The organism is Synechococcus sp. Tobar12-5m-g, assembly GCF_024345415.1.
In the GTDB taxonomy this organism is placed as follows: Bacteria; Cyanobacteriota; Cyanobacteriia; order PCC-6307; family Cyanobiaceae; genus Regnicoccus.
The window spans coordinates 55,424-112,517 of sequence record NZ_JAGQBB010000008.1 but is presented as its reverse complement, the minus strand read 5'-3'; the positions used below and the strand labels follow the sequence as shown (position 1 = coordinate 112,517).

The 57,094-nt window shown below is 64.8% G+C and carries 53 protein-coding genes and 1 riboswitch (1 of these 54 only partly in view); of the genes, 24 read left to right on the top strand and 29 right to left on the bottom strand.

All coding sequences use genetic code 11. From position 1 onward, the window contains the following. Window positions 1–85 precede the first annotated feature (85 nt). Window positions 86–192: riboswitch (TPP riboswitch) on the bottom strand. A 16-nt stretch (window positions 193–208) separates the two neighbouring features. From KBY66_RS07055 to ruvB, 5 genes are read right to left on the bottom strand one after another with little or no spacing between them, the layout of a single operon-like run. Beyond that, entirely contained in the window at window positions 209–847 is a 639-nt protein-coding gene (locus KBY66_RS07055; RefSeq protein ID WP_255088575.1) for a HEAT repeat domain-containing protein, read from the bottom strand. A gap of 40 nt (window positions 848–887) precedes the next feature. Further along, the gene (locus KBY66_RS07050) at window positions 888–1,124 is read right to left on the bottom strand and encodes a DUF3188 domain-containing protein (RefSeq protein WP_255088574.1); all 237 of its coding nucleotides are present in this window, start codon (window positions 1,122–1,124) and stop codon (window positions 888–890) included. Beyond that, window positions 1,121–2,401, bottom strand: coding sequence for an amidohydrolase (locus KBY66_RS07045; RefSeq protein ID WP_255088573.1), 1,281 nt, complete (start codon window positions 2,399–2,401; stop codon window positions 1,121–1,123). Before KBY66_RS07045 ends, KBY66_RS07050 begins: the two co-directional genes overlap by 4 nt. Continuing rightward, window positions 2,401–3,141: a tetratricopeptide repeat protein gene (locus KBY66_RS07040; RefSeq protein ID WP_255088571.1), complete on the bottom strand. Its 741-nt coding sequence runs from the start codon at window positions 3,139–3,141 to the stop codon at window positions 2,401–2,403. The genes KBY66_RS07045 and KBY66_RS07040 overlap by 1 nt, the downstream gene beginning before the upstream one ends. Beyond that, the gene (gene ruvB, locus KBY66_RS07035; RefSeq protein WP_255088570.1) at window positions 3,141–4,232 is read right to left on the bottom strand and encodes a Holliday junction branch migration DNA helicase RuvB; all 1,092 of its coding nucleotides are present in this window, start codon (window positions 4,230–4,232) and stop codon (window positions 3,141–3,143) included. The genes KBY66_RS07040 and ruvB overlap by 1 nt, the downstream gene beginning before the upstream one ends. A 60-nt stretch (window positions 4,233–4,292) precedes the next feature. Between ruvB and smpB the strand changes: the two genes are divergently transcribed. Further along, window positions 4,293–4,790 carry an SsrA-binding protein SmpB gene (smpB, locus tag KBY66_RS07030; RefSeq protein ID WP_255088569.1) on the top strand — a complete coding sequence of 166 codons (498 nt, stop codon included), beginning with the start codon at window positions 4,293–4,295 and terminating at the stop codon, window positions 4,788–4,790. 10 nt (window positions 4,791–4,800) lie between these two features. On the opposite strand, the gene KBY66_RS07025 is transcribed toward smpB, so the two are convergent. Beyond that, window positions 4,801–6,138, bottom strand: coding sequence for a CCA tRNA nucleotidyltransferase (locus KBY66_RS07025; protein WP_255088568.1), 1,338 nt, complete (start codon window positions 6,136–6,138; stop codon window positions 4,801–4,803). Between the two features lie 32 nt (window positions 6,139–6,170). Between KBY66_RS07025 and KBY66_RS07020 the strand changes: the two genes are divergently transcribed. From KBY66_RS07020 to KBY66_RS07010, 3 genes are all read left to right on the top strand, one after another. Further along, the gene (locus KBY66_RS07020) at window positions 6,171–7,193 is read left to right on the top strand and encodes an SIS domain-containing protein (RefSeq protein WP_255088567.1); all 1,023 of its coding nucleotides are present in this window, start codon (window positions 6,171–6,173) and stop codon (window positions 7,191–7,193) included. 643 nt (window positions 7,194–7,836) lie between these two features. After that, window positions 7,837–8,595, top strand: a complete 759-nt coding sequence (locus tag KBY66_RS07015; protein ID WP_255088566.1) for a hypothetical protein — start codon at window positions 7,837–7,839, stop codon at window positions 8,593–8,595. Between the two features lie 14 nt (window positions 8,596–8,609). Continuing rightward, window positions 8,610–9,599, top strand: coding sequence for a hypothetical protein (locus tag KBY66_RS07010; RefSeq protein ID WP_255088564.1), 990 nt, complete (start codon window positions 8,610–8,612; stop codon window positions 9,597–9,599). On the opposite strand, the gene kdsB is transcribed toward KBY66_RS07010, so the two are convergent. Together kdsB and KBY66_RS07000 are read right to left on the bottom strand one after the other, a co-directional pair. Beyond that, window positions 9,596–10,408 carry a 3-deoxy-manno-octulosonate cytidylyltransferase gene (gene kdsB, locus KBY66_RS07005; RefSeq protein WP_255088563.1) on the bottom strand — a complete coding sequence of 271 codons (813 nt, stop codon included), beginning with the start codon at window positions 10,406–10,408 and terminating at the stop codon, window positions 9,596–9,598. The genes KBY66_RS07010 and kdsB overlap by 4 nt on opposite strands. Before the next feature lie 31 nt (window positions 10,409–10,439). Then, complete coding sequence (locus KBY66_RS07000) at window positions 10,440–10,931, bottom strand: diadenosine tetraphosphate hydrolase (RefSeq protein WP_255088562.1); 492 nt, start codon at window positions 10,929–10,931, stop codon at window positions 10,440–10,442. Between the two features lie 28 nt (window positions 10,932–10,959). On the opposite strand from KBY66_RS07000, the gene KBY66_RS06995 reads away from it, so the two are divergent. From KBY66_RS06995 to KBY66_RS06965, 7 genes are all read left to right on the top strand, one after another. After that, window positions 10,960–11,871, top strand: coding sequence for a glycosyltransferase family 2 protein (locus tag KBY66_RS06995; RefSeq protein WP_255088561.1), 912 nt, complete (start codon window positions 10,960–10,962; stop codon window positions 11,869–11,871). Continuing rightward, window positions 11,868–12,935, top strand: coding sequence for a glycosyltransferase family 4 protein (locus KBY66_RS06990; protein WP_255088560.1), 1,068 nt, complete (start codon window positions 11,868–11,870; stop codon window positions 12,933–12,935). Before KBY66_RS06995 ends, KBY66_RS06990 begins: the two co-directional genes overlap by 4 nt. Before the next feature lie 73 nt (window positions 12,936–13,008). Next, the gene (locus KBY66_RS06985; RefSeq protein ID WP_255088559.1) at window positions 13,009–14,016 is read left to right on the top strand and encodes an NAD-dependent epimerase/dehydratase family protein; all 1,008 of its coding nucleotides are present in this window, start codon (window positions 13,009–13,011) and stop codon (window positions 14,014–14,016) included. After that, a complete protein-coding gene (locus KBY66_RS06980; protein WP_255088558.1) occupies window positions 14,013–15,200 on the top strand; it encodes a DegT/DnrJ/EryC1/StrS family aminotransferase in 1,188 nt (395 codons plus the stop codon). Before KBY66_RS06985 ends, KBY66_RS06980 begins: the two co-directional genes overlap by 4 nt. Next, window positions 15,200–15,985: a class I SAM-dependent methyltransferase gene (locus KBY66_RS06975; protein WP_255088557.1), complete on the top strand. Its 786-nt coding sequence runs from the start codon at window positions 15,200–15,202 to the stop codon at window positions 15,983–15,985. Before KBY66_RS06980 ends, KBY66_RS06975 begins: the two co-directional genes overlap by 1 nt. A 1-nt stretch (window position 15,986) precedes the next feature. After that, window positions 15,987–16,958: a glycosyltransferase gene (locus KBY66_RS06970; protein ID WP_255088556.1), complete on the top strand. Its 972-nt coding sequence runs from the start codon at window positions 15,987–15,989 to the stop codon at window positions 16,956–16,958. 20 nt (window positions 16,959–16,978) lie between these two features. After that, complete coding sequence (locus KBY66_RS06965) at window positions 16,979–17,407, top strand: GtrA family protein (protein ID WP_255088555.1); 429 nt, start codon at window positions 16,979–16,981, stop codon at window positions 17,405–17,407. Here the strand turns inward: KBY66_RS06965 and KBY66_RS06960 are convergent. The 8 genes from KBY66_RS06960 to KBY66_RS06925 all read right to left on the bottom strand — a co-directional run bounded on the left by KBY66_RS06960 (window position 17,347) and on the right by KBY66_RS06925 (window position 24,439). After that, complete coding sequence (locus KBY66_RS06960; RefSeq protein WP_255088554.1) at window positions 17,347–18,735, bottom strand: glucosyltransferase domain-containing protein; 1,389 nt, start codon at window positions 18,733–18,735, stop codon at window positions 17,347–17,349. The two genes, KBY66_RS06965 and KBY66_RS06960, sit on opposite strands and share 61 nt — an antisense overlap. A 222-nt stretch (window positions 18,736–18,957) precedes the next feature. Further along, on the bottom strand, window positions 18,958–19,803 hold the full coding sequence (locus tag KBY66_RS06955) for a glycosyltransferase family 2 protein (RefSeq protein WP_255088553.1): 846 nt from the start codon (window positions 19,801–19,803) through the stop codon (window positions 18,958–18,960). Between the two features lie 10 nt (window positions 19,804–19,813). Further along, window positions 19,814–20,710, bottom strand: a complete 897-nt coding sequence (locus tag KBY66_RS06950) for a hypothetical protein (protein ID WP_255088552.1) — start codon at window positions 20,708–20,710, stop codon at window positions 19,814–19,816. Window positions 20,711–20,732: 22 nt separating this feature from the next. Beyond that, entirely contained in the window at window positions 20,733–21,722 is a 990-nt protein-coding gene (locus KBY66_RS06945; RefSeq protein ID WP_255088551.1) for a glycosyltransferase family 2 protein, read from the bottom strand. Beyond that, window positions 21,713–22,432: a glycosyltransferase gene (locus KBY66_RS06940; RefSeq protein ID WP_255088550.1), complete on the bottom strand. Its 720-nt coding sequence runs from the start codon at window positions 22,430–22,432 to the stop codon at window positions 21,713–21,715. The genes KBY66_RS06945 and KBY66_RS06940 overlap by 10 nt, the downstream gene beginning before the upstream one ends. 110 nt (window positions 22,433–22,542) lie before the next feature. Beyond that, a complete protein-coding gene (locus KBY66_RS06935; protein WP_255088549.1) occupies window positions 22,543–23,496 on the bottom strand; it encodes a hypothetical protein in 954 nt (317 codons plus the stop codon). A gap of 141 nt (window positions 23,497–23,637) precedes the next feature. Continuing rightward, entirely contained in the window at window positions 23,638–24,228 is a 591-nt protein-coding gene (locus tag KBY66_RS06930; RefSeq protein ID WP_399225005.1) for an acyltransferase family protein, read from the bottom strand. Further along, window positions 24,194–24,439, bottom strand: coding sequence for an acyltransferase family protein (locus KBY66_RS06925; RefSeq protein WP_255088546.1), 246 nt, complete (start codon window positions 24,437–24,439; stop codon window positions 24,194–24,196). The genes KBY66_RS06930 and KBY66_RS06925 overlap by 35 nt, the downstream gene beginning before the upstream one ends. Before the next feature lie 139 nt (window positions 24,440–24,578). On the opposite strand from KBY66_RS06925, the gene KBY66_RS06920 reads away from it, so the two are divergent. Both KBY66_RS06920 and KBY66_RS06915 read left to right on the top strand, forming a co-directional pair. Further along, entirely contained in the window at window positions 24,579–26,972 is a 2,394-nt protein-coding gene (locus KBY66_RS06920) for a UvrD-helicase domain-containing protein (protein WP_255088545.1), read from the top strand. Then, window positions 26,969–28,081 (top strand): hypothetical protein, encoded by a 1,113-nt coding sequence (locus KBY66_RS06915; protein WP_255088544.1) that lies wholly within the window; start codon window positions 26,969–26,971, stop codon window positions 28,079–28,081. The genes KBY66_RS06920 and KBY66_RS06915 overlap by 4 nt, the downstream gene beginning before the upstream one ends. Before the next feature lie 239 nt (window positions 28,082–28,320). Here KBY66_RS06915 and KBY66_RS06910 read toward each other — a convergent pair whose 3' ends face one another. Continuing rightward, window positions 28,321–29,370 (bottom strand): hypothetical protein, encoded by a 1,050-nt coding sequence (locus KBY66_RS06910; protein ID WP_255088543.1) that lies wholly within the window; start codon window positions 29,368–29,370, stop codon window positions 28,321–28,323. 1,023 nt (window positions 29,371–30,393) lie between these two features. On the opposite strand from KBY66_RS06910, the gene KBY66_RS06905 reads away from it, so the two are divergent. Further along, window positions 30,394–30,936: a hypothetical protein gene (locus KBY66_RS06905; protein WP_255088542.1), complete on the top strand. Its 543-nt coding sequence runs from the start codon at window positions 30,394–30,396 to the stop codon at window positions 30,934–30,936. Between the two features lie 75 nt (window positions 30,937–31,011). Here KBY66_RS06905 and KBY66_RS06900 read toward each other — a convergent pair whose 3' ends face one another. The 8 genes from KBY66_RS06900 to KBY66_RS06865 all read right to left on the bottom strand — a co-directional run bounded on the left by KBY66_RS06900 (window position 31,012) and on the right by KBY66_RS06865 (window position 39,475). After that, complete coding sequence (locus tag KBY66_RS06900) at window positions 31,012–32,028, bottom strand: glycosyltransferase family 2 protein (RefSeq protein WP_255088541.1); 1,017 nt, start codon at window positions 32,026–32,028, stop codon at window positions 31,012–31,014. 737 nt (window positions 32,029–32,765) lie between these two features. Further along, entirely contained in the window at window positions 32,766–33,854 is a 1,089-nt protein-coding gene (locus KBY66_RS06895; protein ID WP_255088540.1) for a hypothetical protein, read from the bottom strand. A gap of 16 nt (window positions 33,855–33,870) precedes the next feature. Next, window positions 33,871–34,422, bottom strand: a complete 552-nt coding sequence (locus KBY66_RS06890) for a KdsC family phosphatase (RefSeq protein WP_255088539.1) — start codon at window positions 34,420–34,422, stop codon at window positions 33,871–33,873. Further along, window positions 34,419–35,231: a 3-deoxy-8-phosphooctulonate synthase gene (gene kdsA, locus KBY66_RS06885; RefSeq protein ID WP_255088538.1), complete on the bottom strand. Its 813-nt coding sequence runs from the start codon at window positions 35,229–35,231 to the stop codon at window positions 34,419–34,421. The genes KBY66_RS06890 and kdsA overlap by 4 nt, the downstream gene beginning before the upstream one ends. Window positions 35,232–35,262: 31 nt before the next feature. Next, entirely contained in the window at window positions 35,263–37,104 is a 1,842-nt protein-coding gene (locus KBY66_RS06880) for an ABC transporter ATP-binding protein (protein ID WP_255088537.1), read from the bottom strand. Window positions 37,105–37,175: 71 nt separating this feature from the next. Then, window positions 37,176–38,207 (bottom strand): glycosyltransferase, encoded by a 1,032-nt coding sequence (locus tag KBY66_RS06875; protein ID WP_255088536.1) that lies wholly within the window; start codon window positions 38,205–38,207, stop codon window positions 37,176–37,178. Window positions 38,208–38,209: 2 nt separating this feature from the next. After that, window positions 38,210–38,923, bottom strand: a complete 714-nt coding sequence (locus KBY66_RS06870; RefSeq protein WP_255088535.1) for a heme oxygenase (biliverdin-producing) — start codon at window positions 38,921–38,923, stop codon at window positions 38,210–38,212. A gap of 75 nt (window positions 38,924–38,998) precedes the next feature. After that, window positions 38,999–39,475: a hypothetical protein gene (locus KBY66_RS06865; RefSeq protein ID WP_255088534.1), complete on the bottom strand. Its 477-nt coding sequence runs from the start codon at window positions 39,473–39,475 to the stop codon at window positions 38,999–39,001. Window positions 39,476–39,627: 152 nt separating this feature from the next. On the opposite strand from KBY66_RS06865, the gene KBY66_RS06860 reads away from it, so the two are divergent. From KBY66_RS06860 to KBY66_RS06840, 5 genes are all read left to right on the top strand, one after another. Next, the gene (locus tag KBY66_RS06860) at window positions 39,628–41,073 is read left to right on the top strand and encodes an NADP-dependent isocitrate dehydrogenase (protein WP_255088533.1); all 1,446 of its coding nucleotides are present in this window, start codon (window positions 39,628–39,630) and stop codon (window positions 41,071–41,073) included. A 17-nt stretch (window positions 41,074–41,090) separates the two neighbouring features. Beyond that, the gene (locus KBY66_RS06855; RefSeq protein ID WP_255088531.1) at window positions 41,091–42,461 is read left to right on the top strand and encodes a (Fe-S)-binding protein; all 1,371 of its coding nucleotides are present in this window, start codon (window positions 41,091–41,093) and stop codon (window positions 42,459–42,461) included. A 2-nt stretch (window positions 42,462–42,463) separates the two neighbouring features. Continuing rightward, the gene (locus tag KBY66_RS06850) at window positions 42,464–42,592 is read left to right on the top strand and encodes a hypothetical protein (RefSeq protein WP_255088530.1); all 129 of its coding nucleotides are present in this window, start codon (window positions 42,464–42,466) and stop codon (window positions 42,590–42,592) included. Then, window positions 42,589–43,101 carry an SGNH/GDSL hydrolase family protein gene (locus KBY66_RS06845; RefSeq protein ID WP_255088529.1) on the top strand — a complete coding sequence of 171 codons (513 nt, stop codon included), beginning with the start codon at window positions 42,589–42,591 and terminating at the stop codon, window positions 43,099–43,101. Before KBY66_RS06850 ends, KBY66_RS06845 begins: the two co-directional genes overlap by 4 nt. A gap of 497 nt (window positions 43,102–43,598) precedes the next feature. Further along, on the top strand, window positions 43,599–44,618 hold the full coding sequence (locus KBY66_RS06840; RefSeq protein ID WP_255088528.1) for a DUF4062 domain-containing protein: 1,020 nt from the start codon (window positions 43,599–43,601) through the stop codon (window positions 44,616–44,618). Between the two features lie 251 nt (window positions 44,619–44,869). Here KBY66_RS06840 and KBY66_RS06835 read toward each other — a convergent pair whose 3' ends face one another. Further along, complete coding sequence (locus KBY66_RS06835) at window positions 44,870–45,007, bottom strand: hypothetical protein (RefSeq protein ID WP_255088526.1); 138 nt, start codon at window positions 45,005–45,007, stop codon at window positions 44,870–44,872. 256 nt (window positions 45,008–45,263) lie between these two features. Next, on the bottom strand, window positions 45,264–45,878 hold the full coding sequence (gene hisB, locus KBY66_RS06830; protein ID WP_255088525.1) for an imidazoleglycerol-phosphate dehydratase HisB: 615 nt from the start codon (window positions 45,876–45,878) through the stop codon (window positions 45,264–45,266). A 426-nt stretch (window positions 45,879–46,304) separates the two neighbouring features. Here hisB and KBY66_RS06825 point away from each other — a divergent pair, with 426 nt between their 5' ends. From KBY66_RS06825 to KBY66_RS06805, 5 genes are all read left to right on the top strand, one after another. Further along, window positions 46,305–47,891 carry an AAA-like domain-containing protein gene (locus KBY66_RS06825; protein ID WP_255088524.1) on the top strand — a complete coding sequence of 529 codons (1,587 nt, stop codon included), beginning with the start codon at window positions 46,305–46,307 and terminating at the stop codon, window positions 47,889–47,891. 3 nt (window positions 47,892–47,894) lie between these two features. Then, window positions 47,895–50,123, top strand: a complete 2,229-nt coding sequence (locus KBY66_RS06820; protein WP_255088522.1) for an AAA-like domain-containing protein — start codon at window positions 47,895–47,897, stop codon at window positions 50,121–50,123. After that, complete coding sequence (locus KBY66_RS06815; RefSeq protein WP_255088521.1) at window positions 50,095–50,715, top strand: hypothetical protein; 621 nt, start codon at window positions 50,095–50,097, stop codon at window positions 50,713–50,715. The genes KBY66_RS06820 and KBY66_RS06815 overlap by 29 nt, the downstream gene beginning before the upstream one ends. Window positions 50,716–50,780: 65 nt before the next feature. Further along, window positions 50,781–51,917: a glycosyltransferase gene (locus KBY66_RS06810; protein ID WP_255088585.1), complete on the top strand. Its 1,137-nt coding sequence runs from the start codon at window positions 50,781–50,783 to the stop codon at window positions 51,915–51,917. A 642-nt stretch (window positions 51,918–52,559) separates the two neighbouring features. Next, window positions 52,560–53,864 carry a C39 family peptidase gene (locus KBY66_RS06805; protein ID WP_255088520.1) on the top strand — a complete coding sequence of 435 codons (1,305 nt, stop codon included), beginning with the start codon at window positions 52,560–52,562 and terminating at the stop codon, window positions 53,862–53,864. Window positions 53,865–54,531: 667 nt separating this feature from the next. Here the strand turns inward: KBY66_RS06805 and KBY66_RS06800 are convergent. Together KBY66_RS06800 and KBY66_RS06795 are read right to left on the bottom strand one after the other, a co-directional pair. Further along, window positions 54,532–55,704: a patatin-like phospholipase family protein gene (locus tag KBY66_RS06800; protein ID WP_255088519.1), complete on the bottom strand. Its 1,173-nt coding sequence runs from the start codon at window positions 55,702–55,704 to the stop codon at window positions 54,532–54,534. Window positions 55,705–55,774: 70 nt separating this feature from the next. Further along, window positions 55,775–57,094, bottom strand: partial view of a tetratricopeptide repeat-containing protein gene (locus KBY66_RS06795; protein WP_255088518.1) — the 3' portion only. The gene runs 678 nt beyond the window's last position; 1,320 of the gene's 1,998 nt are visible here — the last part of the coding sequence; its start codon lies beyond the right edge, outside the window — the gene reads right to left on this strand; the stop codon is at window positions 55,775–55,777.

Sequence of the window (57,094 nt, the reverse complement as noted above, 5' to 3'; positions counted from 1 at the left end):
TTCTGCAGAGGCAGGGGACGCCTGGGGCGGGCGGCGGACCAGAACCTCTCCGGAGCCGATGCCGACCGGGCCTTGACGGACCACGGTTGAAGTCGGGGCACTTCCCTGCGCCGGCATGACCCGGATCAGGTTCGGAGGGTGTGATCTCAGCCCGCAACCGCTGAAGGCGGTGGGGCACCCCTAGTGACAGGCGAAACCTAGCAAGCTTTTAGCTCTGCAGGCCGTTGAGTGCGGCGGCCACGACCCGGTGGTCGGAATCCTGCTGCAGCTGACGCAGCCGTTGGCGGGCCGCCTCCCCCCAGGCAGGAAAGGCGGCCGGGTCGGCCTGCGCCGCTTCTTGCGCCAGCCGGCCCAGGATCTCGGCGCCCCCCACCCGCACCGTGCCGTCGGCGTCGGTGATCGCCATCTCAGCCAGTTCCAGCAAGGATTCCGGCGCAATGTCCGGCTGCTCGGCCAGGGCGGAGAGAATGCTGCAACGCACCAACCACTGGTCATCGCGGGCGAAGCTGTCGCGCAGGTGTGGCCAGGCCCGCTCGACGCCGTAACGGGCCAGGGCATTGGCGGCTTCTGCCCGCACATTGGCATCCGCGTCTTCGGCAAGGGCGGCGAGCAACACCTGCCACCCAGCCTCGTTGCGCTGGAGGCCGAGCCCGGCGCAGCTGAGTGAGCGCACGATGAATGGCTCCTGTTCCAGGCCCAGCAGCAGCAGCGGAACGGCCTGGCCGGCCTCCAGCTGCCGCAGGCCGGCCAGGGCCGGCATGGCGCGCATGGGATCGCCGGAGCCGATCGCCTGGCGAAGCGCCTCCAGATCGGGTGGTGGGGTGGGCTCAGGCGGGGACTGGCTCATGGCTTCACCCTCCCACAGCCGGTCCCTCTTCACCGTAGCTTCAACCGGCCGGCGGCGGCGCCATCGGTGGCGACCGCAGGGCTTCGGCGAGGGCCCGCCGCCGCCGGATGCGACGCACCCGGCTGCTCACCACCAGCCCGCAGCCGATCAGCAGGGCCGGGACCGCCTGCAGCCGCTGGCTTCCATGGCGCACCAGCAGGCTGATGCTGGCCAGCAGGATCAGCAGGGGCGCCGCCAGGGCCAGCAGGGGACGGGCATCCGGCCGGGACGGTTTCAAACCTGGCGCTCCATCCAGAGCAGAAGGCTGAGGGTCAGCACCTTCACGCCCACCGCAAGGGCTTGCTCATCCGGGCTGAACAGGCCGTTGTGCAAGGGCGCGCAGCCGCTCGGGCCAGCCACCCCCAGTCGAAACATCGTGCCGGGGGCGACGCTGAGCAGTTCGGCGAAGTCTTCCGCCCCCAGGGAAGGCTGCTCCAGCCGCAGCACCTGCCGGGAGCCGAGCAGGGCGATGGCGGCCTCCTCCACAAGGGCGGTTAGCACGGGGTCGTTGTGCACCGGCGGCGCGATGCAGCGATAGCGCACCCGGCCCTCACCACCGTAGCCGCGGCAGATCGCCAGCACGGTGTCCTCGATCCAGCCCGGCAGCTCGGCGTGCACGGCGGTGTCGAGGCAGCGCACGGTGCCGAGCAGGCGCACATGGTCGGCGATCACGTTGAACGCCTTGCCGCCCTCGATCTTCCCGAAACTCACCACCACCGGCTGCAGCGCATCCAGCCGCCGGCTGATCGCCTCCTGCAGCCCACTCACCACCCGTGCCGCGATCCAGATCGCATCGGTGGATTGGTGCGGCCGTGCCCCATGCCCCCCTTCCCCCAGCACCTCCACCTCCAGCTCGCCGGCGGCGGCGGTGAGGCTGCCGCTGCGCACGCCGATGCTGCCCACCGCCAGGGACGGGAACACATGCACGCCGAACAGGGCCCGCACCCCCTCCATCGCCCCATCGGCCAGCATCCAGGCGGCCCCCTGGGCGATCTCCTCGGCTGGTTGGAACAGCAACCGCAGCCGCGCCGTGAGCTGATCCGCCAGGGGCGCCAGCAGCCGGGCCACCCCCAGGCCGATCGCCGTGTGGAGATCATGCCCGCAGGCATGCATCAGCCCCTGGTGGCAGGAGGCGTAGGTCAGGCCGGTGCGCTCCTCCACCGGCAGGGCATCCATGTCGACCCGCAGGGCCAGCAGGGGTGCCTGCTCAGGACCGAGTTCGGCCACCACCCCCGTGCGCCCCACCCCTTCGCGCACCTCCCATCCCAGCAGGCGCAGCTCCCCCGCCGCCAGCGCCGCCGTCTGGTGTTCGGCGCCGCTCAGCTCCGGGTGGGCATGGATGTGCCGCCGCAGTCCGATCAGCTCGGGCAGCGCCTGTTCCAGGGCCCGCTCCAAGCCCAGGCGCTGCCACAGTTCCGCAGGGCAGCCGTGTCTGCCTGGCCCGCCGAAGGTGGTGGTTCCGGGGGCGGCGGGAGTGGGGTTGGGAACAGGAACGGGAGCGGGGGCAGGACTCATCAACTGGCCAGATCCAGAAAAGCTTCGAGAGCGTGGACCGGCCCAGGGGGCCAGCGCCGAATCCGCGCTAACCATTCTGGCTGCCGGTAGCGGGGATCCAGACCCGAAGCCGCCGCCCAGTTGCTTTCGGCCTCGCCGAGGGCCCCCCGTTGCCAGAGCAGGGCCGTGAGCCCGGCGCGGGGATCGGCGAACAACGGATACCGACGGATCAGGTTGCGAAACTCGCTCTCGGCGCCGGCCAGATCACCTAACTCGAAGCGGCTCAGGGCAAGGCTGGAGCGGGCCATCGCGAAGCCCGGCCGGGCTGTTGCCGCCGCCTCGAAACACCGGCGAGCTGCTGCCCAGTCGCCCCGGGACCCCTCGACATTGCCCAGGTTGTAGAGGGCCGAGGCCTCGGTGGGATCCCGCTCCAGGATCCAGTGGTAGTCGGCGGCTGCCCGGTCCCACTGGGCCAGGGCCTCCTCCGCCGTGCCCCGATTCAGATGGGGATCGGCGCTGCCTGGCTCCAGGGCGATCGCTTTGTCCTGGTCGGCGATGGCGGCTTCCGGGTGGCCAAGCGCCAGTTGCACGTTGCCGCGGTTGCTCCAGGCCGAGGCGTCGTTGGGGGCCACCTCCAGCACCCGGTCCCACAGGGGCAGGGCCTCCCCGAATCGCCCCTCGCGGCTGGCCACCAGCGCCTGGTCGAACAGCTGGGGCAGGGTGAGCTGGGTGGCGAGCAGCAGGGCCAGCAGCCAGGCCATCAGGCCGCCTCCGGCCAGCTGAGATGCTGCCGTGCCGCGGCCGTGGCAACCCGGCCCCGCGGGGTGCGCAGCAGGAAGCCGAGCTGCAGCAGGTAGGGCTCCACCACCGTTTCCAGGGTGATCGGGTCCTCGCCGAGGCCGGCCGCGAGGGTGTCGAGCCCCGCTGGTCCGCCGCCATAGCCGGCCAGCAACAGCTCCAGCAAGCGCCTGTCGCTGGCATCGAGGCCGCGATCATCGACGCGATGCAGGCTCAACGCCTCTGCCACCAGCTCCGACCCGATGCGCGGCTGGCCCCGCACACTGGCCACATCCCGCACCCGGCGCAGCAGGCGGTTGGCGATCCGCGGCGTGCCCCGGCAACGGCGGGCCACCTCCGCGGCGGCGTCCTCGTCGAGTTCCAGGTTGAGCAGGCCGGCGGCCCGCTCCACGATGGCCTGGAGGTCGGCGAGGTCGTAGAACTCCAGCCGCTGGATCAGGCCGAAGCGGTCGCGCAGCGGCGAGCTCAGCGAGCCAGCCCGGGTGGTGGCCCCCACCAGGGTGAAGGGCGCCACCGGCACGGAGCGGGTGCGGGCCGTGCTGCCCCGGCCCACGGTGAGATCGAGGCGGAAATCCTCCATCGCCGGATAGAGCAGCTCCTCGGCCACCCGGTTGAGTCGGTGGATCTCGTCGATGAACAGCAGGTCGTGGGGCTGCAGGTTGATCAGCAGGCCGACGATGTCGCGGGGGCGCTCCAGGGCGGGCGCACTGGTGATCCGGCAGCGCACTCCAAGCTCCTCGGCGATCACCAGGGCCATGGTGGTCTTGCCGAGCCCGGGGGGGCCGTAGAGCAACACATGGTCGAGGGCCTCGCCCCGGTTGCGGGTGGCCTCCACGGCGATGCCGAGCACCTCCTTGAGCTCCCGCTGGCCGATGTAATCAGCCAGCCGGCGGGGCCGCAGACTGTCTTCCCGGGTGGGCAGCGCCGCTTCCTCCGCCCCTTCCTCCAACGGCTGGCCATGGGGATCGAGCAGCCGCGCGGTCGGCCTGGCGGCAGGGCGCGCCGGGACTGGCTTGGCCCCACCGCGCCCGGCTCCTGAGGAAACGATCGCCATGGGCCCGAGGGTAGGCAGGCGGAAGCCTGTTTAGGGTCGATACCGCAGCTGGTGAGGGAGATGGCCAAGGGGGGAGGCAAGAAAGCCGCCAAGGCGGCCCGGGATGCCGCCAACCGCCTGCTGGCCGACAACCGCTTCGCCCGCCACCAGTACGAGATTCTCGAAACCCTGGAAACCGGTCTGGAGCTGGTGGGCACGGAGGTGAAATCGATTCGGGCCGGCAAGGCCAACCTGCGCGACGGCTTCTGTCTGATCCGCAGCGGTGAGCTTCAGTTGCACAACGTGCACATCTCCCCCCACAGCCATGCCAGCGCCTACTTCAACCACGAGCCCCTGCGGGTCCGCAAGCTCCTGGCCCACCGCCGCGAGATCGACAAGCTGCGCGTCGCCCTCGACCAGAAGGGCCTCACCCTGATCCCCCTCAACCTCCACCTGAAGGGATCGTGGATCAAGCTCACCCTGGGGCTGGCCAAGGGCCGCAAGCTCCACGACAAGCGCCAGGACGAGCGCCGCAAGGACGCCGACCGGGAAGTGCGCTCGGCGATGGCCAGGCTTTGAGGGCGGCCGTTCAGCGGCGCTCCTGATCGAGCCGCTGGTTCCTGAGTTCCCGCAGATGCAGCCCCAGGGCAGGACCCTGAGCGAACCCTTGGGCGATCAGGTCCGCCGCTGTTGTCTCAGCCCGCAGATGGCGCCACCGCAACAACCAACGCAGCAGCGGCCGCCTTGGCCCCAGCCCGCAGGCCACCGCCAGGGCGACGGCGTCCGGCCGTAGGCCCGGGCACTCCAGAAAGGCGGACCATGCGGCGGGCGACTGGGGGGCGGGAACCCCAGAGTCGGCCCTGGCCAGGTTCAACAGCTGCTGGCGCAGGGTGAGGAAGCTGGCCAGCACCTGCCGATGCTTCTGGGCCAGTTGCAGCCGTTCCGCCAAGGCCAGGGGGTCAGCGGCTCCAGCCACGTAGGCCAGGAGCAGCGGCAGCTCGAAGCGTGAAGCCCAGGCCAGGCGCCTCCCCCATTGCTTCTCAAGCTGGAGGGCGGGATCCAGCAGGAGAAGGGCTCCCCAGTCCTGCAGGGCAGAAAGGGCCAAGGGCCAGGCTTCCCGGTCAAAGAGCAGCTCCAGTTCCATCCGCAGCCGGGTGCCGAGCGCCGATGGGGCCCGTTCGGGTGGGTCTCCGAACCGCCAGCCCCACGGCCAGGCCTGCAGGGTGGTGTGCAGTTGCGCCTGGCTTTGGGGCGCCAGGTTCATCCCCAGCCGCGCCGCATAGCGGGCCCCCCGAAGGATGCGGGTGGGGTCGTCCCTCAGGCTGGCGCCATGCAGGAAGCGCAGCTGCCTGTGCTCCAGGTCGGCCTGGCCGCCGTGGGGATCGACCAGTTCGGCACACCAGTCGTGGGCTGCCGCCCTGCCAAGGCCCTGGCCAGGCCCGAGCCGCAGGGCCATGGCGTTGATCGTGAAATCGCGCCGGGCCAGGTCATCGCCCAGGCCCCCGAAGTGGACCTCAGGATTCTCACCAGGGTTGGGGTAGGTCTCCCGGCGGGCGCTGGCAAGATCGAGCAGAACGGATCCCTGCGGAAGCAGGAGCTCCAGTTCCGCCGTTCCGTAGGCGACATGCTCCCGGTAGGCCCTGACCACCCCCGAGCCGAAGCTCGCCCGCAGACGGCGGGCGAGGCGTAGCGCCGCGGCAGGGCCAGGCTCAGCGGCTGGATCAAGCAGGCCTGGGGAGGCTCCAAGCGGTGTCGCGACCACCAGATCCAGGTCAGGCAACCCCCGCCAGGGGTCCCGGTGAAGCCGGTGAAGCAGGAGATCCCGCACCGCGCCGCCGACCAGGGCGATCGGCGCATCGCCGGCCGCCTGAAGCAGTCGCTCGATCAGGTCCGACGGAATTCCGGGGGGCTCAAGGGCGGCGGGCATCGACTGGGGCCCCTGGAGCCCGCAGGTTGAGAATGACCCCATCCTCCCGGAGTGGTTTCGTGTCCGCGCTCACCCGCTGCCTGATGGAGGAGGCAGCCGCCATCGAGGCCAGCGCCCATCGCCTCGATGCCGCCCAGGTGGAGGCGACCCTGAGCTTGCTGGATGGCTGCGCCGACAAGCGCGCCAAGCTGGTGATCACCGGGGTGGGCAAGAGCGGCATCGTGGCGCGCAAGATCGCCGCCACCTTCTCCTCGATCGGCCTGATGGCCATCTACCTCAACCCCCTCGATGCCTTGCACGGTGATCTGGGGGTGGTGAGCCCCGATGATGTGAGCCTGCTGATCTCCAACAGCGGCGAAACCGAGGAGTTGATCGGCATCCTGCCCCACCTGCGCCGGCGCGGCACCGCCCGGATCGCCCTGGTCGGCCGGGTCGACTCCAGCCTGGCCCGGGCCTCCGATGTGGTCCTCGACGGATCCGTCGACCGGGAGATCTGCCCTTTGAACCTGGCACCCACCGCCAGCACGGCGGTGGCGATGGCGATCGGTGATGCCCTGGCGGCCACCTGGATGGAGCGGCGGGGGATTTCCCCGGAGGACTTCGCCCTCAACCATCCGGCCGGATCCCTTGGCAAGCAGCTCACCCTCACGGTGGCCGATCTGATGGTGCCAGCGGAGCGGCTCCATCCGGTGGCCGAATCGGCCAGCCTCCAGGCCGTGATTGCCCTGCTGACCAGGGATGGCGCCGGAGCCTGCTGGGTGCGCAAGAGCGGGCCCGGCGAACAGCTGGCCGGCCTGATCACCGACGGCGACCTGCGACGGGCCCTGGAGCTGCATCCGGCCACGGCCTGGGCCGAGCTGCGGGCCGCCGAGCTGATGACCGCCGACCCGATCACCGTGGAGCCGGATCTGCTGGCGGTGTCAGCCCTGGAGCAGATGGAGCGAAACCGCCGCAAACCAATCGGCGTTTTGCCGGTCCTGGGGGAAGGGGGAACGATGGTGGGCCTGCTGCGGCTGCACGATCTGGTGCAGGCGGGCCTCACCAACACAACGTGAATCGGGCCGACATCGCCGCTCCGCGAATAAGGTCACCTGGACAATCAATCTTTAGATCATAACACCCAGGTTACGGCTCCGCCTTCATGAACGGGCACACTATCTTGCCTCCTTCCTCACCTCACAATTCATGTGCTCGAAATCAAGTTCGCCTTGGCACGATGTACCCTGAACCAGATTGAGCAAACACCCGCCTAAGCGAATGGCGCCAGAGATTTCCGTCCCGCCATCCAACTGAACCTACATCCATCCCCGGGCACCCGTGCAGATCAGCGCAGCCAGTCAATACCCGAGCCGGCACGGGGCAGAGTCACCGCTTCCAGCGGTCCATGCCATCGCCACCAAAGACTGGAGGATGGCCTTCTATCTATACGGCACCTTCGCCACCCTGGCTGGACTGAAGGCATTGGTTGTGACGCCTGGCGGGTTCAATCCCGATTGCTACATGGCCACAGCATGGGCCCGACACTACCTGGGCAGGCCCGGCTTCAATCTGACGGTGCATGATATGCATACCCAGGGGTTCATTCACCCATTCCTTTATGTGCCCCTCCTGGGCCTCCTGGATCTCCTGGGGGTCCCCTCAGCAGCTCAGGATGACCTAGCGATCAGTGCCGTGTATGCGATCACGGCCGGCCTGATCGTGGCCCTGGCTTTTCTCTGCGGCAGGGCCTATCTCAGCCGGGAAGCAGCCGCAACCTGTGCCGTGCTGAGCCTGATGGTTCTGATTTTCGGCATGGACATTGACAGCTACTCCCCCAATGGAGAGATGCTCGGAAGCGTTCTGCTGCTGCTGCTATGGGCCCTGCTGATCCATGCGGAGCACCTCAGATTCTGGCTGCCAGCGGCCGTGCTGATCGGCACGATCGGATTCCACCTCAAGTACCAGCTCGCCATCCAGATCCTGCTGTTCATCTGGTTGAGCGATCAGTTCAGGGCGGACAAGCGCCGATTAACCCTCTACCTCGTGCTGGCCTGCATCCTGGTTGATCTGATCGTCTTTCGGCTTGGGGGCGAGGGAATCCTTTCCAGGGCAGGTGCTCTCATCTTCGACTACAGCTTCTCGGAAATCGGCGAGGGCGGAAAACTGGGATCCATCAATTCTTTTATTCCTTTGCTGTTGAATCTGCTGCTTACCATCCTCGCCTATACGCCCCAGATTCTGATCGCCTGGCTGTGCTGGATCTATGGGCAGGCAGACTCACCTGCTGGAGAAAAGCAAGCCCTGGCGGACATGAAAGCCTCTGCCCTGATGATAGCCGGCACGTTCGCGGCCATTCTGCTGCCAGCCAAAGGATTTCCCCACTACAACCTTCTACTGATACCGACGACAACATTCGTGATGGTGCTGGCCCTAAGGAACTCCAGGCTGTCCGCCAATAAGACCACGGCTTTCTCCTGACCGCCTGGATAACTATGAGAAAAAAGCTGATCTGGTTCAGTATCGCCAGCACACCACTGTTGATTCTTCTGGCGCTTTCCTTGCTGGCCCGCTCCCTGGGTGCCATGGGGAGCGACAGCCCGGCAGCCAGTCCGCTCTGGGTAGGGCCGATGCGCAACGGCCTGCACCTGTATGGATGGAGCTACGAGTTCTTTGGAACCTCGAACAGCTTCCCAAGCAACCCCGATGTGGACATCGCGCTATCAGCAACATTGAATACCAAAAAATTCGAAGCCTATATCGAGGCGTTGACGAATCAGAAGAAGCGGCCGCCCTATATCCTCGACCGAGTTGCCGTTGGCAAGGGCGGCATACTCCAGTCAAGATTCTATCCAACCATCCAGCAACTTGATGATTCCTTCGGAGGAATCATCCTGAATGGATATCGCCTTCTCGGGCCCGTCGGCGCTGACGGCTTGCTCTACGAGAAAGTCAGTGATCGCAGCCGCTTGAGGCTGGCCAGCCCCCGCACGGAGGCCCTGATCACGTGGCGCCCCGCCGCGGGCACGGCAGCCTCCGATCCGTCGCCCCAGTCGTTCGGATTGCCAGCTACCGTCGACTACAGGGGAAGACCTTTCCTTGCCTCGACCTGGCAGCGAGTAGGGGGCGACCGATACAAGGGCGTCGTCACCGTCGAGGGACAGGTGCCTGCGGACGTGTTCACCGTTGCGCTGCATCTGCTCGGGGGACCCGGTAGCGAGCAGGGCGCCAGAGCGACGCTGATCTGCTCCGCCAACGGGAAGGTGCTCACCAGCACGACCGCGCGGCTGATCGGCATGAAGGTGGAGCAGACCCAGACGGTCTATCTGAGTGCACCGTGGCGACTGCATCGGAACTGCGAGAGCCCGCGACTGCTTCGTGTGGAGCTCTTGGATACGGGGGATGGATTCGGGCAGTGGATCGGGCTCGAGCGTGTGACCCCCGTCGGCAGGCTCGTCAACGCCGGCCGACCGAAACACAACTAGCCCGCAGCCATGGCACGGGCCTGTTCGAGTTGCTCGGTGGTATCCACGGAGAGGAAATCCCCTTCCACCACGAAGGTGCCGAGGCTGATGCCCGCCTCGATCAGCCTAAGCTGCTCCAGCTTCTCGGCCTGCTCAAGCGGCGATGGGGGCAGGGACCCCCAGCGTGCCAGCACGTCGGCTCGGTAGCCGTAGATGCCCACGTGTCCCCAGTAGGGGGCGTGGGCATGCCAGCGGTCGGGCTCCACGCCACGGACATGGGGGAGCGCCGAGCGTGAAAAATAGAGCGCACGGCCATCTGCGGCCAGCAGTGTCTTCACCACGTTCGGATTGTGCACCTTCTCCTCCCCGATCCGGTACACGGGGGTCAGCACCTCGGGTGTGGGTTGACGCCGCTCGAACTCGGCGGCCATGGCGTCGATCACGACGGGGTCGATGAAGGGCTGGTCGCCCTGAACGTTGAGGATCACGGTGCGTGCGAGCTCCGGGCCGCTCGCCAGGCCCACCAACGCCGTCACCACCGAGGCGAGGCGATCGCTGCCGGAGCTGCATTCGGGGCTGGTCATCAGCACGGGAAAACCCCAGCCCTCGGCAGCCTGCCGCAGAACCTCGCTGTCGGTGCAGAGCACCACCGCGTCAGGACGGGCTGCCTCCCGGCAGCGACGCAGCACCCGCTCCAGCATCGGCTGGCCGTGGATGTCGGCCATCACCTTGCCGGGCAGGCGGGACGACTCCAGCCTGGCCGGCACCGCCACGATGAACCGGATCCCGCCTGGCCCGTCCTGCCCCTCGACCCCTGCCCCCGCTGCCATCGCCGGCCCGCCACTTCCTGCGGGGCGGAGCCTATCGCCAGGCGGCGGTGAGCTCCCGGGCCCGTTCCACCAGGGCCTGAACCGCCGCCGCCGCCGCCGCGGGCCGCACACCGGCCGCCACCTGGCGGTAGAGATCAGCCACCTGCCAGGCCTCGGTGGCGGGATCGGCGGCATGGCGGGGGATCAGATGCAGATGGAGATGCCGTGCCCCTTCCCCGAAGGCGATCGCATACACACGTTCGCAGCCGGTCAACTGACGCACCAGGGCGCTGCTGCGCTGCACCATCGGCCCGAAGCCTGCCGCCTCCACCGGGTTGAACTCCGCCGGACCGCCGAGGTGGCGCACGGCGTCCAGCAGCAGCCAGCCGCCGAGAGGGGCAGGCAGAGGGTGATGGCGCAGGATCCAGGCTCCCTGACGATGGATCTGCCAGCGGGCGATCGCATCGGCATCCTCATGGAGCCGGCAGATGCCGCAGGCGGCCGGGGCGGGCTGCGAAGCTGCGGTGAGCTTCGGGTCGATCATCAGCAGCGTTCCTCCCCGGACGGCACCCGTGGTGCTCAGCGTGGCGTATCGCAGCCAGCCGGCCCTGGCGGCGCTCGCAGGCGACCTGGCCCGACAGAGCCTGTGCCCGGCGCTGTGGCTGGTGGTGGACAACAGTCCCACGTCGGCGCCCCTGCGCGCTGCGGAGCTCGTCGCGGCCTGCGACGGACTGGAGATCCAGCTGCTGCCGGGTGGAGAGGGGGAGGGCTTCGGGGCGGGCTGCAATCGCGGCTTCCTTCATCTGAACCGGCTCGGCTGGCGGGGCTGGGTGTGGCTGCTGAACCCCGACACCACCCTCCCCGGGGGAGACGAGCTGGAACGCCTGGTCGACAGCCTGGATGGGCTGCCGGAACGGTCTGTGGTGGGAACGGCGGTGCTGACTCCCTGTGGCCGGCTGGAGCCCAGTGGCGGCTGGATCGATCCCGGCCTGAACTTTCGCCGTCGCCGACTGGAGGAAACGGAGGTGGGTGACTCGGAAGACGGACGACCTGGCAGGGCTCCCCTGCCCCTCGACTGGGTCAGCGGCTGCAGCCTGGCACTCAGGCCCGAGGCCCACAGCCCGCCGGCCCGTTTCGATCCTGCTTTCCCGCTCTACTACGAAGACATGGATCTCTGCCTGCGGCTGTTCCAGGCCGGCTCACCGATCCTCTGGCTGCCGGCGCCGGTGGTGGGCCATCGGCGCGGCGCAGGGAGCGACACCCCCACCGAGCGGAGACTGCGGCTCTCCACCGAAAGCTACGTGCGGTTCCTGCGCCGCCACCTGCCCGCCTGGGTCCTGGTCCTGCGGGTCCTGCGGTTGCTGCTCAACGCCCTGCTGCGCCTGCCGCTGCAGCCCCGGCTCAGCCTGGCGGCCCTGCGCGGTCTGGGCGCGGCCTGCGGCCCCTGGCCTGCAGAGGCCAGCCTCGAGCGGAGCAGGGCTTGACTCCTCTCGCCCTGTTCAACGGCAGCTACCTGGGGCGGCGCCCCACCGGCATCGGTGTGGTGGCCCGGGATCTGGCGGCGGCCCTGGATCCTTACCTGGTGCCCCTGCTCGACCCCCTCGCCGGCGACCGCCCCGGCAGCCTGCCGATCCCCAACGACCTTTCACCGGAGCATGGCCGCTCCGGCCACTGGCGCCGTCTCGTCTGGACCCAGCAGGAGCTGCCAAGGCTCCTGCGGGCCAGCGGAGCCCCGCTTCTGCTCTCCCCCCTGCCGGAGGCACCCCTGGGCCAGGGGGTGCGCAGCGTGGTGCTGGCCCATGATCTGCTCCCCCTGCGCCACCCCCGGCCCACGCCTCTGCTGGCGTACCACCTGGCCTATGTGCCGCTGGTGCTGCACCGAGCCTGGCGGGTGCTCTGCAACTCCGAGGCCACGGCACGGGAGGTGCATAGGCGCCTGCGGGTGCCGGCCCAGAGGCTGATACCGATCCGGCTGGGCTTCAACCCCGGCCAGCTGCGGCCCCTGGGCCTGGAGCGCCGGCCCTTCTTTCTGGTGCTGGGCCGCCACGATCCCCACAAGAATCTGGAGCGGGTGCTGCGCGCCTTCGCCGCCCTGGGGGAGCGGGAGCACCGCCTCAAGCTTGTCGGGCCCCAGGATCGGCGGTACACCCCCCGTTTGCGCCGCCTGGCCGAGGAGCTGGGCATTGATGCACGCTGCGACTGGATTGCCTGGGTGAGCGACCAACAGCGCCTGGAGTTGCTCAACCGCTGCCGCGGCCTGATCCTGGCCAGCCTTTGGGAGGGGTTCGGGCTGCCCGCCCTGGAAGCCATGGCCTGCGGCGCGCCGGTGATCGCCTCCACTGCAGGCGCCCTGCCGGAGGTGGTGGGGGAGGCGGCTCTGCTGGTGGATCCGCTCTCTCCGGGCGCAATCACGGCCGCCATGACCGATCTGATCCACCAGCCGTTGCTCGGGGACCGGTTGTCGGTGGCGGGCCTTCTCCAGGCCAGGTGCTTTAGCTGGGTCGACACCGCCCGGCAGGTGGAGGGGTTGCTGCGCGATCTCGCCTGAGCTGGGTGTGATTCAGAACACCCGGAGGAGCTGCACCCCTGACTACGTTCAGCGAACGCGTCGCTGGCTTCGTTTGCAGGATCAGGAGTCCGTCGACCTGGACCAGCGCTGGAGCGAGCGGAGTGTTCTCATCACCGGCGGACTGGGCTTCATTGGCTCCACCCTGGCCATCCGCCTCGTTGAGCTAGGTGCCCGGGTCACGGTGGTGGACAGCCTGATCCCCCAGTACGGGGGAAACCTGTTCAACCTCGAGGGCCACGAGCAGGCGCTTCGCATCAATCTCTCCGACATCCGCGACCGCTACTCCCTGGAGGTCCTCCTGCAGGACCAGGAGGTGGTTTTCAATCTGGCCGGCCAGACGAGCCACCTGGACTCGATGCGCGATCCGGAGACGGATCTGGCGATCAACGGCACGGCCCAGCTCAGCCTGCTGGAACTATGCCGCAGGGTGAATCCGGGGGTCCGGATCGTCTTTGCCAGTACGCGTCAGCTCTACGGACGACCCCGCTATCTGCCGGTGAACGAGGACCATCCGGTCGAACCGGTGGACGTGAACGGCATCAACAAACTCTCCGCAGAGCTTTATCACCGTCTTTATGCTGATGTGTATGGGTTGAGCAGCTGCGTGCTGCGGCTCACGAACACGATCGGACCGCGGATGCGCATCAAGGATGCCCGCCAGACCTTCGTGGGCATCTGGGTGCGACGGCTGCTGGAGAAGCAGCCGATCGAGGTGTGGGGCGGCGATCAGCTCCGCGATTTCAACGACGTGGACGATGTGGTGGAGGCCTTGCTGCTTGCGGCCGCTGATCCTGCCCTGCCGCCCGGCCCCTACAACCTGGGAAGCCATGAGAAGGTCTCCCTGCGGGAGCTGGCCGAACGGCTGATCCGTCTCAATGGCAGGGGTGACCTGCGGATCGTTCCCTATCCTGCCGAGCGCAGGAAGATCGACATCGGCGACTACTACTCCTGTTATGAACGCTTTCAAGTGGCCACCGGCTGGCAGCCACGCCGCCGCCTCGATGACACCCTCGAGCGCACTCTCCACTACTATCGCCGTCATCTGGCAGCCTACGTGTGAACGAGGGGCCAGCCACCCTCTGCGGACCCGCCTCCTCTGTGGTCTCAGATCCGTTCAACTTCCCTCAGCAGGAGGCCATTCGTTACGGCCCCCTGCTGCAGGATGCCTTGATCCGCCTCCAGACCTCCGGACAGCTGATCCTTGGGGATGGGGTGCGGGCCTTTGAAGCCGCCTTCGCCCGCTGGCTCGATCCTGCTCTGACACCGGAGGCGGTGATCGGGGTGGCCAACGGCACCGAGGCGCTTGAGCTGGCCCTGCGGGGCAGCGGGGTTGGGCCCGGGGATGCCGTCCTGCTGCCGTCCCACACCGCCTACGCCACCCTGGCGGCCGTGCTGCGGCTGGAGGCTCGGCCGGTTTTCGTGGATCTGGAGCTGGAACGCTCGGTGCTTTCACCAATGCACCTGCAGGAGCTGCTGGAGGGGGCGGCGGCGCTGGGGGAGGCACCTCCCAAGGCCGTGATCGCTGTGCACCTCTATGGCGAAGCCTGCGATCTGGGGGCGATTGAAGCCCTCTGCGCGCACCATGGCGTCGCCCTGATCGAGGACTGCGCCCAGGCCTGCGGCACCACCGTTCAGCGACGGTCGGTGGGCACCTGGGGGCGTTTTGCTGCCTTCAGCTTCTATCCCACCAAGAATCTGGCGGCCTTCGGAGACGGCGGGGCGCTGGTGGCCAACCACCCCCAGGACCGCCAGGCCACCCGGCGTCTCCGCTTCTACGGTTGGGACGAGGAGCGCCGGGCCGTTCAGGCTGGCGTCAACAGTCGCCTGGATGAACTGCAGGCCTGGGTTCTGCTCGGCAAGCTGGCTGATCTGCCGGAGAGGATCGGCCAGAGACGCCGCGTGGCCGGCTGGTACGCGCAGCGGCTGGACGGCTTGGTGGCGCTCCCCGGAGATGGAGTGGACTGGCGTCACAGCTATCACCTGCACGTGGTGCGCCTGCCCGGCGCGCAGCGCGAACGCCTGCTGCAGGAGGCCTCCCGCGAGGGCCTTCCCCTGGGGGTGCATTACCCCCTTGCCTGCCACCAGCATCCCTACGTGATCGACCGCTTTGGTCCCCAGTCCCTGCCTGAAACTGAGAGGCGGGTGAGGGAGGTGCTCAGCCTTCCCTTGCACCCCTACCTGGAGGAGGAGCGGATCCTGGACGTCTGCGCACGGCTTATTCCTCTCCTCTCCGAGACGGCCTGATGCAGGAACGGGAGGTCCATGCCCTGGCCGCCGTGGAGCATCGCCACTGGTGGTACCGCAGCCTGCACCGCCGCGTGCTCAGGCTCCTGCGCCAGGAGGCTCGGCGGCTAGGACGCCCGCTCGTGGTGTTCGATGCCGGTTGCGGCACAGGGGGCCTGTTGCAGGAGCTAAAGCACCAGCCGTTCCTCGCTGGCGCCGCCGGCTGCGAGCTCGATCCAGTGGCCCTGGCCTACTGCCATCAACGGGGCCTGCCGGTGGAGTCCCTCTCGGTGAACGCCCTCGATCGCTGCCCACACCGCTACGACGTGGTGCTCTCGATGGATGTGCTTTATCACCAGGGGGTGAAACCGGCGGTCGCCCTGCGGGGGATGGCCCAGCTGCTCAGGCCGGGCGGCCTCTTGCTGCTGAACGTGGCCGCCATGCCTTGCCTGCGCCGCCCGCATGACGGACGGGTGATGGGGGTCCGGCGCTTCCGGCCCCGCCCGCTGCGCCGGCTGGTGGAAGGGGCGGGGCTGCGCCCGGAGAGTCTCCACTACTGGAACGCCTGGCTCACACCCCTGCTTTGGGTCAAGCTTCAGCTGAGACGGTGGCGGCTGGCCCCACGCGAAAGCATGAGGAAGGAAGATCGTGCAACCTCCGAGGTGGCCCTGCCCCCACCCGTTCTGAACCGCCTCTTGCTGCTGCTGCTGCGGCTGGAGGAGCTGCTGGCCCCCTGGCTGCCTCTTCCCTGGGGGAGTTCCCTGTTCCTGAAGGCACGGCGAGAACCAACGCTGGCACGTCGCTGAGATGGCGAGCGAAGCCCTGGATCTGAGCCTGGTGATCCCTCTGTACCGCAGTGAGGGCAGCGTGGATGCCCTGGTCGAGCGCCTGGAACGTCTCGACCCGCTCTGTCGCTGGGAGGTGGTCTTTGTCGACGACGGCAGCCCCGATGACACGGTGGCGAGGCTGCGCCGACGCCTGCAGGGAAGCTCCTTGCGGGGCCAGCTGATCCGCCACGGACGCAACTTCGGCGAACACCAGGCGGTGCTCACCGGCTACCGCCATGCCCGAGGCGCCTACATCCTGAATCTTGACGACGATCTGCAGAACCCGCCTGAGGAGGGCATGAGGCTGTGGCGTTCGGCGATTGAGCGGGGTCTCGATGTGGTCTACGGCGACTACCGGGACAAGCGTCATGCCGGCTGGCGCAACCTCGGCAGCGCTTTCGCCAACGGCACCGCCCACTGGCTGCTGGATTTGCCGGGGCAGTTCTACCTCTCCAGCTTCCGATGCGTGTCAGCCGAGGTTGCGCAACAAGCCGCGCTTTATCGGGGCCCCTATCCCTACATCGACGGACTTCTCTCCCAGTACACCCGGGCGATCGGCAGCCTCCAGGTGCGCCACGAGGTTCGCCGGATCGGCGAGAGCGGCTACAACCTGCGTCGGCTGATCCGGCTGTGGCTCAACATCTTCACCAGCTTCTCGATCATGCCCCTGCGGCTGGCTTCCCTGCTGGGCCTGGTGATCGCCGCCGCTGGCCTGGTGTCGATCCTGGTGCTGGTGATCCAGACCATGGTCTACGGCATCAGGGTGGAGGGATGGCTGTCGATCATCTCCACGATCCTGTTGTTCGGGGGACTCCAATCCCTGCTGATCGGCGTTATGGGGGAATACCTGGGCCGCATCTTCCTGACCGTGAGCGGTAAACCCCAGTCCTTCGTGCGCAGCCTGGAAACGATCGGAGCGTCCTCAGCCGCTGGACTCCCTCCTGAACCATGAGGGTAACTCTGCAGCGGAAGTTGAATGATGCACTGGAGAGCAGCCTGGTGCGGTTCCTGCTCGTGGGCGGCTTCGGCGAAGCCCTCTATCTCGCCCTCTATGGCCTGGTGTGGCGGGCCAGCGGCCGGGTCACCACGGCCATCGCCATCGCCGGTGGGATCTGCCTGGTGCTCAACGCGGTGCTGCACGCCCGGATCAGCTTCCGGGTTCGATTCCATCCGGCACTGCTGTTGCGCTACACGATGATCCAACTGCTTTGCCTTCTGTTGAGCCTGCTGGCGGGCTGGGGACTGGAGCGGTTTGGCACCAACGCCTGGGCTGTGGCGATGCTCACCCTGGTGATCTGGTCGGGCACCTCCTTCCTGCTGACCCGCCACAGTTTTCGCCCTCAGCCGCCCGAAGCCACCGCAGGATTGGCCTCCAGGCACACCAGCAGCTCGCGCCGGTAGGGCACGATCGACCCGGGCTGCGGGTAGGCCGCACAAGCGGGAAGGCCGCGGCGCACGTTCGCCTCGGTACTCCTCCTGTAGGCGATGTGCCTGACCTCTACCCCGAAGAGTTGCTTGAAGATCGCCGGGATGCTCCATTCGGTGCGGAAGGCGGATTGACCCACGCTGCTCCAATGGGGGAAGAGCTCGTTGCGTTCCGTCGTGCCGAACAGCCGGAAGGGTTCGGCCGGCAGGCCGGTGCGGCGGGCCTCGATCGTCACATCGGTGCGGATCGACTGGGCCAGGGCCATGTCCCGGCGCTCCAGGAGCTGGGCAAGATCCCACACCTTGGAGGCGAAGGCAGCCTGGGGGACAAGATAGGCCACGATCAGCAGCCCCACCAGGGCACGGCTCAGGAAGGGGCGAACGGGCTGGACACTCGCCAGCACCATCACGTTGAAGCTGGCGATCCCGAAGTTGCCCAGGCAGAAGGACCGGGAGGGGAACCCCACGCGCAGCACGAAGTACAGAAACATGGGCAGGAGTGTGAGGAATCCTGCGGCGAACCAAAGCAGACCCAGTCTGCGGATCCGTTCGCGGCGGCGGCTCACCCGGCGCGTGATCCAGACGGTGGCAATCAGCAGAAGGATCAGAAAGATCATCGAGAAGATGAACTGCGGCGCCGTGGACATCAACGACACATTGGTGTTGTAGATCTCCCGGTAAACCTTGATGCTGGTGAGCTTTTCCCAGAAGATTGTCAGGGTGGCGAAGCCGGTGCGCTCGTTTTCCACCTCCGTTGCCATGGCGAGGAGGGAAATCAGGTAATAGAGGAGGCTGCCGGTCAGAACGCCGACCGCAACCCTCAGCCAGGCCCTGGCTGGGAAAGGACGCAGATCCAGGGCCCGGGCCAGGGCCTCCAGGCCAAGCACTCCGATGCCGAGATAGCCCGTCGGTTGGTAAATCCCCATGGCCAGCGCCACCAACAAAACACCCGCCAGCCAGCTCAGCCGGTGCCGGTGGGTGGCATACCCCATCAACACCGCGCCCCACACCGAGAGTGTGGCGGGCAGCAGGTAGAGCCCAATGGCAAAGCTGAAGTTGAACAGATCGAGCAGGTAGGCATGGGCGGCGATCAGTAGAGCCAGCAGGCACACCCAGGCCGGCGTGATCAGTGGCGAGAACACCGTTGTGACGGCTGCCAGCCCATAGATGGAAAGGCCGGCAATCAGCCAGCCAAAGAATGGCGAGAAGGAATTCTGGAACAGAAGAGTATAAACAATGTCCCAGCCTGGCCGGCTCTGGCTGGCTTGATGAATTGGCTGGCCAAGCAGTGCCCAGTCATCCACATTCCAGGTGGGAGAGGAAACTTCCTGCCAATGAATTGCCAGAAAAATGACAAGAAAAAGAGGCGCCCAGCGCAGATGAGTTTCCAGTCTCCGAATCAGCATCTTAAGACAGTAAACTGCTTGGGTAAGCTATGTCGCTAACAGCCACTCCCCTGGTTGCATTCACGGATACATTTCAATGTGACGAAATGCACTGCGGCTTTCTCTGCAGGATCGCTGGGGTCAGTCCGCCAGCCACCGTTCGGCCTCCTGTCGGTAGGAGCGCCGCACACCTTCGGCGCTGATCCCCGCCTGCAGCTCAGCCAACTTGGCCTGCACCATGAAGCGGTAGATCGTCATCATCACGGTGAGCTGCAGACCGCGCCAGCCCAGGCGAAAGCCGCCTCCCCGCAGCCAGCGCCCCCACCACTCCCGCCGCATGGACACCAGCAGGGCCCACGGCAGCGACGAACGCCGGCCCCGCTGGCGCGCCTCGACCGCCTCGATCGTGGTGTAGGTGTTGAGCTTGGCGAGGAAATGGGAGAGGTCAACGTAGTTGAAGTGGACGATGCCGCCGTCATCGACGTAGCGCAGCCACCGCTGGCGGGCCCCGGGGCGCGCCTGGAAGAAGTGGTGGATCTGGCCGGTCACTTCCACCGCCGACCGCCGGAACAGCCGCATCTGGGCGTCTTCGTCCGGACCCCAGCCCATGCCCGGCAGCACTGCCCCCAGCAGGTAGTTCAGCCGCGGAATCCAGCAGATGTCGCAGCTCGCCTCGGCCACAACCGCCGCCAGCCGCCGCGCCAGGGCCGGCGGGATCAGCTCGTCGGCGTCAAGCACCAGTACCCAGTCGTGACGGGCCTGGGCAAGGGCGAAGGCCCGGGCGGGGTCGGCAAAGCCCAGCCGCTCATGCAGGCACACCCGGGCGCCGTAGGAGCGGGCGATGGCCACGGTGGCGTCGTCGCTGTGCATGTCGCAGACCACGATCTCCGCCGCCCAGCCCTGCACCGAGCGCAGGGCGTAGGGGAGGTTGGCCTCCTCGTTGAGGGTGTTGATCACCACCGTGACGGAGACGGGGAGTGGCTGCATCGGGACCGCTTCAGCAGGAGGACGGGGTAAGCAGCCGGGTGGCTGGTCGCCGCTCGCAGAGGCTCTCCACCATGGCCTGCAGGTGGGGGTCCACTGTTTGGGGCAGGGCCACCAGCAGGGGCCAGTCGGGGGCGCGGTGCACCAGCGCCATCACCAGCAGGTGGCTCTCGCCGATCAGCACCGGCCCGGCCACGTGGAGAACGAGCCAGTCGGGGTTGGGCGGGGGTTGGGCCCCAGCCGCGACCGCAGAGTGCCGCCCCACTGAATCGGGCGCCGACCAGCTGCGTTTGCCTGGGGCCGGATGGGGCAGCACCAGCCGCGGCGTCGGCAGCTCGGCCTCCATTGGCGGCAGCCTCTCCAGCCCCGGGGCATCCACCACCAGGCTTGCCGGGGCCTGGGGAGAGGCAAGCAGGGCCTCGCCGGCGGGATCGCGCGCCGGCAACGGAAAGGCCCCCAGCTCCCGGCAGTTGAAGCGGGCACACCAGGGGGCCCGGAACGGCACCGCCTCGGAGAACAGATAGAGCGGCGTGCCGGCGGGGAACTGGCCGGGGGTGAGGGCGCGGGGCTGGGCGCGGTATTGGTCGAGGCCGTCATCGAGCAGGTGGACGGTGTGGCAACGGGAGAGCACAAAGCCCAGGGCCCGTCCCGCCTCGCGCCGGTGGGGGATGTAGACGCGTCCAATCAGTCCCAGCAGTGCCAGAAGCACCAGGCCCGCCATGGTCCAGGGCCCACTGCGGCAGCGCAGATAGCCGCCAACACCGGGCCAGGGCTTGCTGGCATCGAGACGGAAGCGGCTGGATTCCACCAGCAGCAGGCTGAGGTCATGGGGCCTCTCCAGGCAACGCTGGCGCCAGGCCGCCAGGTAGTTCACCTGGTTGAAGCAGAGGTAGAGGCTGATGTTCCTCACGGGCAACCCCGCACGGTGGCCATCAGCCCCGGCCCAGCAGGGTGAGGGTCTTCTGCAGTGTGCCCCGGGTGCAGGACAGCAGGGCGACAGGCACCTCCAGAAGACGCCGCCCAGTGTGCCAGTAGGCCCGATGCCACCAACGCACCGGCCAGTGCCCCTCGCGGGCAGGCGGGAACAGCTTGAACGGCAGCAACCCCAGGAAGATCTCCGGAATCGCCAAAAAGGTGCCCCAGAAGACCATCCGCCGGGCATGCTCCAGCTCTTCGGCGGCATCGCCAGCCGGCACGGGGACGGTGTCGCGCTGCACCTGCCAGCATTGGGCCCGGCTTTCCATGTATTGGCTGGCGGCGGCACGGTTGCTCCAGGGGTAGTGGGCCGCCAGCAACCGGTTCGCCAGTCGCGAGGAGCGCATCCGCGCCAGCGCCAGCGACTGCTCCAACGGGGTCAGCAGGAGTCCCCGGCGCAGCTCGGCCCGGTCGGCGTCGGAGTGGGGGATCACCTGGAGCCAGTTCAGCGGAATGTCGTCGGGGTCGCGGCCACGCAGCATCCGAAGCCGTGCCCTCAGGTCCTTGTCGTCGAAGCCGTAGTCAATCAGATATTCATTGAATCCCCCTACCGCCTCGAACAGGCCCCGCTCGATCAGGAACTGGCCCTTGCCGCCCTCGAACCCCGTGCCGAAGGCACAGACCGATGCCGGCCCCTGGCCCAGCAGGGCCTGCAGATCGAAGGGCTCCAATGGCCAGCAGTCAGCGTCGAGTTTGAAGATCAGGTGATGGCTGGCCCGGGCGATGGCGAAGTTGTAGGCACGGCAGAGATTCCAGCCCCGCTCCCCATCCACCCGCAGCAGCTGCAACCGCGGATCGTCTGGCAGGTCGGCGCGGCGCAAAGGCTCGCTGCTGCTCCAGTCGACCACCAGGTGTTCCGCGTGGTGGGGCCAGCGGGCCACCGCTGTAGCTGATCGCAGCAGATGATCGCGGCGGTTCTTGCAGACCGTGACGATGCTCAGTCCCAAAGCCGCAGGGCGTCGTCGCGGGCGGAAAACCATTCGGCCGCCAGGGGCCCGCCCATGGTGCGCATGTCCCGAAACCAGGGGCCACCCAGAGTCCAGTGCAGCAGGGCCGGCCCCCCATCGGCCGCGCCCGTCTGAGGAGGTTCCTGCACAGCGACCAGATGGTTCCACCGTTCCGGCAGAGCGCCGATCTGGTGGTCACCCTCGAGCCAGTGGAAGCGGTGCAGATCGAGTCCGGTTGCCCTGTTCACATACTCAGGGGTGAGGGCAGTGCAATGTGCGCAGTTGAACAGCATCACCGAACTCCAGTTCTTTTTGGGATAGGCGCTCTGCAGCTCGCCGAGGAATTTGGTGGATTCGGTGGGCACGTGATCGTGCTGCACCACCATCAGCGCATGGCGCTCATCACGCAGGGCCCAAAGCTCGGCAATGTCGGCGCGGCAAAGGATGTCGCAGTCCAAGAAAACAGCCCAACCCTGGTAGCCCATCAGGTGGGGCACCAGGAAGCGGGTAAAGGAGAAGGCGGTGCTCTGCTTCGGGTCGCGCTCCCGTCGGTAGAGGCCCTGACGCTCCAGTTGGGGGGTCACCAGCGGCGTGATGGCCAGCGGCGCGCTGCTGTGCTGATAGAGGCTGTCGATCAGCACCGTGGTGGCGGCCCGCTCGCGCGGGTCATAGCCAATGAAAATGGGGATGGCTCCGAAAGGGGCTGTCATGGTGATGTCGGTGTCGCCGAGCGCCTAGGCCGGCAGGAGGAAGGCAGCCACCCGGGCCAAGGGGGCCAATGTACCGTTCGGATCATGGCCTGAAGAACCGGCTGGGCCCTTCAGGCCCAGAACTCCCAGCGATCCATCACCTCACCGGGGGTGGAATGGACAAGTTGATCCATGATTTTGGATGGGGACACCGCCTTTGTGAGCCCATGCTGCAGCAGCATGATGGCACCCTTGACCGCATGTTTGAGGTTGGTGATTCTATTGCCTCGGGGTAAATCCCAGTAATCATAGCTCTTGTAGGGAAGATTATAGGCTTCAACGATGATGTTGTAAAGTCTTCGCGGGAGTTGATTGTCGCTTTCCAGGTAGGGCGTGACCCCATGCAACGCCGAATTGCCATTGAGCAGAGCCACGAACCGGTTGTGCCGGTAGGCGATTCTCTTGACCGGCTTGGCCCCGTAGGTGTTTCCCTTCAGTCTGGTTCCATCGAACACCTGATCCGGGCGGCGTTCGTAGAGGATGAGGTCACCACCCACAGGAGGTATTTCCGCTGGATAGATATACAATAAGCCAGCAAATAGTTCGTATTTGTCGTCAAGATGGGGCTCCAGTCCGGCAAATTGCGGTGGGTTGATTCCCGGCTGGATGTCGAAAGAGAGGGATGGCCTCCCCTGCAGCCAGTTTTGCCGGTCGGCCAGCGACATCCGGGGCAGAAAAGGAAGGTGCTCGGCCTCGGCGTCGAGCGGATCTTCCAGGAAGGGGCGCAGCCTTGCGAACAGCAAGCGGACGAGTTTCTCGACCTGGAGGACCTGGTAGAAGGCCTTCAGATCCTCAAGCCTGCGATCGCCACAGCCATGGACCGTGGCCAGATCCAGGCTGGCCCTTGCATTGGCTGGGAGATCCTCTGATCTGGAGGCCAGATCGCCGATCAGGGCAAGATCCGGGAAGCTCCGGATGGCTGTCTCCAGGAGAACCTCAGGCAGAAAATCATCGATGATCAGATGGGGAAAAGGATCGCGATGAACCTCAGCACCCTGAAGATGTTCTGACCAGGTCATCTCCATCGGTTGAGATTCATGTGTTGGTGGTGGTCAAGCGGTCGACCGCTCCCTTGGCCATCGGCCTGAGTCAGGTGTTGGGGAATCTAAACGCGTTGACGGATGGGTTCCAAAGTCTTCCCCGGACCCAGGTGAGGGCCCGCTGGGTCAGCGGCTGCCGCCGATGGTGGCCAGGCCTGCGTCGTAGAGCCGCTGTCCCCACCAGGCCGTGAGGATGATCAGGGGCAGACAGGCCAGCAGCAGGTAGGCCAGCTCCGGCACCACCGCAGTGCTGCTGGACCAGGAGGTGGCCAGCTTGAACAGGGGGCGATGGAAGAGATAGAGAAAGTAACTGGCGGCGCTGAGTTGGAGGATCCACCAGGGTTGGCTCAAGCGCCGCTCAACCCTTCTGACCAGCAGAAACACCAACCAGGAGCCGAACAGGACCAGCGGCATGAACAACAGGTTCCGCTCATCCAACTCGGATGGGAGGAAGGACAACGGCAGCCCCACCACAGCGCCCACCGTCACCCCCACCACCAGCATCCATGGGACACCGCCGGACACCCCACGGATGGGGCCGGGGCTGAGCATGCCGGCCACGAAGGAGGGGAGATAGAGGAACAGGCGGGGGCCAGGGCGATGTATACCATCAACACCGTGATGTACCAGAGGGTGTGGGGTGTGTTGCCGGTGAGGGCGGACACCAGCAAGGCTGCACCGGTCAACACAGGCGCCGGCGGTAGAACGGCAGCACATCGGTTCGTCGAAACAGCGGGCCAAAGGAGCGGCTGACTAGGTGGCCAGAGAGGAAGATGAACAACCCAAGCACCACCAAGGTGAGGCGGCCAGTGAACCCATTCTTGTAATGATTGATCCCATGGGCATAGCCAAGCAAATGCCAGTACCCCACGATGAAGAGGATCGAGAGACCACGCATCCAGTCGATTCCGCATTGACGAACGCGCATTGATCTGTGTGATTTCGGTCGAGTTTGGGTGGAATCGTACCCAGCCTTCCGTGACCGACATCCCACCACGGCCGCGGCAGCCAAAGCCGGCTGGACCCTCGAGGCAGGCAGTTGAGACGGCGTCGATAGAGTGGGATCAATGAGCTTTCTCGTCGGCCTCAACGACGCCCAGCGCCGGGCGGTGGATCACCACAACGGCCCGATGCTGGTGGTGGCGGGAGCGGGGAGCGGCAAGACCCGCGCCCTCACCCATCGGATCGCCCACCTGATCGGTCACCACGGCGTCGATCCTGGCCAGCTGCTTGCTGTCACCTTCACCAACAAGGCGGCCCGGGAGATGAAGGAGCGGCTGGAGCTGCTGCTCGCCCAGAAACTGGCCCAGAGCCAGTTCGGCCAGCCCTTCAGCATCCTGTCGCCCCAGCAGCAGCGGCAACTGCGCAACCGCATCTATCGGGAGGTCACCAAGGAGCTCTGGATTGGCACCTTCCACGCCCTGTTCGCGCGGCTGCTGCGCTTCGACATCGACAAGTACAAGGACCCGGAAGGGCTCACCTGGACCCGCCAGTTCTCGATCTACGACGAATCCGACGCCCAGACCCTGGTCAAGGAGATCGTCACCCAGGAGCTTGGCCTCGACCCCAAGCGCTTCGAGCCCAAAAAGGTGCGCTGGGCGATCAGCAACGCCAAGAACCAGGGCTGGCTGCCGGATGTGATGGAGGCGAAGGCCGAGGGGATGCGCGGCCGCAAGGAGGCCGAGGCCTACCGGCTCTACCGCCGCGCCCTGGCCGCCAACAACGCCCTCGACTTCGACGACCTGCTGCTGCTGCCGGTCCAGCTGTTGCAGAGCAACGAGCAGGTGCGCCACTACTGGCACGGTCGCTTCCGCCACGTGCTGGTGGATGAATACCAGGACACCAACCGCACCCAGTACGACCTGATCAAGCTGCTGGTAACGGGTGGCCGCGATCCCGAGACCTTCGACGACTGGGGCCAGCGCTCGGTCTTCGTGGTCGGCGATGCCGACCAGAGCATCTACAGCTTCCGCGCCGCCGATTTCACCATCCTGATGGGCTTCCAGGACGACTTCGGCGATCGGGCCAGCGACGAGGCCACCCGCACGATGGTGAAGCTGGAGGAAAACTACCGCTCCACCGCCACGATCCTGGAGGCGGCCAACGCCCTGATTGCCCACAACACGGAGCGCATCGACAAGGTGCTGCGGGCCACCCGCGGCGAGGGCGAGCGGATCACCGTCACCCGCTGCGACGACGAAATCGCCGAGGCCGAAGCGGTGGTGCACCGGCTGCGGCAGCTGGAAGCGGTTCATCCGGAACTGCGCTGGGGCGGCATGGCCGTGCTTTACCGCACCAATGCCCAGTCGAGGGCGATGGAGGAATCGCTGGTGCGCTGGGGCATCCCCTACATCGTGGTGGGCGGTCTGCGCTTCTACGACCGGCGTGAGATCAAGGACGTGCTCGCCTATCTGCGCCTGCTGGTCAACCCCGCCGATACCGTCAGCCTGCTTCGGGTGCTGAACGTGCCCAGGCGCGGCATTGGCAAGACCACCGTGCAGCGGCTCACCGATGCCGCCAACCAGCTGGGCCTTCCCCTTTGGGAGGTGGTGAACGATCCGGAGGCGGTGCGGTCCCTGGCGGGCCGCTCCGCTCGGGGCCTCCTGCAGTTCGGCGAGCTGATCACCGACCTGGCCCAGCGGCTGCAGGATGCCCCGCCCTCCGAACTGGTGCAGCGGGTGATGGAGCAGAGCGGATACCTGGCGGAACTGATCACCGAGGGCACCGATGAGTCCGAGGAACGGCGGCGCAATCTGCAGGAGCTGGTGAACGCCGCCCTGCAGTACCAGGAGGAGAACGAGGAGGGGTCGCTGGAGGGATTCCTGGCCTCCGCCGCCCTGGCCAGCGACGCCGACAGCAAGGACACCGCCGCCGACCGGGTCACCCTGATGACCCTGCACGCCAGCAAGGGGCTGGAGTTCCCCGTGGTGTGCCTGGTGGGGCTGGAGCAGGGCCTGTTCCCCAGCTACCGCTCCCTGGAGGATCCCGCCGCCCTGGAGGAGGAGCGGCGCCTTTGCTACGTGGGCATCACCCGTGCCAAGGAGCGGCTGTTCCTCTCCCATGCCAGTGAGCGGCGTCTGTGGGGCGGCATGCGCGAGCCGGCCGTGCCCTCTGTGTTCCTCTCGGAGCTGCCGCCGGAGCTGGTGCAGGGGGATGTGCCCCGCAGCGGCGGCGCGGCCCTGCGGCGGGAGCAGCGGCTGGATCGGCTCACGCGCGTGGATCGCGAGGAAAGCCAGCGGGTGGCCGCTGGCGGCAGCGCCGCGGCCCCGGCCAATGCGGTGCGGCGCCTGGCCCAGGCGTGGCCCTGGGCAGTGGGCGACCAGCTGCACCACGCCAACTTCGGCGACGGCACGATCACCCACCTGTTCGGCAGTGGCGAGAAGATCTCGATCGCCGTGAAGTTCGAGGGTATGGGTCCGAAGATTCTCGATCCGCGCCTGGCGCCGATCGAGCCGCTTTGACTCTTGCCACCACACCGGGTGGCCCCCGGGTGCTGGTACTGAGCGGCGGCCTGGTGCATCTCGTGAACCAGCTGGCGGTGGTGATCGGCCTGGGGGAGCGGGAAGGCTGGTGTGCGCGCGATCTGGCGGTGCTGGTGACCGGCGGACTGCGGCAGGACTCCGCTGGCCTTGAGGCCCTGCACCACCATCTGGAGCACTGGTTCGGCGCCCTGCGCCGGGAGTGGCCCGCGGCCTGCGCCGGGCTGCGGCTGGTGCGCGATTCGGTCCGGTTGCTTCCAGATGAATGGGAGATCGCCTGCCTCAATAACCTCTGGCAAAGGTGTCAACGGCAGCCGTTGGAGCGGCTCGGTATCCCCTTGGTGCTCGACTGTGGGGACGCCGTGGGGATCTACTACCGCTGCGGGCGGGAGCTTCGAGCGCTTCTCCCGAGCCTGCTGGGACTGCCGGTGTTGGAACCGGATCGGCGAGTGCGGCGGTTTCTCGAAGGCCGCCAGCCCCTGTGGCACCGACCAGCAGGCCCGGTGGAGCCGATGCCGCTGAGTGAGCGCGCCCACCTATTCGACAGCTTGGTGGCAAGCCTGGGCCCGTCGACCGACGCTGGCGTGGAGGCCGTGCTGGCCCTGAGTTCGCCCGGGGGGCCGCTGTGGCTCTGCTCAGTGCCCAACCTGGCCCACCAGTTTCCTGGCCAGCGGCTGCCGGTGGTCGTGTTGGAGGCCTGGCTCGATCAGCTCGAGGGCTTCGAGCGCCGCCGCGACCGGCTGCTGTTGATCGATCACCCCAAGGCGCCGCCGGGGGGCAGCTTCGGACCAGACCTGCCGGCGGCGGTGGCCGGTCCGATCCGCTCGGCCCTGCCCCTGGAGCTATTGGTGCGCCGCTGGCAGCAGGCGGCACCGCAGCGGCCGCTGATCGTGGCCGGCATGACCTCCGCCCTGGTGGGGGTGCGGCGCCTCACCGGGGCGGAGGTGCGCTGGCTGGCGCTGGCTCCCCTGTGGCGCGCCAATCCGAACTACCGGCGCAGGCCCCAGGAGTTCCTGCACCGCTGGCTTCGGGTGCGCCGCATGGCCCTGCTCTGCCGCGAGTCCCTGCCACCGCTAGCTGGCGGAAGGTGATGGTGGTGGAGCCGTTTTCCATCCCGATGGAGCGAGCGATGAGGATCCGCTGGCCGCCTCCCTGCCCGTTACGGCGCCCGCCTGGGGATGGATCTGGAGCCGGGCAGCCGCCGCCGGTTGCAGACCGTGTTTGCGGACTGGCCCTGGCCGACGTTTCGCCGCGCTCGGCCCACAGCCTGAACATGCAGGGAGCGCTGGTGAGACCCGACCGGTGAGGCTCAACCCATCGGGCCGCCGCCTCAGTAACGCATCAGCCACGGCCAGCGATCGGGCACACAGAGAAAGCTATCGTTGCGTCCACAGACCAGATTGGCGGAGGCCAGGATGCGATCGTCAAACCAATAGATCAGGGTGACGATCAAGGCCGGCAACACATACCAGTTGGCCTGATAATAGTGTAGCCAGGCGATCAAACTGATCAGCAGAAAGAAGCCCACAGCATCCGCCAGGCGACTGGTCGCCTGGGGTAGCCATTCCCATTGGATCGAGGCCTGCACGGCGATGTAAAGCAGGCCGAAGAGCATCAGCAGCCGGGTCCGCTGGCACCCCAGCAGCTGGCGTGGATTGAGCCGTTTCTGCAGGGCAGCCAGCACCACACCACCAGCGATGGCCCACTGCAACCTTCCCACCACCTTGCGCAGGGAATAGGTGTTGAAATAGTCCTGGCTGCGGTACAAGAAAAACTTCTGCATCAGGATCGGCCCCAACAGGCCGGCCAGCAGCAATAGCACCAGGGCTGCGAGCAGCACCAGCAGCCGGGTCCGCAGGTGCCACTGAGCCAGGGCTCTCCAGCGCTCGCCCCCGCAGCCGCCCCGCCCCGGCGCCCGAACCAGCAAGGGAGCCAGGCTGATGCCGAGATTGAGCGGGAAGGTGGTGTGCGCCAGGGCGGAGAGAAGCAACGCCAATCCCCCCCGCAGGCGCTCGAAGCGAGCCAGCTGTGCCGCCCACAGGAACACAGGAAGCAGCAGCAGCACCGCCAGTGCCTGGCGGGTGTGGCTGTTCTGGAGGAATCCCCGCAAGAGAGGGCTGCAGACGATCAGCAGGCTCCACCAGCCCCCCCAGGCAGGCACGCCCCAGCGGCGGGCCAGCAGCAGCGGGGCGGCGGCGAAACCGGCCGCCACCATCCCCTGCACCGCCGCCATCCGATAGGGCAGCAGCCGTACGACAGGACCGAGGCCCCACCAGAGTGGCTCTCCGTTGACGCCGAAGCCGAGGTAGTGCTCAAAGTCGTGGCTGAGCTTGGTGGGATCGCTGGTGCCCCAGCTAGCCAGGGTAAAGAACAAGGCCACCTGCGCCAATAGCAGCATTGCTGCACCAGCCCAGATCCGCTGTTGTTTCCAAACGACAGCGCCACTCATCAGGGATGCCATCATCACCTGAGCAAGGAACAAGGCCGCCATCCACCCTGGCGCGGCAACGACTTGGTCGATGCGATAGGGGCTTTCGGTAGGGAACATGTTGACAGGCCTTTGCTAACCCTGAGCGTAGGCCTGCATGATGTTGCGTAGGCCCTCTTGACGCATTGGCTCCCTCAGATAAAGAATGGCAGAATGGCTCCTGCATGTATAGATGGCCATGCAAGCTGGCCATTCGCTGGCCCAAGCTAGAAGGAGAGCGCTGTCATCTGGATCGCAACTCTGGGCGACTAGGATAGCAGCTATTGTACAGAGCTTAAATCAGAATACTCAGCAAAGGCTGATGGAGCAGGATCGCCATGCTGAAGGGATTACCAGCTAAAGCAACAGGCTCGGCCGCGTACATCAGCTATGATCCGCAACCTGTAAATATTGCAGGCGATGATAGAATTGGCCAGACCATCAAGTGATCGATAGAGATCCACGCATCGCAGTCTTTTATCACTTGTTCGGACGTTCTCTGCAGAAATAGAAACCCATGCAAAGCAGCACGATCGTGTAGAGAGTCCCGTGAGGTGGATGGCATTTACTGGGCAGTTCCATCCTCTGACATTGCTAGGGCTTTGAATTCATAACATTGAGTGTGGGGTTTCTTAGGGGTAGAGCCCTGACTCACAGATCGACGATGGCCATGGTTCCGAAACCCAGATTACCTGAATCAACGTTCCCCGTGGTCGTCGCCAATGCCTATGGATGCTAAGGTAAAACGTTGTCGGCCATGACGACTCAGTGGCACCAAGGACATTTTTCAACAGAATTGACAGGGTCTGGATCCGCACATCTCCAAAATGCTCATGCAGAAGTGTCAGTGACTTTGCCTGGGAAGTCGCTCAGTCCAAGCAAATTAGATGTCCAATCAGATCAAATATCATCGTCTTCAGAAACCCATACAAACGTGTGATCAGCGGCTTTTTAAACAAGTATGTTGAGCATAAAAACTATCTTGAAGCTTCTAGACGTAGAAATCCCCAGATTAATCTTTCTACCTTTCAGGATTTTCTGGAAGAACTTTATCGAAGCAACTATAGGTATATTGACAAGCTGCACTTTATGCCACAGATATCCAAGCATAGGTGGGTATCCTTCGATGCTATCTATGATTCAGATCATCTAAAGCCCCTGGAAGGCCACATCAATAGCATGTTCGAAACGAACATTGAAATGCCATTTAGAGTTAATAAGTACGGCCCTAAAGATGGGAAATCTGGCGAAACTATCTCAGATGGTGCGCCTTTTCCCGAGAATGCCTGGAGGCTCGAGCGAGAGGCTTTGCTGGAGTTAATTCAACAGAAGAAGATTCCACACTATCAAAACTTTTTTAATGATAGACTGAAAGGAATGGTTAGAGAGCTGTACAACGACGACTTTCGATTTCTCCGCACCTCCTTGCATCTTGGCGTTGCCGATGAAAAATTATATACAGATCTAACGAGTATCTAGATATGCGTTCTCGCTAGATTATGCGGACGTCAGCGATAGAAATGCAATGCGTCCTACGCAACAACTGATTTTTGGTCAGTTTGGCTTGCCGCTCCGCTGGCGGCGGCCGAGCAGGGGCGCGATCGCGGCACGACCCCCCACGAGGGCGAGCACCGGCAGATGCAACAGCTGGCGTCCTGTCCACCACCACAATCGGTGCCACCAACGCACGTCCCACCGTCCGTCTTGGGCCGGTGGGAACAGGCTGAAGGGCAGCGTCTCTAAGAACACTTCCGGGACCGCCAGAAAGGTACCCCAGAAGGTCATGCGCCCGACATGGTCAAGTTCGGCGACGATGCTCCCCGGGCGGCGGGGAATAGAGGCAGTCCTCACACGCCATGTCGCTTCGGAGCACTCGTCGTAGCAGGAGGCGGCCATGCGAGCACTCCAGGGACAGTAGGCAGCGACGAGTCGGTTGGCCATCTGAGTGGCCCGCATCGCAGCCTGGCCCTGGCAAGCCTTCAGCCAATGCCCGTGGCCGGCCCTGCCCTGTTCGGCCCGCTCTTCGTCAGAGTGGGCGATCACCTCCAGCCAATCGGCTGGAATCACCGCCGGCTCCTGGCCGCTCAGCAGCCGCAGCCGAACCCGCAAATCCTTGTCATCGAAGCCGTACCCCATCATCAGTTCATTGAAGCCGCCCACGTCCTCGAACATTCTCCGTTCGATCAGCAGTTGTCCCTTCCGTCCATCCAGGCCGCTCCCGAACGCGCAGACTCTTCCTCTGTCCCCCATCCGCAGCCCTGGGGCAGATGGGTCGAACCCCTGGCTGGGCCATGCGTCGGCGTCCAGCTTGAGAATCACTGCGCCGCAGGCCTGCCCCACCGCAAAGTTGTAGGCCCGACAGAGGTTCCAGCGCTCCTCACCCTCCACCCGCAGCAACCGCAGCCGGGGATCGCCGGGAAGATCGGCGCGGCGCAATGGCTCTGTGCTGCTCCAGTCGACCACCAGGTGCTCAGCGTGATGGGGCCAGGCCGCCACCGCCGCCGCCGATTGCAGGAGATGGCCGCTGCGGTTCATGCAGACCGTGACGATGCTGACACCAGGGTTGTTCAACCTCACAACTTGATGGCGTCCTCATTGACAACGAATGGCAGCTTACACTTCATCCCATCTCGAAACATCAATGACGCCCCTGACGCTGCGCCAACAAGACGATCAACTTCACCCAAGACTGGATGGCTGAATAGGACGAGAACGATTCTAAAATGAAGAGAAGTTTATTCATGAACCTCAGCAGAATGCGCCGTTGCTGGTGCCTTATCTTAGGCGATTTCCCGCAGAAATCTTCAGGATTCTTCTAGATGCTGATTTCAGCAACCGCAGCGGCAAGGACTCGTTGGAACGGTTTGTCGTTCTGGGAGTGACGCGTACTGGGAATGAAGAAGACCTGTGCCGAAGCCACCACAGTCGTCGTCCCTTGGCAGATGGCTTTGCCAAAACGCGGAATAGGAGCACCTACGCCCTCAGGGGCTTGATCCTGAGAACTTGTGTGACTAGACTAAACTGATTTCAGCTATGCAGTTGCCCGGTTGAGAATCTACTTGATCTGGCTGGAATTGAGGTCAGAGTTCATGGAAAGGGTCATCGATGGCAGCCGTTGAGCTTGGCATCTGTGCAATCACAACCTCCATGAGAGGAACGATGCCGAGGCCGATCGGGTTGACTCGAACGAAGCTTAGGATGCTAGCCACAATTCCCAGAGTCACCCCTCCCGAATTGCCCCGGACCGGTTCGCGGTTGATGCTGAAGCTGAGGGAATGCTCAAGGTCGTGGCTGATCTTGGTGGGGCCTCAGGGGTGGAGGATCTGGCCCAGCTCCTCCTGTCCCCGGAACCGCCCGAAGCCCCAGAACGGATCCAGCAGGCTCCAGACGGGTCCACCGGATTCACTGCCGGCCCCATGGGCCAGCAGCCCCCGGAGGGCGACGCTGAGCCGCCGCCGCTCGGCCCACTCTCGGCTTTCTTCCTGTGCCTTGGCCGCCTCGAGGCCGGAGAGATCCTGCTCGGCTTCCCCATCGATCCAGTGCAGCCGCTTGCCCAGGGCCACGCCATAGCCCAGATGGGTGCCGAAGGCGTTGCTGGCCAGGCCGTCGCTGAGCTCCAGCAGGGTGCGCATCCCATCGAGGAACCAGGGGTTGGAGCGATGGCCGTTGCAGGCCAGGATCCAGCCAGGTGGCAGACCCTCCAGGTGCGGGTCCTTCCAGTGCCGCAGCCAGATCACGCTGCGGTAGCCACTTGTGCGGACCCGTTGCTCCACCTCATCAATGCAGGCCATGAGGTCGTTCGAGCGCTCCACCTGGTCCCAGCTGTGAGCCAGCACCACCAGCAGGGCAGGACCAAGCTGGGCGCGCAACTCCGCGAGAGCTTCAGGATCGAGCACGGGCCGCGCGTAGGCGATCCAGGGGCCGATCGGGGTGGCCGGCAGGCCGAAGCGCCCGGTGATCCAGCCGGCCCGGAGCGGTCCCATGCAGAGATAGCCCTGCGCCCAGGGCCGGGGAGTCTCGAAGGTGGCCCCCTCGGACACCTTGAGGCCGTGCTCCAGCAGGAACGGCAGAGGCGCGCCGATCAGGGGCAGGCCGGCGTGGCGCTTGAGTTGGATGTCGTGGCCGTAATGGTGGGAGGCGTTTTCTCGTTCACGGCGGGCTGGGCTGAAGAAGGGCTTCAGCCCCGACGAGGATCGAAAGCTGCCCTGGTCCCAGAGGTCGGAACAGACCTGGGGGGCGAAGGGGCGGGCTGCGAAGGCCTGATGCACCAACCCGCGGAAGGCGGCCAGAGCCTGCCATTGGTCACGGTCCAGTCGCTGCAGCCGGTCCAGGGGACCCAGCCGACCGGCCCGCAGGGCTGCCTGGAGCCGCTGTCGCAGCCGCTGCTTCAGGTCCATGGCGCGCGCCGCTTCATCAGCGGTCGTTGCGGTCGAGCCAGCCGTGGCGTGCCAGCGCGCGCCAGTCGCCGCGGGAGCGCAGGATCGCCTCGGCCAACAGCCGCACAGCCCCCCCTCCGCCGGGGCGGCCCAGCACCCAGTCGGCCTGGCGCCGCAGCGGCGCCGCCGCATCGGCCGGGCAGAGCAGCAGCCCCGCCAGGGGTCGCACCACCAGGTCGTTGAGGTCGTCGCCCACGTAGGCGGTGCGCTCTGGCGGCACGCCGAGGGTGTGCTGCAGACCCGCGAGGGCCGCCGGTTTGTCTTTCACACCAGTGAGGCAGTGGTGGATGCCGAGCGTGCGGGCCCGCTGGTTGGTGGCGCCCCCCTTGCCGCCGCTGAGCAGGGCTACCTCCAGGCCAACCTGCTGCAACAGACGGATGCCGAGGCCGTCGCGCACATCGAAGCGCTTGATCACCTCACCGGATTCGGTGGTGAACAGGCCGCCATCGGTGAGCACCCCATCCACATCCAGCACCAGCAACTGAACGGCAGCCAGGCGGCCGCGCAACTGGCGGCGGCCGGCACTCACAGCGTGCTGACGGCCTCGGTGCCGGCCAGCAATGGCGTCCGGATCGCCATCAGTTGCTCCAGCAACGGCTCCAGCCGGTGCAGGGGCACCATGTTGGGCCCATCGCTGAGGGCGTTCTCGGGATCGGGGTGCACCTCGAGGAAGAGGCCGTCCACACCCACCGCCACGGCCGCCCGGGCCAGCGGCGCCACAAACTCTCTCTGTCCGCCGCTGCTGCTGCCGCGGCCGCCCGGTTGCTGCACCGAGTGGGTGGCATCGAAGATCACCGGGCAGCCGAGGGCCTTCAGCTGGGGCAGGCTGCGGTAATCCACCACCAGGGTGTTGTAGCCGAAGCTGGAGCCCCGCTCGGTGAGCCAGAGCTTCTCGACGCCAGCCTCCCGCAGCTTGGTCACCACCTGGGCCATGTCCCAGGGGGCCAGGAACTGGCCTTTCTTCACGTTGATCGTCTTGTCGGTGCCCCGCACGGCCTCGGCGGCGGCCAGCAGCAGGTCGGTCTGGCGGCAGAGGTAGGCGGGGATTTGCAGCACGTCCACCACCGCCGCCACTTCGGCGGCCTGGTGGCTCTCGTGGATGTCGGTGAGCAGCGACAGCCCGAAGCGGGCCTTCACCTCCGCCAGCACGGCCAGACCCTCGGCCACACCGGGGCCGCGGAAGGAGCCACCGGAGCTGCGGTTCGCTTTGTCGAAGCTGGCCTTGAACACGTAGGTGATGCCCAGCCGCTCGGTGATCTGCTTCACCCGTTCGGCGATGCCGAACACAAGCTCCGGGGACTCGATCACGCAGGGTCCGGCGATCAGGGTGAAGCTCATGGAAGCGGGGATCGGGAGGGCGAACGAATATTCAGCTCACCAGCTTGCGCTCCAGTGAGGCCAGGTCGCGGAAGGAGTCGGAGCGGTACTGGAGCTCCTCGAACGTACCGGAAGCCTTGATCCGGCCATCGTCGAACTCATAGATGCGATCACAGCGCATCACCGTGCTGAGCCGGTGGGCGATCACCACGGTGGTGCAGCGGCGCCCCACCACCTCCAGGGCCTCGATCACGTCGCTCTCGGTGCGGTTGTCAAGGGCGCTGGTGGCCTCATCAAGCAGCAGGAAGCGGGCGCGGCGGTAGAAGGCGCGGGCCAGGGCCAGGCGCTGGCGCTGGCCGCCGGAGAGCTGCAGCCCGTTCTCTCCCACCGGTGTGTGCAGGCCATAGGGCATCTCGGAGACGAATTCCGCCAGCTGGGCGGCATCAAGCGCCTCCCAGACCTCGTCGTGGTCGATGGCGTCTAGCGACTGGCCGAAGGCGACGTTCTCAAGAATGCTGGCGTCAAGCAGGTTGATGAACTGGGGGACCTGGGCACAACAGGCCTGCCAGGCGGGTACATCCAGCCCGTTCACGGGGATGCCGTCGAGCTCAAGCCCGCCCTGCTGGGGGATCAGCAGGCCCAGGAGCAGGTGGGCGGTGGTGGTCTTGCCGCTGCCTGTGGAGCCCACCAAGGCAATGCGGGAGCCCACCGGGATCGATAGGCTCACCCCCTTGAGCACCGGCTGCCCGCTGCCTGGATACCTGTACCAGGCGTCCTTGAGGCGGATGGTGCGGGTGGGGAAGATGCCCTCGGGGGTGGGCACTCCGGGGGTGGAGAGAGTCGGACGACTGCTGGGAAGTTCCAGAAGTTCGAGCGTCTTGTCGACCACCGGCAGGCTGCCGCGCAGCTGGGTGATGGCGGAGAAGAAATCCTGCAGGGGGGGCGTCAGCCGCAGGGCCACCACCGCCAGGGTGGTGAGAAAGGGAATGATGTGAAGGATCTCCTGGCGTTCGCCGCTCAGCAGGGCCGGCACCGCGCCCACCGCGAAGATCATCGTGATGCCGAGGGGCTCGATCAGCATCCGGGGCATGTTCGGCAACAGCTCGGAGGCCCAGGAATACTGCTTGGCCCGTTCGCCGGTGGACACGAAGGCATCGCGGAAGTGATTCTCCGAGCCGGTGAGACGGATGTCGCGGATCGACCCGAGTGATTCCACCAGGATGTGGGCAGAGCGCGATTCCAGCCGCAGTTTCTGGCGGGAAGCGTGGCGCAGGTAGGGGGTGATCAGCATCGAAAGACCGAGGTAGGCCCCCACCAGTGCCGAAATCAGCGCCACCGCCAGCCAGCGGCCCACCACCAACACCCCAACCGAGAGCAGCACGATCGAGAAGATGCTGCCCACCATGCGCAACAGCGGACTGACCACCGAGTTGGAGGTCTTCTTGATGTGACTCAGCAGCAGGGTGGAGAGCTTGGAGGTGCTGCCGGCCAGGTGATATTCGTAGTCCTGGGCCAAGACACGAGAGTGGACCAGGTTGCACAGATCGATCCAGATCCGGGCAGAAAGCCGCTGCTGAAAGAACTGAAGACCCAGCTTGGCAAACGAACCCAACCAGGAGAGGGTGATCAGCAGCAGGATCAGCCAGAGGCTCTGATCGATGGCATTGCCGCCGAACACTTTCACCCCCGGCAGGGTGTTCGGCAGCTTGCTGCCCACCAGGGCCCCCATCAACCTGCTCACCATGGCCACGGTGATCAGGTCGATGAGGCCGGGAAGGATCGAAAGGGGCAGCAGCACCAGCAGGGAACGGAACCGCTCCGGGGGCAGGTAGCCCAGCAGTCGCCGCAGCTGAACCACGGTGCGGCTGTGGAAGATACCAGCGAGCGGCGGCATCGATCGGCGCGGAGATCGCAGCGTTTCTGAGCCCAACGACACCAAAGGTATGTGAAGGGTCCGCAAAAGGTTCAGCGGGCCAGCCAGCCTTTCAAGCGCCCCACCCGTCCTCGCCAGCGCAGTTGCCACGGCGGCGGGGCCCGCAGTGGGGGCTCCGGCGGCACCACAGCCCCCGCCCCCTCCACCCCCAGCAGCCGATCCCAGTGAACGTTGATCGCCGCCAGCGCCTCGCCCCAGCGCTGCTGCAGCCGGGCTTCGCCGCACTCGGCCAGCAACCGCGCCAGGGCCTGGGGATCCGCTCGCCAGGGGGCGGGATCGTGGGCGGCGGAGCCGATGCGCTGCAGATCGGCGCCCAAGGTGCCGGCGCCGATCTGATGGCCGAGCCGGCCGGGGTCGATCGTGTCGGCTAGGGCGTGGTTGAGGCTGCTGAACACCACGCAACCACTCGCCAGCGCCTCCAGGGGCGGCAGGCCGAACCCCTCGCTGACGCCGCGGCCGCGCCAGTAGTCGGCGGAGTCATAGAGGAAGACGCGGCTGCGGTTGAACAGGCCGACCAGGTCGTCGACCCAGCCGCTCTGCACCTCCACCCGCAGACCGGCGTGCCTCAGGGCAGGCACCAGTTGGTTGAGCACGTAGGCACTGGTTTTGCGGGCCTGCACCAGCACGTCGATGTCCCGCTCCAGGCCGCGGTCACACCACTGGGGGGCGAGGGCGTTGGGCACCAGAAAGAGGGGATTGCGCGGCGCCCGGTCCCCCCAGTAGCCCAGGGTGTTGCGGCTCACCGCCAGCACCGGCACGCCGGCCGGCAGGTCGAAGCTATAGCCGCCGCTGTGGGCGTGGTAAGCCAACGGCCGGCCGCGCAGTTGGCGCAACTGACGGGGCACGTCGAAGCCCCAACTCACGATCCAGAGGGCAGGCCCGGGGCAGGGCTCAGCGCCCACCAGATCGGCCAGAAAGGGATGGCCGCTTTCCCGAACCCGGTAGGTGACGATCTCGGTGGGGGCCAGGGCCGAGGCAAGACCCGCGGTCTGCAGTTCCACCTGCAGGCCACCACAGCGAAACCGGGCCCCGGTGCCGGGAACCAGAAACCGAAGTGGGCGCAAGCTCAGGCCGCCACCACCTCGGTGCTGCCGGTGCGCTGGCGGCGGGTGAGGAAGCCGAACAGCACCTTGCCGATGGCGGCCACCAGGTTCCCCTCCAGCTCCTGGAACATGGTCATGTTGAGATGGAAGGCGTGGTTGGCCTCGGCCACGATTCGATCGGCCGTGGCCTGGTCGATCGGCAGCCGGTCGAGGGTTTCGCGGTAGGTGGCCTTGAAGGCCTTCTCATCGGGGATGGCGTCGAACTCGTAGAAGCGCAGGCCGTCGTGCTCGCCCAGGTTCATCGCCTTCTGGGCGATGTTCTTGAGGATCTGGCCGCCGGAGAGATCGCCGATGTAGCGGGTGTAGTGGTGGCCCACCAGCAGCTCAGGGGATTCCTGGGCCACCTGATGCAGCCGGGCCACGTACTGCTGGGCGCCGGGGGTGGCCTGAATCTGCTGGCGCCAGTCGGCACCGAAATAGAAGGCCAGGTCGGCCTCCAGGGTGGCGCGGCGGTTGAGGGCGTCGCTGGCGATGGGCCCCACCACCGGGTGGGCCTTGAGCTTGCCGATCTCCTCTTCCATGGCGCTGTACACGAAGTAGAGATCGGCCACCAACTTGCGGTAGCTGATCTTGTCGACGACCCCCTTGAGGAAGCAGGTCACGAAACCGGTGTTCTCGGCCATCGTGTGGGCCTTCTTGGTGCCTTCACGCAACTGGGTGGCAAGGGCGACAGCCATTGTGCTGGGAGCCGTAGGAAGAACGAACAAGCTAGTTCTGGCCTGGCGGCTGGGTGGTCTGAAGGTTGCGAAGGGTTACGCGGCCAGGCCGGGTTCGCCGTGTTCCTGCCCGTGGTCGGGATCGCGGGCCAGCAGGGCGAACAGGTCGCGGCACATCTGCTGCAGGGTCGTCACCACCTCGGGTTGGGGCAGGTTCGGCCCGCTGGGCTCCCAGCCACCAACGGTGGCGAGGCGCCACTGCTCCCCCTGGAAGGTCATGCCACTGATCAGCACCCCCAGCAGGCGTGGTGGCCCCGCGGCGTTCCCCTGGCCAGGCGCTTCGCTCAGGCGCAGCTGGATCAGCAGGCTGCGGCACTGCAGGCGGGGGCTCCAGCCCGGGAAGTGAAAGGCCAGATCGACCGATTCCTCCTCCGTGAAGGCTCGGGTGAGCGGATCGTCGCGCCAGGGGGTGAGGTTGGCGCGGGCATCGGGGAAATGACGGCGGACCAGGCCCGCCGCCGAGGCGATGGCCCGGGCCATCTCCGGGCTGCGGGCCAGGTCTGCCGCATTCATGGCGTTTCCCCTGAGCAGAACGGCGGATCGGGCTGAACCTAGGCTCACCCGGCCAACCATGTTGCAGGGTCCCAACGGCCGCTGCGAGCCTGGCCGGCCCCAACCAGGAACACCACCGGTTGCAGCCCCTTCACCCCCGCTTGAACGCCCCGATGGTGATCGCCCCCACCGCTTCCTACGACAAGCTCACCGCCCCGAGCAGCGGCACCGCCATCCGCTTCGAGAACGGCCTGCCGGTGGTCCCCAACGACCCGATCATCCCGTTCATCCGCGGCGACGGCACCGGCGTGGACATCTGGCCCGCCACCCAGCGGGTGCTCGATGCGGCGGTGGCCAAGGCCTACGGCGGCGAGCGGCGGATCGAGTGGTTCAAGGTGTATGCCGGCGATGAGGCCTGCGAGCTCTACGGCACCTATCAGTACCTGCCCCAGGACACGCTCACGGCCATCGAGGAGTACGGCGTGGCGATCAAGGGGCCGCTCACCACCCCGATCGGTGGCGGCATCCGCTCGCTCAATGTGGCCCTGCGCCAGATCTTCGATCTGTACTGCTGCGTGCGCCCCTGTCGCTACTACGAGGGCACCCCCAGTCCCCACAAGCGCCCCCAGGACCTGGACGTGATCGTCTACCGGGAGAACACCGAAGACATTTACATGGGGATCGAGTGGGCGGCCGATGACCCGGTGGGGATCGAGCTGATCGCCTATCTCAACGACACGGTGATCCCGGCCAACGGCAAGCTCAAGGGCCGCCGCATCCCCGAGGGTTCCGGCATCGGCATCAAGCCGGTGAGCAAGTTCGGCACCCAGCGGCACGTGCGCAAGGCGATCCAGCGCGCCCTCCAGCTGGAGGGGGCCAAGCGCCACGTGACCCTGGTGCACAAGGGCAACATCATGAAGTTCACGGAGGGGGCCTTCCGCGACTGGGGCTACGAGCTGGCCACCACCGAGTTCCGTGACGCGTGCGTCACCGAGCGGGAGAGCTGGATCCTGGGCAACCTGGAGCGCAACCACGGCCTCAGCATCGAGGACAACGCCCGCCTGATCGAGCCCGGCTACGACAGCCTCACACCTGAGAAGAAGGAGGCGGTGGACGACGAGGTGCGGGGGGTGCTGGCGGCCATCGGCGAGAGCCACGGCTACGGCAAGTGGAAGAGCCTGGTGCTGGTCGACGACCGCATCGCCGACAGCATCTTCCAGCAGATCCAGACCCGCCCCCAGGAGTACTCGGTGCTCTGCACCCTCAACCTCAACGGCGACTATGTGAGTGATGCGGCCGCCGCCGTGGTGGGGGGTCTGGGGATGGCGCCGGGGGCGAACATCGGCGACAAGGCGGCCATCTTCGAGGCCACCCACGGCACGGCGCCGAAGCACGCTGGCCTGGATCGCATCAATCCCGGCTCGGTGATCCTCAGTGGCGTGATGATGCTGGAGTTCATGGGTTGGCAGGAGGCGGCCGACCTGATCACCAGTGGCCTGAGCGCGGCGATCGCCAATGGCGAGGTCACCTACGACCTGGCCAGACTGATGGAGCCTCGGGTGGAGCCGGTGAGCTGCTCCGGCTTCGCCGAAGCGGTGGTGCGCCACTTCGGCGGCTGATCCACACGCCAGCCAAGATGAACACCACCCAACCACCGGCGCCGTTCATCGGCTCGATCAGCGCCTCCGATCCCTGCATCCACTGCGGCTTCTGCCTGCCGAGCTGTGCCAGCTACCGGGTGCTGGGGACGGAGATGGATTCGCCCCGGGGGCGGATCCACATGCTCAAGGCGATCGAGGCCGGTGCGCTGGAGCTGGATGCCACGGTGGCCGGCCATTTCGATTCCTGCCTGGGCTGCCTGGCCTGCGTCACCGCCTGCCCGTCGGGTGTGCGCTACGACGAACTGATCGAGGCCACCCGCCCGAAGCTGAATGCACCCGAGTTGCGCAGCCCCTGGCAACGGAGCTTGCGGGCCCTGTTGTTCCGTCTGCTGCCCTACCCCGGCCGGTTGCGGGCCGTGCTGCAGCCGCTGCGGCTCTACGCCGGAACGCCGCTGCAGCGCCTGGCCCGCCGCAGCGGCCTCACCCGCCTGTTCGGCCCGCAGCTCGAAGCGATGGAGCGGCTGCTGCCGCCCCTGGCGCCTGAGGCTTTCGCGGATTGCCTCCCGGTGGTGGTGCCGGCCCAGGGGCAGCGGCGCTACCGGGTGGGGCTGGTTCTGGGCTGCGTGCAGCGGCTGTTTGATCCACAGGTGAACCGAGCGGCGGTGACTGTGCTGAGCGCCTGCGGCATCGAGGTGGTGATCCCGCCGGCCCAGGGCTGCTGCGGTGCCATGACCCACCACCAGGGGGAACTGGAGCAGACCAAAGAGCTGGCGGGCAGCCTGATCGACGCCTTCGCCGCCGTGATCGGCCCCGGCAAAGCGGCGGGGCCAGAACCGCTCGATGCGGTGCTGGTGGCGGCCTCCGGTTGCGGCCACACCCTGAAGGCCTACGACGCCATCCTGGCGAGCGAACCGGCCTGGGCCGCCCGGGGCAGCGCCTTCGCCGGCCAGGTGGCCGACATCCAGGAGTTTCTGCACCGGATGGGCCTGGGGGAGGCGGCCCAGGGGGCGCTTCAACCCCTCACCCACGCCGATGGCACTACCGCCAGCGCCGAGCGGCCCCTGCGGCTGGCCTACCACGACGCCTGCCACATGCTCCATGGCCAGGGGATCGCCGAGCCGCCCCGGGCCCTGCTGCGCCAGATCCCCCATGTGGAGCTCAAGGAGGCGGTGGAGGCGGGGGTGTGCTGCGGCAGCGCCGGCATCTACAACCTGGTGCAGCCCCAGGAGGCGGCCGAACTGGGGCGGATCAAGGCGGCCGATCTGAGCGGCACGGGTGCCGATCTGGCGGTGAGCGCCAACATCGGTTGCAGTCTGCAGATCCGCCAACACATGGGCAGCACGAACCTTCCGATCGAGGTTCTGCACCCGATCCAGTTGCTGGAGCGGAGCCTGAATGGGTGCTGACGATGGCCACTGAACGACGACTGCGGTTGGGCCTGGCCCTAGGCGCCTTGGCGGGAGCCAGCCTCGCTTTTGCACCCCTGGCGGCCCGGGCCGGAGTGACGCCGCCCACCGCCCAGCGGCCGGGGTGGTGAACTACGCCAAGGGGGGCCTGGCCACGGCCTCGCTGATTCAACAGTTGCAGGGGCTGGCGGCCCAGCCGGTGCGCTGCCCCACGGCGATCATCGCCATCGGCACCAACGATGCGATGTTGCCGCTCAGCGATCAGCAATTCCAGGCGAACCTGGCCCAGATCCTGGCGCTGGTGCGGGGTCTGGGGGCGGAGCACATCCACCTGCTGCCGGCCTTCTATTCCACGGTGGCCGCCAGCCAACGGCCGTCGATGGCCGGCCCGATCTGGCGAATCGATCAGCTCAACGGCCTGATCCAGGCGGTGGCCGTCCAGGAACAGGTGCCCGTGCAGGCAGCCGTGGTGCAGCCGCTGTTCGAAGCCGCTGCACTCCGGAGTGACTACACCGTGGACGGGGTGCACCTCAACGAGGCCGGCAAGGCGGTGTATCGCAAAGGGTTGCTGGGGTTGGTGCAGCAGACGGGGGATGGCAGAAGCGCGGGGGCGCCGGCGGTTGCGGGGCAGGGGAACTAAAGGATTGGTTCAAAGGCCCAAGCCAGCAGGCGCTACTAACACCAACCTTCTGAACCGAGGGCCTTGCGGCATGGGAAGCTGCGCCGTCCAGCACCGATTTGCCATGAACCACCAGGGGATGTGCATCTGCGGACCGGTGATGCACGGTGATCCGACATCCGAGGACGCCAGGAAGGCCTGGCTGACAGGGGATCCTGGTGAACAACCCCCAAACTGTGAACAAGATGGGCGGAACGGAAATGTCTCAGCAACGAGCTGAAGCGTCTCGCTGCGGGCCCTCCAGCAAGAATGACCCGGCATGCCGCCAGGCCCAGCGTGAATCACGGTTCCGATATGCACCGAACTGCCTGGCAATGGATCCGGCAGAATTCAGGCCGCAACCGAGATTGAGCCGATGGCCTGGGAGCGAATCGCGGACATAGGCGGCAATTTAAATCCGAGTGAGCGTGGATCACGGAGCCGCCTAATTAGTAGTTAGACAGCACTAGAAAACACTCATGGATAAGCGCTACCAAGTCTTTGTAAGCTCAACCTTTACAGACCTGCAAGAGGAAAGGCGCCAAGTCATTCAAACTGTTATGGAGCTGGATTGCTTTCCGGCTGGAATGGAGCTATTTCCTGCTGCCGACGAGGAGCAGTGGGACTTCATCCGCAAAGTCATTGATGACTGCGACTACTATATTCTTATCGTTGGTGGAAGGTATGGATCGCTGACAGAAGAAGGCATTAGCTACACGGAGAAAGAATACGATTACGCTGCAGCGCAAGGTTTGCCTGTCTTGGCATTCCTCCATGAGAATCCTGATGAAATTCCAGTTGCTCGATCAGAGATTAAGCCTGAGACCCGGGAGAAGCTAAGTCAGTTTCGCTCAAAAGTGGCAGATGGTCGGCTTGTTCGTTTCTGGAAAAGTGCAGATGCACTTCCTGGTCTTGTTGCCCTGAGTCTCTCCAAAGCAATGAAAGCGTATCCCAGGAATGGATGGGTAAGGGCGACAAGTATTCCCTCAGCAGAAACTCTAGCTGAACTCAATGACCTGCGCAAGAAGTTGGCCGAGACCCAATCGGAGCTATCAGAAGTGCGAAAAGCTGTTGCCCCCGAGCCAATTGTTGCCGATCTTGCATCTCTGGATGAATTAGTAGCAGTCAAGGGTACTTGCTTTACCAAGAGCGGACTTTCAGGCTGGTCGACTCGTCTGTCCTGGCGAGAGCTGTTTGCAACAATTGCGCCAAGCCTTTTGATTGCCACTGTCGACGGAAGAGTTAATTCGCATCTGGCCGAACTCCTTCTTGCTCGAACAGGAAGAGAAGGTAGGACTCCTTCAATAGATGACTTAGTCTTTGATACAATAAAAGTTCAGCTTTTGGCGTATGGGTTTATCACAGTTGAGCCTTTGGGTACAACGGGTGGGGGCGTAAACCTTTTCTGGCAGCTTACTCAGCTAGGAAATCGTGTCATGATAGAAGCACGAACTGTGAGAGCAGCGAGCCAGGAATCTGGCGACGCGACAGGCGTCTAACACTGCCATTCACCAGAGCCGCCACCTGCAGCTAATCGCTGGCTCTTTCAATTCTCAGCGGCCTGGTGATGGCAAGCGTTAGATTCAAAAAGACTGATCACTGCGACTTAGTTGACTTAACTTGGGCGGATCATCAAACCAGCTTTGGAACCCACTCAGATCCACTTCCACGGCCTGCCATAGGGACGACACCCCTTCCAGCAGTCGCCCCGCCTCGAGATCTTTAACCAACTCCCTGAACTGGACAGTGCTCATGTGAGTCGCAGCGCCTGGCGGTGAAGGCGTTGTTGCCAGTGGGAAGGGAGGTCCTCGAGGCGCACCAGATCGACGGGAAGGAGCCCGGTCTGCTCCAACCGGGCCACGGCCGGCAGCAAGGCTTCAGCCGGCAACCCTTCCGCCGCCAGGTCGATGTCCGACTGTGCCGTGAAAGTCCCCTGCTTGCTGAGCCGAACAGCCCACAGCGGGGACCTGCGGCCAATCGTGTTTCAAGGCAGCGGGCGCTGTCACCGGCTGCTGCCGGGCTTCCTTCAGCCGCTGTTCAGCCTTCGCAGTCTCCATAGCCCAGCGATGTTGTCAGTGATCACGGTGGGCTTGGGATGCAGCCATTGGCTCAGCATAAAAATGTCACTGGCCTTCTGAACTGCTTCAACCCCAGCCGCCCGCCTGCTCCAGCAGACCCTTGCTGCTGGGCACCTCGCCAGCACGACGGGGGTCGATTTCCACGGCCAGGCGCAGGGCCCGGGCGAAGGCCTTGAAGCAGGCCTCCACGATGTGGTGCGAGTTCACGCCGGCCAGCTGGCGGATGTGGAGGGTGAGGCCTGAGTTGTTCACCACCGCCACGAAGAACTCCTTGACCAGTTCGGTGTCGTAACGGCCGATCCGCTGGGCCGGGATGGCCAGGTCGTAGCTGAGGTGGGGTCGGCCGGAGCAGTCGAGCACCACCTGCACCAGGGCCTCATCCAGGGGCGCCACGAAATGGCCGAACCGCTGGATGCTCCGCCGTTCCCCGAGCGCCTGGGCGAGGGCCTGTCCCACCGCGATGCCCACATCCTCATTGGTGTGGTGGTCGTCAATCTCGAGGTCGCCCCGGGCGGTGATCTCCAGGTCCAGCAGGCCATGGCTGGCCAGCTGGTGCAGCATGTGGTCCAGGAACGGAACACCCGTATTCACCTGGCAGCGGCCGCTGCCGTCGAGGCTGAGCTCCACCCGCACATCGGTTTCGCCGGTGACGCGGTGGATCGTGCCGGTGCGTGGGTCCATCTCGGTGGAGGTCGCGGGGATTCCGGGAACCATTGTGGATCCTGCCCAGAGGGCCTGGCTGTCGGCCATCGTCCCAGCCGCGGCTGTGACCTCCGTGATTCCGATGAAGGGCGAACAACTTGGTGCTGCTGCAGTAGCCAAAAGTTTGCACACCATGCATTGCAATTCTGGCATTTAATGCCCCTTGTGGAGAGGCTTCTGCCATTCAATCACATTGAATAGGAGTCATGCGCTCGTGGATTCGTTAAACACCTGAAGGCTCTCAGCTTTAGCACAAGGGGAGCCAGGCTATTGAAGCTCTGTAAGCAATTGGGGAGTCAGAATATCACCCGCCGGGCATCGTGGAAGTGGCATTGCCCATTGTGGTTGACATAAAATCTAAGCTTGCTAGGCTAAATTAACATTCTTCGTGGGCCGTAAGGCTTGATGTCGAAAGCCGCCCCCCTCAGCCTTTTCATCTCCTACTCCCACAAGGACGAGAAGCTGCGTCAATCCCTGGATGATCATCTCGCCGCACTGCAGCGGCAGGGCGTGATCCAGCCCTGGCACGATCGCAAGATCATGGCCGGGCAGGAATGGGCGGGGGCGATCGATGAGAATCTCGCCACTGCCGACATCGTTTTAATGCTGGTGAGCGCCCCGTTCCTGGCATCAGACTATTGCGCCAACATCGAGATGAAACGGGCCCTCGAGCGCCACGATCGCGGCGAAGCCCGGGTGATTCCGGTGATCCTCCAGCCGGCCGACTGGACGTCAACGGAGCTGGGCCGCCTCCAGGCCCTGCCAGCCAATGCCAAGGCCGTCACCACCTGGAGCAACCGCCAGGAGGCTTTCCTCAGCATCGCCCAGGGCATTCGCGAGGTGGCCGAGGCGATGCTTCAGGATCCGCGCCGGGGTCGGCGTTCGGTTCCTTCAGGGGCCTCTCCCTCACCAGCGGAAACACCCACGCTACCCACTCCGGCCTCAGCTCCACCTGCGGCGGTCAGCAGCCCAGGCGCCATGGGCCTGGAGATGCCGGAGGGTCCGGTGCGCCACGACTCACCCCTCTACATCCACCCCGCCGAGGAGAACCGTTGCTTCGAGGAGATCGAGAAGCCGGGCGCCCTGATCCGGATCAAATCGCCGAAGGGCATGGGTAAATCAAGCCTCACGGCCCGGCTGCTGGCCTATGCCGCCAGCAAGGGCTATCGCACCGTGGCCCTGAACCTGGAGGAGGCCAATCAGAAGTTCTTCGAGGATCCGGATCGCTTCATGCAGTGGTTCTGCGCGGCGGTGGGCAAGGGGCTGGGGCTGCGCATCAAAACTGAGGACTACTGGGACGACATCTTCGGTGCCAATGACAACAGCCGCGACTACTTCGAGAAGTATCTTCTCAAGAGCGATTCAGCGCCGCTGGTGCTCGCCATCGACAACTTCGATCGGGTGTTTGCCCATGGTTCGATCGAAACCGACTTCTGCGGTCTGCTGCGCAGCTGGCACGAACTGGCCCGCAGCAATGGGCTGTGGGAGCAGTTCCGTCTGATCATCGCCCACGCCCAGGAGTCGTACCTGCAGAAAGACATCAACCAGTCGCCGTTCAACGTGGGCCTGCCGGTGGACCTGGGCGAGTTCTCCGCCGCCCAGGTGAGGGAACTGGTTCGGCTCCATGGCCTCACCCTCGATGATCAGCATGTGGACCAGCTGATCGCGCTGGTGGGCGGCCATCCCTATCTGGTACGGATGGCGCTCTATCAGCTAGCCAACGGCCTCAGCTTCGCAGAGTTTCAGCGCACGGCTGCCACTGACGCCGGGCTGTATGGCAACCATCTGCTGGGTCTGCTCAAGGCCCTGGAAGACCATCCGGAACTGGGCACGGCCCTGCGCAAGGTGATGGCAGCGGAGGAGCCAGTGATGCTGCGCTCAGAGGAGGCCTTCAAGCTCGACAGCCTGGGCCTGGTGGTGCGGGAGGAGAACAAGGTGAAACCCCGCTGCCGCCTCTATCAGAACTATTTCCTGCAGCGCCTGGCAGGTTGAGCGATGACGGCCTCTCCCGCCCCCCACCACAACACCGAGCCCGCCCGCTTCAGCTACCAGGTGGGTGGCAGCCTGCCGGTGGAGCACGCGGGCTATGTGGCGCGGCAGGCGGATCAGGATCTCTACAAGCATCTCCAGGCCGGGGATTACTGCTTCGTGTTCAACTCCCGCCAGATGGGCAAGAGCAGCCTGCGGGTACGGGCCATGCAGAAGCTGCAGGCCGAGGGTGTGATCTGTGCCGTGATCGACCCGCAGACGCGGGGCACCACGCTCAACGAAGCCCAGTGGTATGCGGGCACGATCAAGCGGTTGCTGGCCGATGTAGGGCTGGCAGAGCAAGTGGAGTTCTCGCGCTGGTGGAAGGAACGGGATGCCCAGTCACTTTCGTCGGTGGAACGTTTCTATGAATTTGTCGATCTGATCCTGCTGGCCAAAACCACGCAACCGATCGTGATCTTCGTGGAGGAAGTGGATAATCTGCTCAGCCTCTCCTTCGACACCGACGGCTTCTTCGGCCTGATCCGCTCGCTTTACGAGAAGCGCAGTGAAAAGCCCGCCTACCAGCGCCTGAGTTTCTGCTTCCTGGGCGTGGCCACGCCCTACGACCTGATCCGCGGCCATCACCGCTCCGCCTTCAACATCGGCCACGCGGTTGAAATAGCCGGTTTCCGGCTGGAGGAAGCCCGGCCGCTGCTGGGGGGGCTGAACGGTCTGGTGCGGGAGCCCGAGGCGGTGCTGAAGGCCGTACTGCACTGGAGCGGCGGCCAGCCGTTTCTCACTCAGAAGCTGCTCAAGCTGGTGACGGAAGCCGCCGGCGGCGGGACTGAAGAATTGTCCGCCGAGGCCCTGGTGGAGCAGGTGGCACGCCGGCAGGTGATCGAGAACTGGGAAGCCCAGGATGTGCCGCCGCACCTCAAGACGATCCGCGACCGGCTGCTGCAGACCGACGAGCGTGGCCGGGGGCGGCTGCTGGGCCTGGTGCAGCAGATCCAGGAGAGCGGGGCCATCGAGGCCGACGACAGCCAAGAGCAGCTGCAACTGCGGTTGACGGGACTGGTGGTGAAGCGGGGCAGCAGGCTGCAGATCTACAACCCGATTTACGCCGAAGTGTTCAACGTTGCCTGGGTGCAGCTGATGCTGGCAGAGCTGCGCCCGCCCCTTTACGGCGAGGCCCTGCTCGCCTGGCAGTCGGCAGGGCCAGCTCAGCAGCCGTCGTTCCTGCTGCGGGGCCGGCCTCTGGAGGAAGCCCAGGCGTGGGCGCAGGGAAAACGGCTCAGTGACGCCGACCTCGCCTTCCTCGAAGCCAGCCGCTCCGCAGAAGAGCAGCAGACGCGGGCAGAGCTCGAACGGAAGGCACTGCAGATCAGTACCAGGGCGCAGCAGGAACGGGCGAAGCTGCTGAAATGGGGTCTTAGCCTCTGCGCTCTGCTTGTGGTGGGACTGGCCATGGCCACCTGGCAAGCGGTGCGCCAAGGCAGGCAGGCCGAGCGGGCGTTGCAGCAGAAAGAAGACAACGAGGTGTTTCAGGAGCGGCTACTGAAAGTGGCCAGCATCCGCTCCGTTCCGTCACCGCCTTACACCATCGACATCCTGGCCAAGCGCTTTGAGGGGAATGAAGCTTGGACGAGATTCACCGATGCTCACGGTGGTATTTACTACGGCTACTACAGCATCAAAGCCGGAGGGTCAATGGATGACTACCTAGGCTTCCTTGAATACAGGCTTCCGGTACTCCATGCAGCCCTGCCGCAGGTGGGCAACAACCCCAACACTAACGGCCAATCCGCTGCCTTCGCAACAGCCTGGAAGAAACTAGCACAGGATCCAAAAACCAGAGACAGCTTCATCAATTCACAGCGGGACTACATCGAGCAGAGAGACTATAAACAGCTTCTGGCCAAAGTGAAGGGGACCGCCCTCGCCACCCCTTCGGGTGTGCCCTATCACTTAAACGTGAAAGCCAGAAAATCACTGGCCCTAGAGGCGGTGATGTTCTCCATCGCGGTGCAGTACGGCCCTGAAACATCACTCGTGCAAAATGCACTGAGCACGCTGCCTGATCCTTCCAAGGCATCCGACGCGGAAATCATCCAGGCGCTATACCAGCAACGTGACAACGTGAAGCTTTATTTTCCCGAACGGAAGCGAAACGGCGATAATTATGCCAAGTTGATTCCCTTACGCAACGAACTGGAGCTCCGTGATGCGCTTTACATCCTCCACCATCCCTAGCCGCAGCCTCTTGGTGGCACTGCTGCTGCTGGGCGCCCCGCCAGTGCTGGCGAAACCGACCCTGTCCTGCGGGCTGACCAGACCTGCCATGGAAACAAGTGGATCGAAGTTGCAGTTCCGCATCACGCTCGATTGCAGCGGCAAGGCACCCGGCAGCAGACCCTTCCCCTCGCAACCGGAGGTACTGGTGGGGCTCACCGCCTACAAGCCCCTGCCGGGCAACGCGAAATCCACCGGCACCGCTGGTCGAAAAATCATCACCGATGACAACACCCCATCCTTCGATCTGCCGGCCCAACGCGTCCCCCTGCCGAAGAGCGGGGCCAGCAGGGTGGTCACCTTTCAGGCCAATACCAAAGATCTCGCCGGCAAGACACACTGGTTGTTCGCCGCCTGGCCGCTGTCGGCACTCCAACCCTGTGAGAGTAAGGAGACCTATGCACGCAGCGGCTGCCGTCGCTATGGCTATGTGCTCGTTTCCCCCGATCGCTCCGACGATGGAATTGAGCCCCTGGCTTCCTACCCGGGCCTGGTGATCGACGAGTCCACGGGCAATCGCAAGGCACGCTGGATCGTGGAGAAGTTCCGCTGACGGGCTGTTCGGTTTTTGGGCGGCTGATTGAGCTGCTCCTGCTGCTGATCTGGCTGCGCCTGTTGGTGCTCTGGTGGCTGGGTCTGCATGTCCTTGGTGGCCGCCCCTCCGGGCCGTCGCTGCCGCGCCAGGCCTGTCATGTGTCGGTCGTTATCCCGGCCTACAACGAAGCAGCGGTGATCGTCGCAACGCTGCGGTCGTTGCGGTGCAGTTCGCTATCCCCTTGGGAGGTGATCGTCGTCGATGACGGCTCGAGCGATCAGACAGGGAACCTGACACAGGGCGCGCTCAAGGCGTTGGCCCGCGGGATGCTGCTGCGCCACCCCCACAATCGCGGCAAGTCGGCTGCCCTCAACACCGCGATCGAAGCGTGTCGCGGTGATCTGGTGCTGACCCTCGATGCCGACACCCGACCCGAGCCGGACGCCCTGGCCGCAGCCGCGGCATGGCTGGAGGCGGAGGGGGCCGATGCCGTGGCCTTCATGTTGGAGGCGCAGCCCGCCCCCGGCCTGCTGACCTCAATGCAGCGTCAGGAATATCAGAACGCGCTGAATGTGGAGCGCGCCGGCCAGGCAGCCCTCGGTGCGATCGCCATTCTTCCGGGGGCCGCCACCCTGTTCCGGCGATCGGCGCTGGTGGAGACGCCCTTCTCCTGCCGCACCCGCACCGAAGATGCCGATCTCACCCTCAGCCTCAGCCGCAAAGGGCATCACCTCGGCCTGGCGACCGGCGCCACGGCCGTCACCCTGGTCCCCCGCACGTTCGCCAACCTCCTGCGCCAGCGCAGACGCTGGATGACCGGCCATCTGCAGTGCGGGCTGCGCCATGGGCTGACGAAGGAGGCGGCCACGCTTCGCTTCCGTTGGCTGACGCTGCCGAATTTCCTGTTGGCCACTCTGGTGGTGCCGCTCGGCGTCCTGGTGCTGATCGGAGTTCTGGCCGCCGGGCGCACCTGCGTATTGCGCCTGGGATGGATCCAGGTGGTGGCAATCACAACGACCATTCTTTATCTGCAGCGGCTAAGTTGCTGGCTCCTGAGCCGCCATGGTCGGCCGCCATGGCACACGGTTGTGTTGGAGCCGCTGCTGAGTGGGGTTGTGGGAAGCCTGGCTTTCCTGATGGCTCTCGGCACGCTCATGGGGCTGTGGCGCGGCCGTCTAAAGGAGAATGGAGAAGAGGTTGGCTGGACGTCGCCACGGTGAGGCGTCGTTGAGAAAATGGGAAAGCCCGCATCGCAAGCGTCTTCCATGGCGACACTGAATACCCTTGGGAGATTCTGCTCAGGCAGCGCATTTCGATCGAGCGCAAGGCTGCCCTGGGGGTGCTTCACAAATTGCTTCTACGAGAGAGATGAAATCCATCACTATGATTTTCATTGCTTGAAGTGGCCACGCCATGGGGGGGTTGCGTGAGCTGCCGCCTCTGCTGGCATTTGTGAATCCATGGGAGGGAGCTGGTCATGAAACGATTGGCAGATCTCTGCAATCAGCAATCGGGGCGAAAGATCACCAGCATGCCGTCAGCCGCTCCAGTGATCAGGTCAGCGATATCCAAATCGATCAGGTTTTCACCGCATCTGGGCAGTTGGGCTTGCTGCGACCACCGGCGAGATAGTCCGCCAGTGCCGCAGAGTGCCATCATCTCAGCTGATCGCGGGACCGCAGATCCTTTGATCGCTTAAACGCGATGGTGACATTCGACAAGGATTGCTTAGAGGCGCAGAAAAGTGACCAACAACACCAGCAATACCACGAATAATAATATTTGCAACGGCTTCAGCACTTAGCCTGGTGACCCCATAGGCAAACTATAAAGTAAAAGCATTAACATGGCTTCATAAATTAATGAACTCAATTAACCTGATTGATGCCGCCAAATTCTACAATGATCTTCCCCATCAGAAATCCGCTTGGCAATGGCTTCAAGATCAGCTGACCACAGCACAAATTGATGGGTTTGCCGAGCAGTATCGCTCCGCGCCCCCATTCCAGGCACCAGAGACTGCGTTGATCACAGCCGATCAATGCAAAGCGATCTTCGGGCGCGATATCACTCCCGATCAGCTTGTTGATTTAAACAGCTGTCTTGATCGCTTCGACATCGATACGCCAGCAAGGATACGCCATTTCATCGCACAGATTGCCCATGAATCTGGAGGGTTGCGGTGGCTCCAGGAATTAGCAAGTGGTAAGGCCTACGAGGGAAGGCGTGACTTAGGGAACACCCAGCCAGGTGATGGCACCCGCTTCAAAGGAGCGGGGGCCATCCAGTTGACAGGCCGCTACAACTACGAACAATTTGCCAAATCAATCAACGATATGCGTGTGATGGAGGGTTGCAGCTACGTAGCGAGCCAATACCCTTTCACCTCAGCGGGATTCTGGTGGAACAAAAACCACATGAACAGCCTGGTTGACAGTGGAGCAAGCTGCCGTCAGATTTCCGAACGGGTCAACGGACGTGATCCCGCCAACGGACTCCAGGAACGGGAGGACTACTTCGCAACAGCAACCAAGTTCATTCCCGATTCGGTTTCTCCTACCCAAGCGGAGAAGCCCGCTGGGGTAAGTGTTGCCGGCAGGAACCCTCTTGACGTTCCCTACTTTTACCAGCTAGATTCCGCCGTTTTTGCCCAGGGAGAAGCTCAAGCCGATCGGATGTGCTTCAGCTCCAGTTGTGCCATGTTGCTTGAATTCCTGAAGCCAGGTACCCTTCCAGGCCCCAATGGTGATGACATCTATTTGAAGAAGGTTTTCACCTACGGCGACACAACGGACGCCGCTTCCCAGATTCAGGCCCTGGAAAGCTTTGGCCTCAAAGCCAGGTTTAATCAGAATTGCGACTTCTCCATCATTGAGCAACAGATCAACCGAGGCATTCCAGTGCCGTGCGGATTTCTCCACCATGGCCATGTTGATGCACCAACCGGAGGGGGGCACTGGCTCTGCGTAGTTGGCTACACCCCAACAGGGGTGATCGTGAATGATCCTTTTGGCGATATGGATTTGATCAACGGTACCTATGTCAATCGCGTAGCCAAAGGCCTTCAATACAGCTACAAAAACTTCGGTCGTCGCTGGATGGTGTTAGACAATGGCACCTATGCTCCCGGCAAGGGGTGGGCAATTATTGCCGAACCACCAAACTAAGCTCAAATCCAGCCTTTAGGAGTTATCCGGCTTCAACTTAATAGCGGCAATAGCCCACTTCGCCCTTCAAGGGAGGCCTGCAGGGAAAGCGGAGTGGTACCACTATCCGATTCCCGCTTCCAAGACTGGTGAGCAATGTATTTCCTTGCGCCAACACTTCGCGCCTCCACAGGCCACCAAGCCTATCGACCAAATAGACTACCTCCCCCACCTGGCGCCCCTGCTGCTCTAGGTAGGTCATGCGAAGTCCGTCTTTCCAGACAAGACTCAGACCATTGGAAAGTTGCTTGTCAATACAACCAATGATCTGGTCATTGAATCCACAGTCTTTCCATTGGTCTCGCGGGATCTGTGGAGCGATTCCACCTGCATCCCCTGCTTTTCCTGAAGCGAAGGGCAGCAGGGCGATCAGGCCCGCTGCGGTTGTGCTCAGGAACCATTTTGCGTGGCCTCCGAATGGGGGGGTATGGGGCATGGGTCAGCTGGTGCAATCAGAATCAAAAGCGTAGGCTCTCGGGTGGGGAATGATCGGCAACCCGCCGATAGAACCATCGGGCCTCCAAGTCCTGGAGTATGTACTCGAGTGTCTCGATCTACAGCGCGTTCGGGCTCGGAGTTCCCAGTGGGAAGAGCGTAGCCAACCGCTTGACTGGTTTGACCACATTGATCACACGAAGCCCGCGAGGTGATCGATCTTCACGTGACGCCCGGCGTAGGCCTCTCCCACCCGCTGGAGCTCGGGAATGAGTTTGACGTCATCCATGCCTGCCATGGCCTTATCGCTCACATCCGGGAGATCGAGATCATTCAGCCCCTCACGGCTTGTGAGGGGGTCGTAGCGAACATAAGCGAACTGCTTTAGCCCACTCCAGTTGCTCTCTCCCGCAGGCGTATTCGGAGCCTGGATCATGGCGCCGAACTCGCGATCCACCTCCCCGCCATAGCGGCACTCGCCCAACACGCGGCACACCATGTCCCAGCCCGCTGTGGCGGCATTCATCAGCGCGGAGGGAACCGTAATGGCAAGGCCGAGCCGTGAAAGTTCCTCCGGGCGAAAGTCAGGCCTGGCGGCGGGAGCGTTGCCCGTGCCCACTGAAACGATCAGCATCTGATCAACCCCTGTGGTCCAATTGATCTTGTACGGGCTGGCGGTGGCCATCTGGAAGGCCAGGTAGGCGGGATTGTTGTAGGTGGTGATGCCCCCATCCACGAACACGAACTGGTACTCCCGGTTGGTCCCCGCAGCAAAGGTCACCACTTCGGGCGGAAAGAACGTGGGCGCCGCCGTGCTTGCCCTCACCAGCTGCCAGAGCGGCAGATGAAGGTTGCAATCCTTCCGATCCAGTTGGTTGTACTTGGCCAGGGGGTTGTTGCAAACCGGCCAGGGGGAATCGGTATTGTGGTTGCGCAGAACGAGCATCAGCAGCCCACGCATCCTGAGATCGCCGAGTTCAACGGGGGGATCGTTTTCGTTGTAGATGGAACCGGGGCCGTTGAGCTGACAGGTCAGCGCCTGCTGCAGCAGCAAGGCCAGGGGTTCGGCTTCATACTTCTGATGCAGTTGCATGTACCACTTGGCCCGCTCGAACATGCTGGAACCGTTGCTCACGTAGAAGTCGCGAATCTGGCTCACAGACATCCCGGACGATAGGCACGCGGCGATGATGCCCCCCGTGCTGGTGCCGCAGATGAAATCGAAATAGTCGCCCAGAAGGAGCTCGGGTTGCCCTAGCTTTATACGCAGATCCGCCTCGAGTTTGGCGAGGATCTCCACGCTGATCAGCCCGCGGATGCCTCCACCATCGCAGGTGAGGATCTTCTTGGGCCCTTCCTTCCTCATCCGGGCCAGGATGGGATGATCTGCGGAGACGTCAGTCATGATGGGCTGATCGAAGGGGGCCACCACTGGCCTAGGCACAAGGTAGGGAGCGGGTGTCGATCCAGCTCACCTGGCCGGTGCGGCGTTGCACTTCTTGATGCAGATGGGCGGTGCCGCCGGGGCCATCGCCCCCAGCACCGTTCCAGAGGGCGATGAACCGCACACGATCAATCCCACAGGCCAGCGTGGAGTTGAGCAGCCAGATATTGCAGCGTTCAAAGGCATTCAGCTGTGGCGGAGTGGGGCCCAGTTCATCGGGCATGAAGCGAATGGGCAGCGTGAGCCTTTCCTTCATGGCGAAATAGCGATCACGCCACTGTTCCCCATGCACGGATGGAAGCACCGAGCGCTGCAGAAACGTGGCCTCATCAAAAGGCAGCAGCACCTGGCATCGCACCTGCCTCTGCAGGGCGGCCTCCAGAAAGATCAGATCACCGCCCGCGGCTGCCTGGCAGTAGGTGATGTCATCGGCACCGGCGCCGAGGGCATCGAGGGCAGCGCCGATTCTTTCCGTGGCTGCGGCCTCCATGGCGGCAGGGAACCTGGGCTGGGGGCGGTTGGGCGTGTCCATGATGTGGCCGCTGAACAGGATGGCCTGGCGAGGCCGCCAGCGCACCGCGGCGGGAGTGGTTTTCTCGATGGCACGATCGAGGGTGGCAATCGCCACGCTCACCGTTTCAGGCTGGAATTCCAGATCCTGCAGGAGCAGCAACTGGGAGCGCACGGATTCGAGTGCAAAACGATCCTTGTCATTGCGGGCGATGGCCTTGCGATAGGCCCCCTGTACCCCCTCGGGGGTTCCCACCAGCACCTCGAGATCCGCAAGGGTGGCCAGGGCCCAAAACTGCTGAGCGGGATCCTCCTCGCACTCGGCCGCGAAGCGCACCGCCCCAGCCATCACCTCCATCTGGTGATCACAGCGGTGGTCGCCGGTGAGATTCAAGGCCAGATGCATCAGGGTGAGGGCATTGATGCCGGAGTAGTAATGGGCCGGATTGGAGCGGAACGCCGCCGCGTACTGATCGATCGCCATCGTGAGCAGGTCGATGGCTTCGGCGGCCTCCGCCCGCTTCTGCTCCGGCGGGGTATCGGTTAGGCGCCACCCATCCACCCAGGCGTCCTTGTCCACCCTGGCGGCGAGGGCCCTGGTTTCCGCATCCTTCGGATGCGCTTCCAACACCTTGCGGTAGTGGTCGCGCGCCCGATCGAGGCTGTGGCCGGGCTCCCCTGCGATCGCTAAACGCTGCAGACAGGTGCCCTTCTCCTGGAGTGCCTTGAGGTCGGTGGGCTTGATGGCCAGGCCTTTCTCCAACTGCTCCAGGGCGAGCCGGAATCGCTCTGCCTTGCGCAG

Excerpts from the sequence above, each read along its gene's own strand:
- KBY66_RS07055 (WP_255088575.1), bottom strand. The coding sequence starts at position 847 with ATGAGCCAGTCCCCGCCTGAGCCCACCCCACCACCCGATCTGGAGGCG.
- KBY66_RS07045 (WP_255088573.1), bottom strand. The coding sequence starts at position 2,401 with ATGAGTCCTGCCCCCGCTCCCGTTCCTGTTCCCAACCCCACTCCCGCC.
- KBY66_RS07040 (WP_255088571.1), bottom strand. The coding sequence starts at position 3,141 with ATGGCCTGGCTGCTGGCCCTGCTGCTCGCCACCCAGCTCACCCTGCCC.
- ruvB (WP_255088570.1), bottom strand. The coding sequence starts at position 4,232 with ATGGCGATCGTTTCCTCAGGAGCCGGGCGCGGTGGGGCCAAGCCAGTC.
- smpB (WP_255088569.1), top strand. The coding sequence starts at position 4,293 with ATGGCCAAGGGGGGAGGCAAGAAAGCCGCCAAGGCGGCCCGGGATGCC.
- KBY66_RS07025 (WP_255088568.1), bottom strand. The coding sequence starts at position 6,138 with ATGCCCGCCGCCCTTGAGCCCCCCGGAATTCCGTCGGACCTGATCGAG.
- KBY66_RS07020 (WP_255088567.1), top strand. The coding sequence starts at position 6,171 with ATGACCCCATCCTCCCGGAGTGGTTTCGTGTCCGCGCTCACCCGCTGC.
- KBY66_RS07010 (WP_255088564.1), top strand. The coding sequence starts at position 8,610 with ATGAGAAAAAAGCTGATCTGGTTCAGTATCGCCAGCACACCACTGTTG.
- kdsB (WP_255088563.1), bottom strand. The coding sequence starts at position 10,408 with ATGGCAGCGGGGGCAGGGGTCGAGGGGCAGGACGGGCCAGGCGGGATC.
- KBY66_RS07000 (WP_255088562.1), bottom strand. The coding sequence starts at position 10,931 with ATGATCGACCCGAAGCTCACCGCAGCTTCGCAGCCCGCCCCGGCCGCC.
- KBY66_RS06975 (WP_255088557.1), top strand. The coding sequence starts at position 15,200 with ATGCAGGAACGGGAGGTCCATGCCCTGGCCGCCGTGGAGCATCGCCAC.
- KBY66_RS06970 (WP_255088556.1), top strand. The coding sequence starts at position 15,987 with ATGGCGAGCGAAGCCCTGGATCTGAGCCTGGTGATCCCTCTGTACCGC.
- KBY66_RS06955 (WP_255088553.1), bottom strand. The coding sequence starts at position 19,803 with ATGCAGCCACTCCCCGTCTCCGTCACGGTGGTGATCAACACCCTCAAC.
- KBY66_RS06940 (WP_255088550.1), bottom strand. The coding sequence starts at position 22,432 with ATGACAGCCCCTTTCGGAGCCATCCCCATTTTCATTGGCTATGACCCG.
- KBY66_RS06935 (WP_255088549.1), bottom strand. The coding sequence starts at position 23,496 with ATGGAGATGACCTGGTCAGAACATCTTCAGGGTGCTGAGGTTCATCGC.
- KBY66_RS06930 (WP_399225005.1), bottom strand. The coding sequence starts at position 24,228 with ATGTGCTGCCGTTCTACCGCCGGCGCCTGTGTTGACCGGTGCAGCCTT.
- KBY66_RS06925 (WP_255088546.1), bottom strand. The coding sequence starts at position 24,439 with ATGCGCGTTCGTCAATGCGGAATCGACTGGATGCGTGGTCTCTCGATC.
- KBY66_RS06920 (WP_255088545.1), top strand. The coding sequence starts at position 24,579 with ATGAGCTTTCTCGTCGGCCTCAACGACGCCCAGCGCCGGGCGGTGGAT.
- KBY66_RS06895 (WP_255088540.1), bottom strand. The coding sequence starts at position 33,854 with ATGGACCTGAAGCAGCGGCTGCGACAGCGGCTCCAGGCAGCCCTGCGG.
- kdsA (WP_255088538.1), bottom strand. The coding sequence starts at position 35,231 with ATGAGCTTCACCCTGATCGCCGGACCCTGCGTGATCGAGTCCCCGGAG.
- KBY66_RS06880 (WP_255088537.1), bottom strand. The coding sequence starts at position 37,104 with ATGCCGCCGCTCGCTGGTATCTTCCACAGCCGCACCGTGGTTCAGCTG.
- KBY66_RS06870 (WP_255088535.1), bottom strand. The coding sequence starts at position 38,923 with ATGGCTGTCGCCCTTGCCACCCAGTTGCGTGAAGGCACCAAGAAGGCC.
- KBY66_RS06865 (WP_255088534.1), bottom strand. The coding sequence starts at position 39,475 with ATGAATGCGGCAGACCTGGCCCGCAGCCCGGAGATGGCCCGGGCCATC.
- KBY66_RS06860 (WP_255088533.1), top strand. The coding sequence starts at position 39,628 with ATGGTGATCGCCCCCACCGCTTCCTACGACAAGCTCACCGCCCCGAGC.
- KBY66_RS06855 (WP_255088531.1), top strand. The coding sequence starts at position 41,091 with ATGAACACCACCCAACCACCGGCGCCGTTCATCGGCTCGATCAGCGCC.
- KBY66_RS06850 (WP_255088530.1), top strand. The coding sequence starts at position 42,464 with ATGGCCACTGAACGACGACTGCGGTTGGGCCTGGCCCTAGGCGCCTTG.
- KBY66_RS06840 (WP_255088528.1), top strand. The coding sequence starts at position 43,599 with ATGGATAAGCGCTACCAAGTCTTTGTAAGCTCAACCTTTACAGACCTG.
- hisB (WP_255088525.1), bottom strand. The coding sequence starts at position 45,878 with ATGGACCCACGCACCGGCACGATCCACCGCGTCACCGGCGAAACCGAT.
- KBY66_RS06825 (WP_255088524.1), top strand. The coding sequence starts at position 46,305 with ATGTCGAAAGCCGCCCCCCTCAGCCTTTTCATCTCCTACTCCCACAAG.
- KBY66_RS06820 (WP_255088522.1), top strand. The coding sequence starts at position 47,895 with ATGACGGCCTCTCCCGCCCCCCACCACAACACCGAGCCCGCCCGCTTC.
- KBY66_RS06815 (WP_255088521.1), top strand. The coding sequence starts at position 50,095 with ATGCGCTTTACATCCTCCACCATCCCTAGCCGCAGCCTCTTGGTGGCA.
- KBY66_RS06805 (WP_255088520.1), top strand. The coding sequence starts at position 52,560 with ATGAACTCAATTAACCTGATTGATGCCGCCAAATTCTACAATGATCTT.
- KBY66_RS06800 (WP_255088519.1), bottom strand. The coding sequence starts at position 55,704 with ATGAGGAAGGAAGGGCCCAAGAAGATCCTCACCTGCGATGGTGGAGGC.